60 protein-coding genes and 1 tRNA gene (1 of these 61 cut by a window edge) are annotated in these 54,520 nt (G+C 62.9%); 6 read left to right on the forward strand and 55 right to left on the reverse strand.

Translation table 11 applies throughout. From position 1 onward, the window contains the following. Both FJ419_RS23415 and glnA read left to right on the forward strand, forming a co-directional pair. The coding region (locus FJ419_RS23415) for a P-II family nitrogen regulator (RefSeq protein WP_140698671.1) at positions 1 to 159 on the forward strand (159 nt) is incomplete at its 5' end. A 50-nt stretch (positions 160 to 209) separates the two neighbouring features. Next, a complete protein-coding gene (glnA, locus tag FJ419_RS23420; protein WP_095765489.1) occupies positions 210 to 1,619 on the forward strand; it encodes a type I glutamate--ammonia ligase in 1,410 nt (469 codons plus the stop codon). Positions 1,620 to 1,991: 372 nt separating this feature from the next. On the opposite strand, the gene FJ419_RS23430 is transcribed toward glnA, so the two are convergent. Further along, positions 1,992 to 3,029 carry a glutamine synthetase beta-grasp domain-containing protein gene (locus FJ419_RS23430; protein ID WP_140698674.1) on the reverse strand — a complete coding sequence of 346 codons (1,038 nt, stop codon included), beginning with the start codon at positions 3,027 to 3,029 and terminating at the stop codon, positions 1,992 to 1,994. A gap of 310 nt (positions 3,030 to 3,339) precedes the next feature. On the opposite strand from FJ419_RS23430, the gene FJ419_RS23435 reads away from it, so the two are divergent. Further along, positions 3,340 to 3,534: a DUF2735 domain-containing protein gene (locus tag FJ419_RS23435; RefSeq protein WP_140698677.1), complete on the forward strand. Its 195-nt coding sequence runs from the start codon at positions 3,340 to 3,342 to the stop codon at positions 3,532 to 3,534. A gap of 84 nt (positions 3,535 to 3,618) precedes the next feature. Here the strand turns inward: FJ419_RS23435 and FJ419_RS23440 are convergent, their stop codons facing one another. From FJ419_RS23440 to rpsL, 41 genes are all read right to left on the reverse strand, one after another. Further along, the gene (locus FJ419_RS23440; RefSeq protein WP_140698680.1) at positions 3,619 to 5,508 is read right to left on the reverse strand and encodes an MFS transporter; all 1,890 of its coding nucleotides are present in this window, start codon (positions 5,506 to 5,508) and stop codon (positions 3,619 to 3,621) included. 222 nt (positions 5,509 to 5,730) lie between these two features. Beyond that, a complete protein-coding gene (locus FJ419_RS23445; protein ID WP_140698683.1) occupies positions 5,731 to 6,570 on the reverse strand; it encodes an ATP12 family chaperone protein in 840 nt (279 codons plus the stop codon). Between the two features lie 104 nt (positions 6,571 to 6,674). Then, positions 6,675 to 7,550: a DMT family transporter gene (locus tag FJ419_RS23450; RefSeq protein ID WP_140698918.1), complete on the reverse strand. Its 876-nt coding sequence runs from the start codon at positions 7,548 to 7,550 to the stop codon at positions 6,675 to 6,677. Between the two features lie 43 nt (positions 7,551 to 7,593). Further along, entirely contained in the window at positions 7,594 to 8,574 is a 981-nt protein-coding gene (locus FJ419_RS23455; RefSeq protein WP_140544911.1) for an RluA family pseudouridine synthase, read from the reverse strand. 102 nt (positions 8,575 to 8,676) lie between these two features. Continuing rightward, positions 8,677 to 9,039: a DUF779 domain-containing protein gene (locus tag FJ419_RS23460; protein WP_140698686.1), complete on the reverse strand. Its 363-nt coding sequence runs from the start codon at positions 9,037 to 9,039 to the stop codon at positions 8,677 to 8,679. 63 nt (positions 9,040 to 9,102) lie between these two features. Beyond that, positions 9,103 to 10,620: an aldehyde dehydrogenase gene (gene adh, locus FJ419_RS23465; protein ID WP_140698689.1), complete on the reverse strand. Its 1,518-nt coding sequence runs from the start codon at positions 10,618 to 10,620 to the stop codon at positions 9,103 to 9,105. Between the two features lie 135 nt (positions 10,621 to 10,755). Further along, the gene (locus tag FJ419_RS23470) at positions 10,756 to 11,703 is read right to left on the reverse strand and encodes a helix-turn-helix domain-containing protein (protein WP_246679322.1); all 948 of its coding nucleotides are present in this window, start codon (positions 11,701 to 11,703) and stop codon (positions 10,756 to 10,758) included. Between the two features lie 262 nt (positions 11,704 to 11,965). Then, on the reverse strand, positions 11,966 to 12,793 hold the full coding sequence (locus FJ419_RS23475; protein WP_095765500.1) for an aspartyl/asparaginyl beta-hydroxylase domain-containing protein: 828 nt from the start codon (positions 12,791 to 12,793) through the stop codon (positions 11,966 to 11,968). Positions 12,794 to 12,963: 170 nt separating this feature from the next. After that, entirely contained in the window at positions 12,964 to 14,274 is a 1,311-nt protein-coding gene (locus FJ419_RS23480; RefSeq protein WP_140544887.1) for a replication-associated recombination protein A, read from the reverse strand. Positions 14,275 to 14,398: 124 nt separating this feature from the next. Further along, positions 14,399 to 15,886 carry a DegQ family serine endoprotease gene (locus FJ419_RS23485; protein ID WP_140698695.1) on the reverse strand — a complete coding sequence of 496 codons (1,488 nt, stop codon included), beginning with the start codon at positions 15,884 to 15,886 and terminating at the stop codon, positions 14,399 to 14,401. 191 nt (positions 15,887 to 16,077) lie between these two features. Then, a complete protein-coding gene (gene rplQ / locus FJ419_RS23490; RefSeq protein ID WP_140544883.1) occupies positions 16,078 to 16,509 on the reverse strand; it encodes a 50S ribosomal protein L17 in 432 nt (143 codons plus the stop codon). Positions 16,510 to 16,613: 104 nt separating this feature from the next. Then, positions 16,614 to 17,624, reverse strand: coding sequence for a DNA-directed RNA polymerase subunit alpha (locus FJ419_RS23495; RefSeq protein ID WP_027170350.1), 1,011 nt, complete (start codon positions 17,622 to 17,624; stop codon positions 16,614 to 16,616). Positions 17,625 to 17,722: 98 nt separating this feature from the next. Then, complete coding sequence (gene rpsK / locus FJ419_RS23500) at positions 17,723 to 18,112, reverse strand: 30S ribosomal protein S11 (protein WP_006205444.1); 390 nt, start codon at positions 18,110 to 18,112, stop codon at positions 17,723 to 17,725. A gap of 127 nt (positions 18,113 to 18,239) precedes the next feature. Continuing rightward, the gene (gene rpsM / locus FJ419_RS23505) at positions 18,240 to 18,608 is read right to left on the reverse strand and encodes a 30S ribosomal protein S13 (protein ID WP_027170351.1); all 369 of its coding nucleotides are present in this window, start codon (positions 18,606 to 18,608) and stop codon (positions 18,240 to 18,242) included. A 209-nt stretch (positions 18,609 to 18,817) separates the two neighbouring features. Beyond that, positions 18,818 to 19,408, reverse strand: coding sequence for an adenylate kinase (locus FJ419_RS23510; RefSeq protein WP_140698698.1), 591 nt, complete (start codon positions 19,406 to 19,408; stop codon positions 18,818 to 18,820). After that, positions 19,405 to 20,745, reverse strand: a complete 1,341-nt coding sequence (gene secY, locus FJ419_RS23515; protein WP_140544879.1) for a preprotein translocase subunit SecY — start codon at positions 20,743 to 20,745, stop codon at positions 19,405 to 19,407. Before secY ends, FJ419_RS23510 begins: the two co-directional genes overlap by 4 nt. A gap of 256 nt (positions 20,746 to 21,001) precedes the next feature. Next, positions 21,002 to 21,475, reverse strand: a complete 474-nt coding sequence (rplO, locus tag FJ419_RS23520; protein ID WP_095765506.1) for a 50S ribosomal protein L15 — start codon at positions 21,473 to 21,475, stop codon at positions 21,002 to 21,004. 22 nt (positions 21,476 to 21,497) lie between these two features. Continuing rightward, complete coding sequence (rpmD, locus tag FJ419_RS23525; RefSeq protein WP_027170355.1) at positions 21,498 to 21,695, reverse strand: 50S ribosomal protein L30; 198 nt, start codon at positions 21,693 to 21,695, stop codon at positions 21,498 to 21,500. A 25-nt stretch (positions 21,696 to 21,720) separates the two neighbouring features. Further along, positions 21,721 to 22,284, reverse strand: coding sequence for a 30S ribosomal protein S5 (gene rpsE / locus FJ419_RS23530; RefSeq protein ID WP_036260404.1), 564 nt, complete (start codon positions 22,282 to 22,284; stop codon positions 21,721 to 21,723). 149 nt (positions 22,285 to 22,433) lie between these two features. After that, a complete protein-coding gene (gene rplR / locus FJ419_RS23535) occupies positions 22,434 to 22,796 on the reverse strand; it encodes a 50S ribosomal protein L18 (RefSeq protein WP_140698701.1) in 363 nt (120 codons plus the stop codon). 139 nt (positions 22,797 to 22,935) lie between these two features. Then, positions 22,936 to 23,469 (reverse strand): 50S ribosomal protein L6, encoded by a 534-nt coding sequence (rplF, locus tag FJ419_RS23540; RefSeq protein ID WP_140698704.1) that lies wholly within the window; start codon positions 23,467 to 23,469, stop codon positions 22,936 to 22,938. A 114-nt stretch (positions 23,470 to 23,583) separates the two neighbouring features. Further along, positions 23,584 to 23,982, reverse strand: a complete 399-nt coding sequence (rpsH, locus tag FJ419_RS23545) for a 30S ribosomal protein S8 (protein ID WP_027170358.1) — start codon at positions 23,980 to 23,982, stop codon at positions 23,584 to 23,586. Between the two features lie 12 nt (positions 23,983 to 23,994). Then, complete coding sequence (gene rpsN / locus FJ419_RS23550) at positions 23,995 to 24,300, reverse strand: 30S ribosomal protein S14 (protein WP_140544873.1); 306 nt, start codon at positions 24,298 to 24,300, stop codon at positions 23,995 to 23,997. Positions 24,301 to 24,326: 26 nt separating this feature from the next. Then, the gene (rplE, locus tag FJ419_RS23555; protein ID WP_036260373.1) at positions 24,327 to 24,905 is read right to left on the reverse strand and encodes a 50S ribosomal protein L5; all 579 of its coding nucleotides are present in this window, start codon (positions 24,903 to 24,905) and stop codon (positions 24,327 to 24,329) included. After that, positions 24,898 to 25,212 (reverse strand): 50S ribosomal protein L24, encoded by a 315-nt coding sequence (gene rplX, locus FJ419_RS23560; RefSeq protein WP_140698707.1) that lies wholly within the window; start codon positions 25,210 to 25,212, stop codon positions 24,898 to 24,900. The genes rplE and rplX overlap by 8 nt, the downstream gene beginning before the upstream one ends. Before the next feature lie 12 nt (positions 25,213 to 25,224). Beyond that, positions 25,225 to 25,593, reverse strand: a complete 369-nt coding sequence (gene rplN / locus FJ419_RS23565) for a 50S ribosomal protein L14 (RefSeq protein ID WP_006205457.1) — start codon at positions 25,591 to 25,593, stop codon at positions 25,225 to 25,227. An 82-nt stretch (positions 25,594 to 25,675) separates the two neighbouring features. Further along, a complete protein-coding gene (rpsQ, locus tag FJ419_RS23570) occupies positions 25,676 to 25,915 on the reverse strand; it encodes a 30S ribosomal protein S17 (protein ID WP_023675136.1) in 240 nt (79 codons plus the stop codon). Between the two features lie 4 nt (positions 25,916 to 25,919). Then, positions 25,920 to 26,120, reverse strand: a complete 201-nt coding sequence (gene rpmC, locus FJ419_RS23575) for a 50S ribosomal protein L29 (protein ID WP_042642190.1) — start codon at positions 26,118 to 26,120, stop codon at positions 25,920 to 25,922. 12 nt (positions 26,121 to 26,132) lie between these two features. Then, complete coding sequence (rplP, locus tag FJ419_RS23580) at positions 26,133 to 26,546, reverse strand: 50S ribosomal protein L16 (RefSeq protein ID WP_027170364.1); 414 nt, start codon at positions 26,544 to 26,546, stop codon at positions 26,133 to 26,135. Positions 26,547 to 26,573: 27 nt separating this feature from the next. Next, complete coding sequence (gene rpsC / locus FJ419_RS23585; protein ID WP_095765512.1) at positions 26,574 to 27,308, reverse strand: 30S ribosomal protein S3; 735 nt, start codon at positions 27,306 to 27,308, stop codon at positions 26,574 to 26,576. Continuing rightward, positions 27,308 to 27,697, reverse strand: coding sequence for a 50S ribosomal protein L22 (rplV, locus tag FJ419_RS23590; protein WP_006205462.1), 390 nt, complete (start codon positions 27,695 to 27,697; stop codon positions 27,308 to 27,310). Before rplV ends, rpsC begins: the two co-directional genes overlap by 1 nt. A gap of 2 nt (positions 27,698 to 27,699) precedes the next feature. Continuing rightward, positions 27,700 to 27,978, reverse strand: coding sequence for a 30S ribosomal protein S19 (gene rpsS, locus FJ419_RS23595; RefSeq protein ID WP_006205463.1), 279 nt, complete (start codon positions 27,976 to 27,978; stop codon positions 27,700 to 27,702). 16 nt (positions 27,979 to 27,994) lie between these two features. Then, positions 27,995 to 28,828, reverse strand: coding sequence for a 50S ribosomal protein L2 (gene rplB / locus FJ419_RS23600; protein ID WP_126084116.1), 834 nt, complete (start codon positions 28,826 to 28,828; stop codon positions 27,995 to 27,997). A gap of 22 nt (positions 28,829 to 28,850) precedes the next feature. Continuing rightward, entirely contained in the window at positions 28,851 to 29,144 is a 294-nt protein-coding gene (locus tag FJ419_RS23605; RefSeq protein WP_140698709.1) for a 50S ribosomal protein L23, read from the reverse strand. Next, the gene (rplD, locus tag FJ419_RS23610) at positions 29,141 to 29,761 is read right to left on the reverse strand and encodes a 50S ribosomal protein L4 (RefSeq protein ID WP_095765514.1); all 621 of its coding nucleotides are present in this window, start codon (positions 29,759 to 29,761) and stop codon (positions 29,141 to 29,143) included. The genes FJ419_RS23605 and rplD overlap by 4 nt, the downstream gene beginning before the upstream one ends. Beyond that, positions 29,761 to 30,477 carry a 50S ribosomal protein L3 gene (gene rplC, locus FJ419_RS23615; protein ID WP_095765515.1) on the reverse strand — a complete coding sequence of 239 codons (717 nt, stop codon included), beginning with the start codon at positions 30,475 to 30,477 and terminating at the stop codon, positions 29,761 to 29,763. Before rplC ends, rplD begins: the two co-directional genes overlap by 1 nt. A gap of 61 nt (positions 30,478 to 30,538) precedes the next feature. After that, positions 30,539 to 30,847 (reverse strand): 30S ribosomal protein S10, encoded by a 309-nt coding sequence (gene rpsJ / locus FJ419_RS23620; RefSeq protein ID WP_006205468.1) that lies wholly within the window; start codon positions 30,845 to 30,847, stop codon positions 30,539 to 30,541. A gap of 69 nt (positions 30,848 to 30,916) precedes the next feature. Then, the gene (gene tuf, locus FJ419_RS23625) at positions 30,917 to 32,092 is read right to left on the reverse strand and encodes an elongation factor Tu (protein WP_095765516.1); all 1,176 of its coding nucleotides are present in this window, start codon (positions 32,090 to 32,092) and stop codon (positions 30,917 to 30,919) included. Between the two features lie 65 nt (positions 32,093 to 32,157). Further along, positions 32,158 to 34,248 (reverse strand): elongation factor G, encoded by a 2,091-nt coding sequence (gene fusA, locus FJ419_RS23630; RefSeq protein WP_140698712.1) that lies wholly within the window; start codon positions 34,246 to 34,248, stop codon positions 32,158 to 32,160. Between the two features lie 29 nt (positions 34,249 to 34,277). Continuing rightward, complete coding sequence (gene rpsG / locus FJ419_RS23635; protein WP_027170372.1) at positions 34,278 to 34,748, reverse strand: 30S ribosomal protein S7; 471 nt, start codon at positions 34,746 to 34,748, stop codon at positions 34,278 to 34,280. Positions 34,749 to 34,757: 9 nt separating this feature from the next. Next, entirely contained in the window at positions 34,758 to 35,129 is a 372-nt protein-coding gene (gene rpsL, locus FJ419_RS23640; protein ID WP_006202128.1) for a 30S ribosomal protein S12, read from the reverse strand. Between the two features lie 463 nt (positions 35,130 to 35,592). On the opposite strand from rpsL, the gene FJ419_RS23645 reads away from it, so the two are divergent. Together FJ419_RS23645 and FJ419_RS23650 are read left to right on the forward strand one after the other, a co-directional pair. Next, positions 35,593 to 35,874: a transcriptional regulator gene (locus FJ419_RS23645; RefSeq protein ID WP_095765518.1), complete on the forward strand. Its 282-nt coding sequence runs from the start codon at positions 35,593 to 35,595 to the stop codon at positions 35,872 to 35,874. Between the two features lie 84 nt (positions 35,875 to 35,958). Further along, entirely contained in the window at positions 35,959 to 36,888 is a 930-nt protein-coding gene (locus FJ419_RS23650) for a Gfo/Idh/MocA family oxidoreductase (RefSeq protein WP_140698715.1), read from the forward strand. Between the two features lie 7 nt (positions 36,889 to 36,895). Here FJ419_RS23650 and FJ419_RS23655 read toward each other — a convergent pair whose 3' ends face one another. The 13 genes from FJ419_RS23655 to tuf (FJ419_RS23715) form a co-directional block, all read right to left on the reverse strand. Beyond that, positions 36,896 to 37,561: an O-methyltransferase gene (locus FJ419_RS23655; protein WP_140698718.1), complete on the reverse strand. Its 666-nt coding sequence runs from the start codon at positions 37,559 to 37,561 to the stop codon at positions 36,896 to 36,898. A gap of 80 nt (positions 37,562 to 37,641) precedes the next feature. Beyond that, positions 37,642 to 41,838 carry a DNA-directed RNA polymerase subunit beta' gene (gene rpoC / locus FJ419_RS23660; RefSeq protein ID WP_140545998.1) on the reverse strand — a complete coding sequence of 1,399 codons (4,197 nt, stop codon included), beginning with the start codon at positions 41,836 to 41,838 and terminating at the stop codon, positions 37,642 to 37,644. Positions 41,839 to 42,024: 186 nt separating this feature from the next. Next, positions 42,025 to 46,161 carry a DNA-directed RNA polymerase subunit beta gene (gene rpoB / locus FJ419_RS23665; RefSeq protein ID WP_140545997.1) on the reverse strand — a complete coding sequence of 1,379 codons (4,137 nt, stop codon included), beginning with the start codon at positions 46,159 to 46,161 and terminating at the stop codon, positions 42,025 to 42,027. A gap of 282 nt (positions 46,162 to 46,443) precedes the next feature. Next, positions 46,444 to 46,821: a 50S ribosomal protein L7/L12 gene (rplL, locus tag FJ419_RS23670; RefSeq protein WP_027170378.1), complete on the reverse strand. Its 378-nt coding sequence runs from the start codon at positions 46,819 to 46,821 to the stop codon at positions 46,444 to 46,446. 54 nt (positions 46,822 to 46,875) lie between these two features. Beyond that, positions 46,876 to 47,394 (reverse strand): 50S ribosomal protein L10, encoded by a 519-nt coding sequence (rplJ, locus tag FJ419_RS23675; protein WP_140545996.1) that lies wholly within the window; start codon positions 47,392 to 47,394, stop codon positions 46,876 to 46,878. A 406-nt stretch (positions 47,395 to 47,800) separates the two neighbouring features. Next, a complete protein-coding gene (rplA, locus tag FJ419_RS23680) occupies positions 47,801 to 48,499 on the reverse strand; it encodes a 50S ribosomal protein L1 (protein WP_140698721.1) in 699 nt (232 codons plus the stop codon). A 4-nt stretch (positions 48,500 to 48,503) separates the two neighbouring features. Beyond that, positions 48,504 to 48,932 (reverse strand): 50S ribosomal protein L11, encoded by a 429-nt coding sequence (gene rplK / locus FJ419_RS23685; protein ID WP_095765524.1) that lies wholly within the window; start codon positions 48,930 to 48,932, stop codon positions 48,504 to 48,506. A 176-nt stretch (positions 48,933 to 49,108) separates the two neighbouring features. Then, entirely contained in the window at positions 49,109 to 49,636 is a 528-nt protein-coding gene (nusG, locus tag FJ419_RS23690) for a transcription termination/antitermination protein NusG (protein WP_140545994.1), read from the reverse strand. Between the two features lie 27 nt (positions 49,637 to 49,663). Next, complete coding sequence (gene secE, locus FJ419_RS23695) at positions 49,664 to 49,867, reverse strand: preprotein translocase subunit SecE (RefSeq protein WP_095765634.1); 204 nt, start codon at positions 49,865 to 49,867, stop codon at positions 49,664 to 49,666. 349 nt (positions 49,868 to 50,216) lie between these two features. Next, positions 50,217 to 50,292: transfer RNA gene (locus FJ419_RS23700), tRNA-Trp, on the reverse strand. 144 nt (positions 50,293 to 50,436) lie between these two features. Then, on the reverse strand, positions 50,437 to 50,922 hold the full coding sequence (locus FJ419_RS23705) for a group II truncated hemoglobin (protein ID WP_140698724.1): 486 nt from the start codon (positions 50,920 to 50,922) through the stop codon (positions 50,437 to 50,439). 80 nt (positions 50,923 to 51,002) lie between these two features. After that, positions 51,003 to 52,541: a hypothetical protein gene (locus FJ419_RS23710; RefSeq protein WP_140698921.1), complete on the reverse strand. Its 1,539-nt coding sequence runs from the start codon at positions 52,539 to 52,541 to the stop codon at positions 51,003 to 51,005. 281 nt (positions 52,542 to 52,822) lie between these two features. Beyond that, positions 52,823 to 53,998, reverse strand: coding sequence for an elongation factor Tu (tuf, locus tag FJ419_RS23715; protein WP_095765516.1), 1,176 nt, complete (start codon positions 53,996 to 53,998; stop codon positions 52,823 to 52,825). Positions 53,999 to 54,226: 228 nt separating this feature from the next. Between tuf (FJ419_RS23715) and FJ419_RS23720 the strand changes: the two genes are divergently transcribed. Further along, positions 54,227 to 54,520, forward strand: the 5' end (the start) of a protein-coding gene (locus FJ419_RS23720) for a DMT family transporter (RefSeq protein ID WP_140698727.1). 594 nt of this gene lie beyond the right edge of the window; the window shows 294 of its 888 coding nt (coding positions 1-294); it begins with the start codon at positions 54,227 to 54,229; its stop codon lies off the right edge, out of view.

A 54,520-nucleotide genomic window follows, 5' to 3' on the forward strand; every position in this document is an offset into this window, starting at 1 on the left:
ATCGAGGTGGTGCTTGGCGACGAGGCTGTCGAAGGCGCCATCGAGGCCATCCGCAAGGCGGCGCAGACCGGCCGCATCGGCGATGGAAAAATCTTCGTCTCCAACATAGAGGAAGTCGTGCGCATCCGCACGGGCGAGACCGGCATCGACGCCATCTGACCAAAACCTACAATCCATTTCCGGACGTCATCACACAGGGAAGAAATGACATGACGACAGCCAAAGACATCATGAAGCAGATCAAGGACAACGACGTGAAATTCGTCGACCTGCGCTTCACCGATCCGCGGGGCAAGCTGCAGCATGTGACGATGGATGTCGTCGAGGTGGAGGAAGACATGTTCGCCGACGGCGTCATGTTCGATGGCTCCTCGATCGCCGGCTGGAAGGCGATCAACGAGTCCGACATGGTGCTGATGCCGGACACCGATACCGTCCATATGGATCCGTTCTTCGCCCAGTCGACCATGGTCATCCTGTGCGACATCCTCGATCCGATTTCGGGCGAGGCTTACAACCGCGATCCGCGCGGCACCGCCAAGAAGGCCGAGGCCTACATGAAGGCGGAAGGCATCGGCGACACCATCTATGTCGGTCCCGAGGCCGAATTCTTCGTGTTCGACGACGTCAAGTACAAGGCCGACCCCTACAACACCGGCTTCCGTCTCGACTCGACCGAACTGCCCTCCAACGACGACACCGACTACGAGACCGGCAATCTCGGCCACCGTCCGCGCATCAAGGGCGGCTATTTCCCGGTGCCGCCGATCGATTCCTGCCAGGACATGCGTTCCGAGATGCTGACCGTGCTCGCCGAAATGGGCGTGCGCGTCGAAAAGCACCACCATGAGGTCGCCGCCGCGCAGCACGAGCTCGGCATCAAGTTCGACACGCTGGTACGCAACGCCGACAAGATGCTGATCTACAAGTATGTCGTGCACCAGGTCGCCAACGCCTACGGCAAGACGGCCACCTTCATGCCGAAGCCGGTGTTCGGCGACAATGGCTCGGGCATGCACGTCCACCAGTCGATCTGGAAGGGCGGCAAGCCGACCTTCGCCGGCAACGAATATGCCGGCCTGTCGGAGAGCTGCCTCTATTACATCGGCGGCATCATCAAGCACGCCAAGGCGATCAACGCCTTCACCAACCCGCTGACCAACTCCTACAAGCGTCTGGTGCCGGGCTATGAGGCGCCGGTGCTGCTCGCCTATTCGGCGCGCAACCGCTCGGCTTCCTGCCGCATTCCGTTCGGCAACTCGCCGAAGTCGAAGCGCGTCGAGGTCCGCTTCCCCGATCCGGGCGCGAACCCCTATCTCGGCTTCGCCGCCATGCTGATGGCCGGCCTCGATGGCATCAAGAACAAGATCCACCCTGGACAGCCGATGGACAAGGATCTCTACGACCTGCCGCCGAAGGAGCTGAAGAAGATCCCGACCGTTTGCGGCTCGCTGCGCGAAGCGCTGCAGAACCTCGACAAGGACCGCGGCTTCCTGAAGGCCGGCGGCGTCTTCGACGACGATCAGATCGACAGCTATATCGAGCTCAAGATGGCTGAGGTCATGCGCTTCGAAATGACCCCGCACCCGGTTGAGTACGACATGTATTATTCGGTCTAAGCTTCTGATCGGATAGAAAATTCCGCCCTTGGAAGGCACTCCCTTCCAAGGGCTTTTCATTTCAGAAGACGGATTTTCGCGCTGGCGCGGCGCGTGCCGCTCGGTCTGGCGCGTGCGGGCGCTATCGGCTCGCATTTCTCCGGCAACATCTTTATCGCCTTTGTCAACCGCCACGGGAACCGCACGCCCGCCCTGCCCCACGCCAAGATATGGCGGCAGCGCTCAAATCGCGTGACGTCATTGCCACCTGACGGCGGCAGGCGGACCTGTATTGCCGGCTTATCCCATGCAAAAAGCCCCAGTGGGTTTCCGTGGGGGCTTTCCTAGTGTGCTCATCGTGCCGGGGGCCTGCGCCCCTAGCAAGCGAGGAGATCAGGCGGCAGCCGAAACCGCGGCGGTCGAGACCTGCGAGATCGTCTTCAGCACCTGCGAGGCGATCTGGTAGGGGTCGCCCTGCGAGTTCGGGCGACGGTCTTCCAGGTAGCCCTTGTAGTCGTTCTTGACGAAGGAGTGCGGAACGCGGATCGAAGCGCCGCGGTCGGCGACGCCGTAGGAGAACTTGTTCCACGGCGCGGTTTCGTGCTTGCCGGTCAGGCGCTTGTCGTTGTCTGGGCCGTAGACCGCGATATGATCCATCAGGTTCTTGTCGAATTGCGCCATCAGCGCCTCGAAATAGGCCTTGCCGCCGACTTCACGCATATATTTGGTCGAGAAGTTGCAGTGCATGCCCGAGCCGTTCCAATCGGTGTCGCCGAGCGGCTTGCAGTGGAACTCGATGTCGATGCCGTATTTTTCGGTCAGGCGCAGCAGCAGGTAGCGCGCCATCCAGATCTGGTCGGCGGCCTTCTTGGAGCCCTTGCCGAAAATCTGGAATTCCCACTGGCCCTTGGCCACTTCGGCGTTGATGCCTTCATGATTGATGCCGGCGGCGAGGCAAAGGTCGAGATGCTCCTCGACGATCTGGCGGGCAACGTCGCCGACGTTCTTGTAGCCGACGCCGGTGTAATACGGGCCCTGCGGGGCCGGATAGCCGCTCTCGGGGAAGCCGAGCGGACGGCCGTCCTTGTAGAAGAAATACTCCTGCTCGAAGCCGAACCAGGCATCCTCGTCGTCGAGGATGGTCGCGCGGCTATTGGATTCATGCGGGGTGACGCCATCGGGCATCATGACTTCGCACATGACCAGAATGCCGTTGGTGCGGGCCGGGTCCGGATAAAGCGCGACCGGCTTCAGCACGCAATCGGAGCTGCGGCCCTCGGCCTGGTTCGTGGAGGAACCATCGAAGCCCCATAGCGGCAGCTGCTCGAGCGCCGGGAACTCGGCGAATTCCTTGATCTGGGTCTTGCCGCGCAAATTGGGGACCGGTGTGTAGCCGTCCAGCCAGATATACTCGAGCTTGTATTTGGTCATTCTAGAGCCTCTCGTTGCTTGATCACCGCCAATTGGTGGCGACGCTCGGCCGGCTCGAGCCGGCCTGCCGACGGTCAAAAAGCAATTCATATGCCACTCGGCCTTCGCGGGGTGCGGCAAAATGGTCATGGCAACGCGTTGATTTTGTTGAGCCGTCTCAGCAATGCGACGGGATCGTTCAGGTGCCGATTTTGCTTATAAAATAGGCATTTGCTGATCTTTTTGTAAGCATATTGCCTAAAGGAATCGCAGGGCATATTTTGATGGGAAGGTGAATCGGTACGCTCCTGAAAAGACGAGGAGATCGGCAATGCAAGTCACGCCATCGCAGCCGTCGGCAAAAGTCCTGCTGTTCCCGCTCGCAGCACGCAAGTCTGCCTCAAATTTAGGCGCCAAGGCCAAATTCGCGGCAGAACTTGCAGCGCTTCGCGGCGAGCACGCCGACTTCGACGGCTGGTACCATGAAGCGGCAATCGAGGAAGAGAACCAGCAGCGCAAGAGCTGAGCTGAGCTTTCTGCCAATTCGGCATGAAAAAAGCCCGGCGTGATCGCTCACGCCGGGCTTTCTGTTTGAGCGGGATGACCCGGGTCATTCCTTGGCGTGCAGGTCTGTGCCGAGCGTATCCCTGACGAAGATCATGCCGATGATAAGCGACATTGCCGCGATGATCACCGGATACCAGAGACCGTAGTAGATATCGCCCTTGTAGGCGCTGAGCGCGAACACCGTTGCCGGCAGCAGACCGCCAAACCAGCCATTGCCGATGTGGTAGGGCAGCGACATGCCGGTGTAGCGAATGCGGGTCGGGAACATCTCGACCAGGATGGCCGCGATCGGCCCATAGACCATGGTCACAAACAGCACCAGGATGAACAGGATGCCGATCGTGAGAGGCCAGTTGATGGCTGCCGGATCGGCAGTCATGGCGAACGGACCGCCGCCCGGGATGTTGTAGACGGTGACTTCGGGTGCACCCGCCGCCTCGTCCTTGGTCAGCAGCTTGTCGGCGATCGCCTTGTCGGCCGGAACCGTCGCCTTTTCGCCGCCACGGATAGCCGCGGCATCGAGCTTGAGCTCGGGATTGGCCGCGATGAAGGCGTCGAGCTTCTGATCCGGCACCTTGGCTGCTGCGCGCTTCAGCGGATAGCCGCCGTCCCGCAACGACATGTTCACGGCTTTCTGGAAGGCCGCCTCCTTGGCCTTGGCCTGATCGCCAGCGGCAACGGCGTCATAGGACGCCACCGTCTCATTGCCGATCTTGACCGTGGCCGCCGTGCCGGGCGCCGCCGTCGCAACGACGTCGTAAGGCACCGAGTTCTTGGTCAGGAACGACGTCGCGATATCACAGGATGTCGTGAACTTCGCCGTGCCGACAGGATTGAACTGGAACTTGCAGTCGCCGGGCGCCGCCGTCACCGTCGCGCGGGTGTTCTGCTGCGCGGTGGCCAGAGCCGGATTGGCGGCCCAGGTCAGCGCCTTGAACAACGGGAAGGTGCAGACGATGCCCAATGCAAGCCCGGCCATGATGATGGGCTTGCGGCCGATCTTGTCCGACAGCCAGCCGAACACGACGAAGAAGATCGAGCCGACGGCCAGCGCGATAGCGATCATGACGTTGACCGACCATGCGTCGACCTTCAGCACGTTCTGCAGGAAGAACAGGGCGTAGAACTGCCCGTTGTACCAGATCACAGCCTGGCCGGCGGTAAGGCCGAGCAGCGCCAGAAGGGCGATCTTGGCGTTCTTCCACTGGCCGAAAGCTTCCGTTAACGGCGCCTTCGAACCCTTGCCTTCCTCCTTCATGCGCTGGAAGGTCGGCGACTCCGAAAGCGACAGCCGGATCCAGATCGAAATAGCGAGCAGCAGGAACGAGACGACGAAGGGGATGCGCCAACCCCAACTGGCGTAGGTCTCCTTGCTGAGCGAGCCCTGGACGATCAGGATGACGATCAGCGACAGGAACAGGCCGAGCGTCGCCGTGGTCTGGATCCAGGACGTGTAATAGCCGCGTCGGTCGTCCGGCGCGTGCTCGGCGACATAGGTAGCGGCACCTCCATACTCGCCGCCAAGCGCAAGGCCCTGCAGCATGCGCAGCCCGATCAGGATCACGGGCGCCGCGATGCCCCAGCTGGCATAGCCGGGCAGCAGGCCGACCAGGAAGGTGGACAGGCCCATGATCGTCATGGTGACGAGGAAGGTGTATTTGCGGCCGACGAGATCGCCGATCCGGCCGAACACTAGCGCGCCGAACGGACGGACAAGGAAGCCGGCGGCAAAGGCAAGCAGCGCGAAGATGTTGCGCGTCGCCTCGGGAATCGCCGGGCTGAAGAAGGTCGAGCCGATGAAGGCGGCCAGCGAGCCGTAGAGATAGAAATCGTACCATTCGAAAACGGTGCCGAGCGAGGAGGCGAAGATGACTTTCTTCTCCTCCCGCGTCATGCCGCGGCTGGTTCTGCCGGCGGTTGAGGCCATTGCCATTGATGTATCCTCCCGTGAAATCCCGTCTGTCCTCGATGGCTGCGCGCCACCGTCCGCGCTCCTGCGAACGCAGACTCGAAAACGCAGCCAACGAAGGAAAAAATGACAGAAAGGGCGCGCGAAAGGCACCGCGACAATGGGATTATGACTTTGGTATTAGGTGCAGTGCGAAGGCGTGGAGTGGCTCGGCTCTGGAGATTGCCGACCCACTCCAGGTTTTGTTTACGCAATTCCGGACGGAAAACCGCTACGCACTTTTCCTGGAATTGCTTTGGCCTGTAGTGCCTCGAGCAGGCTGACCGCCGCCATCATGTCGCGCTTGCGCGCCAAGCGGCGCGCCGTGGCCTCCGCATCCTGGCCCCAATGCTCGATCTGCCAGTCCTCGTCGACATGGCCGGCGGCCCACGCTTCCTCGCCGTCGAGTTCGCCGAAATCGACCGCTAAAGCCAGCAGCGCCGAGCCGGTCAGCGCGGTCATGACATGGATGGCGGCCAGCCGCATCGGCTCCGAGCGCTGGCCAAGATGCGCGCCGAGGACCGCGATTGTCTCGCGCGGCTGCTCGACATGGATGACGCCTTCGGCAAGGTTGAAGCGCGCGCCGAGATGGCCGCGCGCCCAGTCCAGCACCGGGTCCCAGTGCTTGTTCTGGCGATCGACCAGGCCTTGCGGGCCGTCGGCGCGGTAGCAAAGAAGATCGGACGAGGCGAAGCGCAGGATATCCTCCAGCACCGCCTGCGGATCGGAGGCGACGCCGTCGATGGCGGTGTTCACCAGCCGCATGACCGGCATCGTCACGGGATCGATGACCTCGCCTTGCGCGCTGAATTCAGCGGCCACGAGTGCTGCAGCCTTTTCGGTCGGCAGCACCATCACAGCCTTGCCCGGCGTACGCACGGGGCGGCCGTCGAGATGAACGGCAAAGCCGTTCTCGACAGGAACCACCGAAACAACCTTGTAGAAACGCTTCGGCAGCGGCGTCTTCATCTGGATCTGGGCGCGGCGCACAGGATCGGGATCCGAAAGCAGCTTACCGGCTTCGAGGTCTTCGAGGATGTCGCGCATGCCGAACTCCTTAAAGCAATTTGAGGAAAAGTGTGAAGCGGTTTTGCGTCCGCAATCGCGTCAACATGGAAGAGATAGGGCAGCTTGCCGTTCAGCGAGCTGATCTATGGTGCGGGCTGTCTGCGCGCCGGGCGATTGACGATGATCAGGCCGGCGGCAATCAGGCCGAGCGCCAGGAAAATCCTGGTCGTCGGCAGCTCGCCCAACAGCACCGCGCCGCACAGGACGCCGAACACCGGCGACAGAAAGGCGAAGCTCGACAAGCCGGCCGCCGGATAGCGCGTGAGCAGCCAGAACCACAACACATAGGTGAAGGCGACGATATAGAAAGACTGGAACAGCAGCGCCAGTGTCGGCAGGACCGCAAGCGCGCGGATGGGCGGGCCGGCGAAAGGCATCACCAGCAGGCCGACGACGGCGGCGCCGGCCAGCTGATAGAGCAGCAGTTTCTCCGCGCGCGTGTCGACCAGCCTCGATCGTTTGATGACGATGCTGGTCGCCGCCCAGAGAACGCCTGAGCCGAGACTGAGCAGATCGCCGGTCAGTGTCGCGCCGCTGCCGGCAGTGATGCCGTCGGAGAAGACCGCCGCCAGGCCGCAGAAGGCGAGAACAAGGCCACCGAGCTTGCGCGCATTGATGCGCTCGCCAAGCAGGAAATGTCCGCCGATCAGCACCCAGAACGGCATGGTGTTGACCAAGAGCGTGTTGCGGGCAACGGTCGTGTATTCGAGGCCGATATAGAGACACAGGAACTCGACGCCGAAGAGCACGCCGACGACGATGCCGGCGGCCAGCGTCCGATCCGCTTCGAAGAGCTTGATGCCGCGCAGCCGGCACCAGGCGAACACGCAAGCTCCCCCGATGAGCGAACGTGCGATCGAGACGAAGACGGGATCATAGCCTGCATAGGAGACTTTGGCGGCGACATAGTTCAGCCCCCAGGAAAAGGTCAGTCCGACCATGATGGCCGCCGCCGTCATATCGACTGCATCGCGTCTGTCCAATGCGGGGGCGACAGCCAAGTCAGTCTTCCGCGCTCTGGTCGTCGAAGCCGATCAGGTTCCAGCTCTGGCGCATATGCGGCGGCATCGGCGCCGTGACGTCGATGACGCCATGGTCGGGATGCGGGATGATGATGCGACGCGCATGCAGGTGCAGGCGGTTTTGAATGCCGCCCGGGAAATCCCAGTTGGTATCGGCCTCGAAATATTTGGGATCGCCGATGATCGGGCAACCTATGTAGGCCGCGTGAACGCGAAGCTGGTGCGTGCGGCCGGTATAGGGCTCCATCTCCAGCCAGGTCATCGTCTGCGCCGCCTGCTCGATGACGCGGTAGTAGGAGACGGCGTGGTCGGCGCCCTTCTCGCCATGCGCGGCCACGCGCACGCGGTCGCCATCCTCCGTCGGCTCCTTGATCAGCCAGGTCGAGATCTTGTCCTCGCGCTTGGGCGGCACGCCCTTGACCAGCGCCCAGTAGGTTTTCTTGGTTTCGCGCGCGCGGAACGCTTCCGAAAGCTTCATCGCGGCAAGACGGGTGCGGGCAACCACCAGCACGCCGGATGTGTCGCGGTCGAGGCGATGGACGAGGCGCGGCTTCTCGCCCTTCTGGTTGCGCCAGGCTTCCAGCATATCATCGACATTGCGGGTGACGCCGGAGCCGCCCTGGACCGCCAGGCCGGCCGGCTTGTTGAAGACGAAGACCTTCGGGTCCTCATGCAGAAGCATCTTGGCGAGCACGTCGGCATCGCCCTGGTTGCGGATCGAGTGGCCGGTGAGCGGCGCATCGCCCTTCTTATCGACGTCGAGCGGCGGAACGCGGACAGACTGGCCGGGCTCCACACGCGTGTCAGCCTTCACCCGGCCGCCATCGACGCGGATTTGCCCCGACCGAAGCAACTTCTGCAGATGGCCGAAGCCGAGGCCCGGATAATGAACCTTGAACCAGCGGTCGAGCCGCATGCCCGCCTCGCCGGCCTCAACCGTGATCTGTTCAACACCCGCCATGGCTTTGCTTTTCCGTTCGAAAGCGGCGCCATAGCACTAAGGCGAACAGGTTGCGAGCCAAAGGCCCAACAAAGCGCGATAATTACCCCAAACGTCGCCTGATCAATTGCCCGAAGGCGTAAGCACCGCGCAGATGGTCGAGCGCGTCAGAAAGCGCTTCTCGCGGCCATTGTCGAGCGAGAACATGCCGCCCCTGCCCTTCACCACGTCGATGATGAGATCGGTGTGCTTCCACGCCTCATATTGCGAGGCGCCGATATAGACCGGCGTATCGCCGATTTCGCCCAATTTCACGTCATTGTCGCCGATCATGAACTCGCCATGCGGGTAGCACATCGGCGACGAGCCGTCGCAGCAGCCGCCGGACTGATGGAACAGAACCGGGCCGTGATCGGCGATGATCTCGGCAAGCAGCGCCTCGGCCTCCGGCGTGGCCGACACCTTGCCCAATGAAGGCTTGTCCATCAAATCCTCCTCGACTGACGGGAGGACGCGGGTGGGCCGCGCCCTCCTCTTCGCCTGGGAGGATCAGAAGAAGCCGAGCTTCTTCGGGCTGTAGCTGACCAGCATGTTCTTGGTCTGCTGATAGTGGTCGAGCATCATCTTGTGCGTCTCGCGGCCGATGCCGGACTGCTTGTAGCCGCCGAAGGCGGCATGCGCCGGATAGGCGTGATAGCAGTTGGTCCAGACACGTCCGGCCTGGATGGCGCGGCCGAAGCGGTAGCAGCGGTTCGCGTCGCGGCTCCAGATGCCGGCGCCGAGGCCGTAGAGGGTGTCGTTGGCGATCGACAGCGCCTCGTCATCGTCCTTGAAGGTCGTCACGGACACGACGGGTCCAAAGATCTCCTCCTGGAAGATGCGCATCTTGTTGTTGCCCTTGAACACGGTCGGCTTGACATAGTAGCCGCCGGCAAGGTCGCCCGGCAGATGGTTCTGCTCGCCGCCGGTCAAGACCTCGGCGCCTTCCTGGCGGCCGATGTCGAAGTAGGACAGGATCTTTTCCAACTGCTCGCTCGAGGCCTGCGCGCCGATCATGGTGGCGGGATCGAGCGGATCGCCCTGGACGATTGCCTCGACACGCTTCAGCGCGCGCTCGATGAACTTGTCGTAGATCTTCTCGTGCACCAGCGCGCGGCTGGGGCACGTGCAGACCTCGCCCTGGTTGAGCGCGAACATGACGAAGCCCTCGATCGCCTTGTCGAAGAAATCGTCGTCTTCGGCCGTCACGTCCTGGAAGAAGATGTTGGGCGACTTGCCGCCAAGCTCGAGCGTGACCGGAATGAGGTTCTGGCTGGCATATTGCGAGATCAGGCGGCCGGTGGTGGTCTCGCCGGTGAAGGCGATCTTGGCGATGCGGTTCGACGAGGCCAGCGGCTTGCCGGCCTCCAGGCCGAAGCCGTTGACGATGTTGAGCACGCCTTCGGGCAAGAGGTCACCGATAAGGTCGGCCCACAGCATGATCGTGGCGGGTGTCTGCTCGGCGGGCTTCAGCACCACGCAATTTCCGGCGGCGAGCGCCGGCGCCAGCTTCCACACCGCCATCAGCAGCGGGAAGTTCCACGGAATGATCTGGCCGACGACACCGAGCGGCTCATGGAAGTGGTAGGCGACGGTGTCGTGGTCAATTTCGGAGATCGAGCCTTCCTGGCTGCGCAGCACGCCGGCGAAATAGCGGAAATGGTCGATGGCCAGAGGCAGGTCGGCGGCGGTCGTCTCGCGGATCGGCTTGCCATTGTCCCAGGTCTCGGCCAGCGCCAGCAGGTCGAGATTGTCTTCCATGCGATCGGCGATGCGGTTGAGGATCAGCGCGCGGGCGGCGGGGCTGGTCTTGCCCCAGGCGTCCTTGGCCTTGTGGGCGGCATCGAGCGCGGCCTCGATGTCATTGGCGTCCGACCGGGCGATCTCGCAGAGCGGCCGGCCGGTGACCGGCGAGATGTTGTCGAAATATCTGCCGGAGAGCGGCGCCGCCCATTTGCCGCCGATGAAGTTGTCATAGCGCTTGGCGAAAGGAACCTTGGCCGTGCGCGAGAATTCCACCTTGTTCATCACTGCCTCCCAATGAGCACGCCGCGGGATGCGGCGCTATGGAGGAAGGGTTGCGGATGGGCTCAGGTTTGTCATCCCGGGGCTGGATGATCGTGGCGCCCGACTGTCGCAGAACTGCGACAGTCGGGTCTGCAATCAATGCGGGCGGCGAATGTCGAAGCGGGCGAGCTTGCGATGCAGGGTGGCGCGGGAGATGCCGAGGTTCTGCGCGGCGGCCGAGACGTTGCCGCCGGCGCGCGCCAGCGCCCGCTGAACCACACCACGCTCGGCATCGTCCAAATCCTCAGCGGTCTTTGCGCAGTCGCCGAGAATATCGGTGGCAAGCAGTCCTCTCGCCAGCGCTTCCCGCGTTATGCCGAGACCAAGACGGGCAGAGCGCGTCGCACCGATCACAAGATCATCCGAATCGACCGCTATCAGAGCACCGGCGCTGCGCTCGGTGACGGGTGCGAGCAAGATGCGGGCATCCGAAAACACCATGCGGAAATTTTCCGCTTCGATCCGGCGCGCGGCGTCGCCGACCGCGACCGCGATGAGCTGCACAAAGCCCTCGGTCAGGTCCGACCGGCAGGACGAGACATCGAGCGCCGCCGCCAGATTGCCCTCATGGTCATAGACCGGAGCCGTGGTGCAGCTCAGCAGCGTGTTGCGGGAGAAGAAATGCTGATCGCGGTGGATGGTCAGAGCGCGCTGGTCGGCGATGCAGGTGCCGATGCCGTTGGTGCCTTCGCTGTCCTCGCTCCAGACGGTGCCGGTCCACAGGCCCCATTCATCGAATGTCTCGTCGTCCGCGACCGCGCCCCGGCGCTCGACCGGGATGCCGTCGCGATCCGCCAGCATGACGCAGCAGCCGACGCCGCCCACGGCGAGATAGAGCCGATTGAGGCTGGGTTCGGCCGCGCGGATCAGCCGCTCCATGCGTTGCCTCGTGAGCCCGAGCTCGCCTTCGGTCAGCCGCCTCGGCGCCGTGCGTGCCGCAGGGTCCAGGCCGTGCAATTGGAGGGACCGCCGCCACGAGGCGACGACCGCCGAATGGGCTGCGTCGCTCTTGGCGACCGAGGCCTGGACCTGGTCCGCGTGCACGGCTGGTTGCCGTCCAATCAACCTAATCCTCCCGGTGAGCGGAACCTCCTGCCGCTCCGTCGTCATGCTCGCTAGACAATTCCGCTGCCAATGGCAATTCAGCTTCGATAGAACGCTGGCCGGCAAGCGGATTTGATCCTGCGCAATTCCGGACGAAAATCGCTATGCATGTCCTGGAATTGTGCCGGAGTCCTAACGGTCGCGGCTCCTCCGCGCCATTGGACGTTGGTTTAAGGCGGATCGATGCGAGGTTCCGCCGTGGTCAGTTGGCGGCCGCCTTCGGCTTGGACGAGCCGATCATCTTCCAGTTCTTGTAGAAGACAGAATTGATGCGCTCCACGCTGACGGAGACGATGGCGAGAAGGCCCGCGATCAGCCGCGGAAACGGAGACGGGCGGATGATGTCGACGAAGACGCAGTAGCGTCGGCCGTCATATTCGTTGACCGAGCGGTGGAACAGCGTGTCGTCGAAGATGAACAGCGGATTGTCGTACCAGTAGTTCTTCTTGCTGCCGCACTGGACGAAGATCTCGGCCTTCACCGGTATCAGATTGTAGAGGATGCGCAGGCTGAGCCGGAGCGGACCGAAGTGCCAGGACGTCGATTCGCGCTTGCTGAAAACGGATACCGCGATCGTCTTGATGTATTTGTAATCCTTGTTGAATTCGGGGACGTTGTCGATCTTGTGCTTGCCGTACCACTGGTAGACATACATGCCGCGGCGGCCGGCGCCGAAATTGGCATCGATATCGGCGATGATCTCGTCCTTGCGCGCCTTGAAGACGCCCAGCACCTCGTTGATTTCGCGCTGATAGTCCTCGGGGAACTGCTCGGGCTTCCAGACGCCGGGGTTGCGGTAGCTGAGAAGGTCGACGATCAGGTTGAACGGCGACAACAGCCAGGTGAACAGGCCATTGCCGAGGAAGTAGCGCTCGAACAGGTTCTGGTTCTTCTGGTCGTTGCGCATGACATCGATCAGGCCGCAGACGACCCAAATGGTGGTCAGGATCGGGATGAAGTAGAAGGCGAGCGCGAGAACTACGACGGCGATGGCGGCCTTGCGGAGCGTCTTGACGGTTTGCTTTGTCATTGTCATTCGCGCGGGAGCGCGATCCTGTTCCATGGGACAACATCACGGCGACCCCCGCCAGCCGTGCGTCTTGATAGGATTTTTTGTTTCCCGGCACAATGCCGCGGCAGGTGTGATCCACCATTGGTGCGGCTTCGCGACGAAGCGTGCCGACCGCCGGGCCGTGCAACTCAGCTGTTCCGTTCGCCGCGCAGCTTCGCCCAGTATTCCAGCCGCTTGCGGATATCGCGCTCGAAACCGCGTTCCGGCGGATCATAGAAAGTGCGCCGGCCCATCTTCTCCGGAAAATAGTCCTGTCCCGAAAACGCCTCCGGCTCATCATGGTCGTAGCGATAGCCGGCGCCGTAATCCTCCTGCTTCATCAGCTTGGTCGGCGCGTTGAGGATGTGCTTGGGCGGCAGCAGCGAGCCGAACTCCTTGGCTGCCGCGGTCGCGGCCTTGAAGGCAGTGTAGACGGCGTTCGATTTCGGCGCTGTGGCGAGATAGACGGCGGCCTGGGCAAAGGCGAGCTCGCCCTCTGGCGAGCCAAGATAGTCATAGGCGTCCTTGGCCGCATTGGCTACGACAAGCGCCTGTGGGTCGGCGAGCCCGATATCCTCCACCGCCATGCGCACGAGGCGGCGGCCGAGATAGAGCGGATCCTCGCCGGCATCGAACATGCGGGCGAGGTAATAAAGCGCGGCATCCGGATCGGAGCCGCGCACCGATTTATGCAGCGCCGAGATCAGATTGTAATGGCCGTCCTGGCCCTTGTCGTAGATCGGCGCACGGCGCTGGATGACGCGCTGCAGGCCTTCCGGCCCGAACACTTCGCCTTTCTTGGCGGCGCGCCAGACTTCCTCGGCCAGCGTCAGCGAGGCGCGGCCGTCGCCATCCGCCATGCGGATCAACATGGCGCGCGCTTCTTCGTCAAGCGGCAGCGCCCTGCCCTCGGTTTCTTCCGCCCGGGCCAGAAGCTTGGCGATGCTGTCCTCACCCAGCGAACGGAACACCAGCACGCGCGCGCGCGACAGAAGCGCGGCATTCAGTTCGAAGGACGGGTTCTCCGTCGTGGCGCCGACCAGCACCACCGTGCCGTCTTCCATCACCGGCAAAAAACCGTCCTGCTGGGCGCGGTTGAAGCGATGGATCTCGTCGACGAAGAGCAGCGTCTGGCGGCCGTTGGAGCGCCTGAGCTTGGCCGCCTCGAACACTTTCTTGAGGTCCGCGACACCGGAAAACACGGCCGAGATCTGCTCGAAGGCAAGGTTGGTCTCGCCGGCGAGCAGCCGCGCCACTGTCGTCTTGCCGGTACCGGGCGGACCCCAAAAGATCATCGAGCCGAGCGAACCCGAATCGATCAACCTGGTCAGCGCGCCGTCAGGTCCGGTCAGATGCTCCTGCCCGACGACCTCGCCGAGGTTCTTGGGGCGCAGCCGATCGGCCAGCGGCCGCCCGGGCGGCGCCTTCTCCGGTTCATCGGAACTGAACAGATCGGCCATGCAAGTCTTTTGGTTGAAACGCGGTTCCGCTCTTTTGAGAGCATGATCTTATCCGAACACCGGTCCCCACTTTTTGCTACGCGGGCCTTCAGTTCGGGATCATGCTCTAAATGGGCAGATCGCCTCAATAACGCAACACCTGGCGCAGTATCTGCCCGCCGCGCTCAACGGTAAAGCGCCACCAGCGCGTGTCCTGCTGGGCAACCTGCGCCAGTGTCGCCGCGGTCTCGATGGTGGTGCCGTTCACCTCGCGCACGATATCGCCCGGCTGGAAACCGAAATCGGCGGCCGGCGAATCGTGGCTGATATCGATGACGGTGACGCCCTTGAGGTCGGTGCGAAGGCCAAGCCGCTGGGCAAGCCGGGGCGACAGTTCCGCCACCTTGGCGCCGGAAAAGGGGCTGCGGCCACGCAAGGTGACCTCGCTGGGCTTGGCGCCTTCCGGCGGGCGCTCGAGCGCGATTTCCAGCGTCGCCTGCTGCCCCTTGCTCAGCACGGCGAAGGTCGCCTTGGTGCCGATCGACAGCGTCGCCATGCGATAGTCGAGCGCCTCAATGCTTTCGACCGGCGTGTTGTTGAGCGACAGGATGACGTCGCCGGCCTTGAGCCCCGCCTTGCCCGCCGGCCCGGCCGCGTCCACGGACGACACCAATGCGCCGGTGGGTTTCTCCATGCCGAGCGACTCTGCGATCTGCGGCGTCACCAGTTCGAATTCCGCACCGATATAGGGACGCTCGAAGAAGTCGAGCCCGGCCTTGGCGGCGTCGGCGAAGGCGCGAACCATGTTCGAAGGAATGGCGAAGCCGATGCCGATCGAACCGCCGCTGCGGCTGTAGATGGCCGTGTTGATGCCGACCAGCTGACCGCCCATGTTGATCAGAGCGCCGCCGGAGTTGCCAGGATTGATGGCGGCATCGGTCTGGATGAAATAGCCCGAATCCGAAACGCCGATATGGCTGCGGGCGAGTGCCGAGACAATGCCGCTGGTGGTGGTCTGGCCGACACCGAACGGATTGCCGATGGCGAGCACAAGGTCGCCGACCTCAAGCGCGTCGGAATCGCCGATGGCAATCACCGGAAACGGCTTGTCGGCCGAGATCTTGAGCACGGCGAGATCGAGCGTCTCGTCCTTGAGCATGACCTTTGAGGTGAACTCGCGCCCGTCGGCGGTCGCGACCTTCACCTCGTCGGCATCTTTGATGACGTGGAAGTTGGTGACGATCACGCCACTCGGATCGACCAGCACGCCGGAGCCCAGCGAGGATTGCGCGCGCGGCTGGGCACGGCCGAAGAACTCCTCGAAGAAGGGATCGCCTTCGAAGGGTGACGTCACCTTTGCGGTCTGCGAGGCATAGACATTGACGACGGCCGGCGCCGTCTGCTTGACCAGCGGCGCGAAGGAGAGCTGCACCTCCTCGCGGCCGAACGGCACGCGCTTGTCGGGGCCGGACGTGCCGTTCTCGCCTTCGACGCCATGCAAGAGATCGGTCAGCACGTCGGAGAGGCCCGGATCGGCCGGCTTGGCGGCGTCCTCGGCAAAAGCCTGTCTTGCGGCCGGTGCCGCGGCGAAGACCGCCAGCGCGGCAACAAGAAACAGTCGTTTGATGTGCATTCTCGAATCCCTCCAGATAGGGCGCCATTGTCTCGATGAATGTGCAGAATGAAAGGCTAATGCACACAAATGCGACACTTGTCGCGCAAAAGCTTGAGCCTGGGCGTGAAATTCGCTCACCCCGCTCAAACCTGCTCCAAATGCAAAAAGGGGCCCGTAGGCCCCTCGAAGTCATTGGCGAAACAGCGACCTCAGGCAGCCGCGGCTTCCTCGTTGGCGCCCTCAGCCTCTATGCGGGCGCGGTCGGCGGCGCCCTTGGCCGAGGTATCGCGATCGACGAATTCGATCACCGCCATCGCGGCGTTGTCGCCCTTGCGGAAGCCCGCCTTCATGATGCGCAGATAGCCGCCATTGCGGGTGGCGTAGCGCGGGGCGATGGTCTCGAACAGGCGCTTGACGACGCCTTCATTGCCGATCTGCGCGATCACCTGGCGGCGGGCGTGCAGGTCGCCGCGCTTGCCGAGCGTCACCAGCTTCTCGACGATCGGACGCAGGTCCTTCGCCTTCGGCAAGGTGGTGACGATCTGCTCGTGCTCGATCAGCGACACGGCGAGATTGGCGAACATCGACTTGCGGTGGCTGATGCTGCGGGCGAAACGACGGCCTTTGAAACCGTGGCGCATGGCTCTTTTCCTTCTTCAGTTGTTCAAGAGGCCACGGCCTCTGATGGTTTTCCGCATGACCGTCGGATCGAGCGGCCCTCGCCGCCGATCCTTGGAATTCATGCTCAATATTGGTCTTCGTAACGCTTGGCGAGGTCTTCGATGTTTTCCGGCGGCCAGTCCGGCACTTCCATGCCGAGATGGAGGCCCATGGCCGCCAGCACTTCCTTGATCTCGTTCAGCGACTTGCGGCCGAAGTTCGGGGTGCGCAGCATCTCGGCTTCGGTCTTCTGGATCAGGTCGCCGATATAGACGATGTTGTCGTTCTTCAGGCAGTTGGCCGAACGCACCGAAAGCTCGAGCTCGTCGACCTTCTTGAGCAGCGCCGGGTTGAAGGCGAGCTCGGTGACGGCTTCGGTGGCGACTTCCTTCTGCGGCTCGTCGAAGTTGACGAACAGGCCAAGCTGGTCCTGCAGGATGCGGGCGGCGAACGCGACCGCGTCCTCGCCCGAAATCGAGCCGTTGGTCTCGATCGTCATGGTCAGCTTGTCATAGTCGAGAACCTGGCCTTCGCGGGTGTTCTCGACCTTGTAGGAGACCTTCTTGACCGGCGAATAGAGGCTGTCGACCGGGATCAGCCCGATCGGCGCGTCCTCGGCGCGGTTGCGCTCGGCCGGCACATAGCCCTTGCCGGTGTCGACGGTGAACTCCATGCGGATCTCGGCGCCCTCGTCCAGCGTGCAGATCACGTGGTCGGGGTTGAGGATCTCGACGTCGCCGACCGTCTGGATGTCGCCGGCGAGCACGGCGCCCGGGCCCTGCTTGCGCACGACCATGCGCTTGGGGCCATCGCCTTCCATGCGGATGGCGATTTCCTTGATGTTGAGCACGATGTCGGTCACGTCCTCGCGCACGCCCGCGATGGACGAGAATTCATGCAGCACGCCGTCGATCTGCACGGCGGTGACAGCCGCGCCGCGCAACGAAGACAGAAGCACGCGCCGCAGCGCGTTGCCCAGCGTCAGGCCAAAGCCGCGTTCGAGCGGCTCGGCCACCAGCGTGGTCAGCGTCTTCTTCTTCGACGAGAACTCGATCTTGTTCGGCTTGATCAGTTCCTGCCAGTTTTTCTGGATCATAAAAGTCTTCCTTCCTTTGCCCCGCCACCATCCAATCGTGGCGGGCGACACGGAAAACCGCGGAGGAACGCCTTGGCGTTCGCGCGGCGTTTAAAAAATCAGACGCGGCGCTTCTTGCGCGGACGGCAGCCATTGTGCGGGATCGGCGTCACGTCACGGATCGAGGTGATGGTGAAGCCCGCCGCCTGCAGCGCGCGGAGCGCCGATTCACGACCGGAGCCGGGTCCGCAGACCTCGACCTCGAGCATGCGCATGCCGTGTTCCTGCGCCTTCTTGGCGACGTCCTCGGCAGCCATCTGGGCTGCGAACGGGGTCGACTTGCGCGAACCCTTGAAACCCTGGGCACCGGCCGACGACCAGGCGATCGAATTGCCCTGCGCGTCGGTGATGGTGATCATGGTGTTGTTGAAGGTCGAATTGACGTGGGCAACGCCCGACGAAATGTTCTTGCGTTCGCGACGGCGAACACGAGCGGCTTCCTTGGCCATGGTATTCCTTTCAGTTGATCTCTACACCGCCGTAATGCCAGCGGCTCCACCTTGGAAAAGCGAGTAGTGAGTAGGGAATAGCGAATAGGGTCCCCTACTCGCTAACCGCTACTCGCTATTCGCTCAATTACTTCTTCTTGCCGGCGATCGCCTTGGCCGGGCCCTTGCGGGTGCGGGCGTTGGTATGCGTGCGCTGGCCGCGGACCGGCAGCGAGCGGCGGTGACGCAGGCCGCGGTAGCAGCCGAGGTCCATGAGCCGCTTGATGTTCATCGAGACTTCGCGGCGCAGGTCGCCTTCGACCTGGTAGTCGCGGTCGATCGTCTCGCGGATCTGCAGCACTTCCGCGTCGGTCAGCTGGTTGACGCGGCGGTCCGCCGGGATGCCGACCTTGTCGACGATCTCCTGGGCAAACTTCTTGCCAATGCCGTGAATGTACTGAAGCGCGATGACGACGCGCTTGTTGGTCGGAATGTTGACGCCGGCTATACGAGCCATTTTCTTCTCTTTCTCCATTTGGGCCGGACAAGCCGGCGCTGTCGAAGTTGCCCCGCGTCCGGTGGAGGCCGGCCCTTGCGGGAGTTTCCTGGTTCAAAGCGGATGCCTTGCCCGCAAGGGCAAGCAAAGTCCATGCCTGATAGGAAGACGGGCCGCCATACCCCAACGGCCCATCCTAGTCAAGCGCAATCTTTAATTGTCGGCCCGGTCTACTTCACCGCAGCCGCGAGGGCCTTGCCGATCTCTGCGGTCACCGCATCGATACTGGCCATGCCGTCGACGGTCTTGAGCCTACCTTTGGCGTAGTAGTAGCCGATCAGCGGCGCCGTCTTCTTGTAGTATTCGCGCAGGCGTTCTTCGAACACCGCCGGGTTGTCGTCCTTGCGCACCGGCTGGCCGGCGGCCTTGGCGTCCTCGGCGCGTTTGACGATTCGGCCAACCAACGCCTTGTCGTCGACGACGAGCTCGATGACGCTGTCGAGCGCTATGCCGCGCTCGGCAAGCATGGCTTCGACCGCGTCGGCCTGGACCAGCGTGCGCGGATAGCCGTCGAGGATGAACCCCTTGGCGCAATCCGGCTGATCGATGCGCTCGGCGACGATGGCGTTGACGATCGCATCCGAGACCAGCTCACCGGCATCCATCACCGCCTTGGCACGCTTGCCGACCTCGGTTCCGGCCTGGACGGCGGCACGCAGCATGTCACCCGTCGAGAGCTGGGGGATGCCGTGTTTTTCAACCAGTCTTTGTGCTTGTGTCCCCTTGCCCGCTCCTGGCGGCCCAAGCAAAATCAGCCTCATCTGCTCCTCTTCCCCCCGCGCAACTTCGACTTCTTGATCAGGCCCTCATACTGGTGCGCGATCAGGTGACCCTGAATCTGCGCCACCGTATCGAGCGTGACACTGACCACGATCAGAAGCGATGTGCCACCGAGGTAGAAAGGTACGCCAGTCGCCGAAATCAGGAACTCCGGCAGCAGACAGACCAGCACCAGGTAAATGGCGCCGATGACGGTTACGCGCGTCAGAACATAGTCGATATAGTCGGCGGTACGCTCGCCCGGACGATAGCCCGGGATGAAGCCGGAGTGCTTCTTGAGCTGGTCGGCCGTGTCCTTCGGGTTGAAGACGATCGCCGTGTAGAAGAAGGCGAAGAAGACGATCATGCCCGCATAGAAGATCATGTAAAGCGGCTGCCCGTGGCCGAGCGAAGCGAGGATCGTGCTTGCCCAGGCCGGCAGGTTGGTCGCCTGCGAGAAGCCCGCCACGGTGGCCGGCAGAAGCAGCAGCGAGGACGCGAAGATCGGCGGGATGACGCCGGAGGTGTTGAGCTTCAGCGGCAAATGCGAGGTATCGCCCTGGAACATGCGATTGCCGACCTGGCGCTTCGGATACTGGATGAGCAGGCGGCGCTGCGCGCGTTCGAAGAAGACGATGAGCGCAATGACGATGATGGCCAGCACGATGATCGCGAGGATGAGGCCCGTCGATAGCGCGCCGGTACGGCCGAGTTCCAGCGTGCCGGAGATCGCACGCGGCAGGCCCGCGACGATGCCGGAGAAGATGATCAGCGAAATGCCGTTGCCGATGCCGCGCGCGGTGATCTGCTCGCCGAGCCACATCAGGAACATGGTGCCGCCGACGAGCGTGACGACTGTCGAGATGCGGAAGAACATGCCGGGATCGTTGACGATGCCGTTGCCGCCCTCGAGGCCGATCGAAATACCGTAAGCCTGGATCAGCGCCAGGAGCACGGTCCCGTAACGCGTGTACTGGTTGATGATCTTGCGGCCCTGCTCGCCTTCCTTCTTCAGCGTTTCCAGCGACGGGATGACCGAGGTCATCAGCTGCATGATGATGGAGGCGGAGATGTAGGGCATGATGCCCAGCGCGAAGATCGCCATGCGTTGCACGGCGCCGCCGGCGAACATGTTGAACATGCCGAGCACGCCCTTGCTCTGCGAGGAGAAGGCCTGGGCAAAAGCATCGGGGTTGATGCCGGGAAGCGGGATATAGGTACCGAGGCGGTAGACGAGCAGCGCGCCGATGGTAAACCAGATGCGCTTCTTGAGATCCTCGGCCTTGGCGAAGGCCGCGAAATTCAGATTGGAGGCTAGTTGTTCAGCAGCCGAGGCCATGCCTGATTCTCCGCTAGAGCACGATGCCGAAAAATGTGGAGCGGTTTTCGGACGACATCATGCTCTACTTCTTTGATTTCTACGTCGCGCTCGATGCCGCAGCTCAGGCGGCGCGTGTCACCGAAGCTCACGAGATAAGCTCGGGACCGTAAACATGCAAGCGGCCGCGTTGACGCGGCCGCCCAATTCATCCGGTCAAAGCGCGGTTCGACGGAATATGCGAAATCATCCCGGTCGGCCGCGCTTCAAATCGCCGTTACTCGGCGGCGGCCGCTTCCGGCAGCTTCACCGAACCGCCGGCCTTCTCGATCTTCTCGATCGCGGCCTTGGAGGCGCCGGCAACGTCGAAGGACAGCTTGGCTTTGAGTTCGCCGTCGGAGAGCACGCGCACGCCGTCCTTGGCGCGGCGGATGACGCCGGCGGCAACCAGGGCCTCGGCCGTCACGGTCGCCTTGGCGTCGAGCTTCTTGGCGTCGACGGCAGCCTGGATGCGGGCCAGCGACACGACCGTGAAGCTCTTGGCGAAGATGTTGTTGAAGCCACGCTTCGGCAGGCGCCGGTAGAGCGGCATCTGACCACCCTCGAAGCCGTTGATGGCAACGCCCGAGCGGGCCTTCTGGCCCTTGACGCCGCGACCGGCGGTCTTGCCCGAGCCGGAACCGATGCCGCGGCCAAGACGCTTCTTGGAGTGCGTCGCGCCGTCCTTGTCACGCAGATCGTTGAGTTTCATGTTTCTTCTCCTGCCCTTCCGTTCAGGCCTCGTCCACGACGCGGACGAGGTGCTGGACGGCGGCGATCATGCCGCGCACCGAAGGGGTATCTTCCAGCGTGCGCCGCTTGTGCATCTTGTTCAGGCCGAGGCCGACCAGCGTCGCGCGCTGCTCCTTCGGCCGGCGGATCGGGGAGCCGATCTGCTCGACGGTGATGGTCTTGGTAGCTTTCTTGGCCATGGTCGAAATCCCTGGTCAGCGTCGACTATTCTTCAGCCGCAACGGCGGTGCCGCGGCGGGCCTGAAGGGTCGAGTACTTGATGCCGCGCGCGGCAGCCACATCCTTCGGATGCATCTGGCTCTTCAGCGCGTCGAAGGTGGCGCGAACCATGTTGTAGGGGTTCGACGAACCCATCGACTTGGCGACCACGTCATGCATGCCGAGCGTCTCGAAGACGGCGCGCATCGGACCGCCGGCGATGATGCCGGTACCCTGCTTGGCGGCGCGCAGCAGAACGCGTCCGGCGCCCCAGCGACCCTCGACGTCGTGATGCAGCGTGCGGCCCGAACGCAGCGGCACGAAGATCATGTCGCGCTTGGCCGACTCGGTCGCCTTGCGGATCGCTTCCGGCACTTCGCGCGCCTTGCCGTGGCCGAAGCCGACGCGGCCCTTCTGGTCGCCGACGACGACGAGAGCGGCAAAGCCGAAACGACGGCCGCCCTTCACCACCTTGGCGACGCGGTTGATGTGGACGAGCTTGTCCACCATGCCGTCGTCGCGCTCTTCGCGCTCGCGGCCGCGGCCGCCATCTCTACGTTCCTGTGCCATATCCTGTTCCTTGTTCTTTTCCGGAAGCACGGGTTGCTGTTTGCCGACGCCTCATTCGGGTCGTCAGCGGCGAACTTTTCCTTTGCATGATCTTATCCGAAAAGTCTGCAACTTTTCGCTGCGCGGACCTCTCGGTTCGGGATCAAGCATCAGAAGCTGAGACCGCCTTCGCGGGCAGCCTCGGCCAGCGCCTTGACGCGGCCGTGATAGATATACGGGCCGCGGTCGAAGACGACTTCCTTGACGCCGGCCTTGGTGGCACGCTCGGCGATCAGCTTGCCGACCGCGGCCGCGGCTGCGGCGTCGGCGCCGGTCTTGAGCGAACCCTTGAGGTCCTTCTCCAGCGTCGAGGCGGCGGCCAGCGTGTGGCCGTTGGCGTCGTCGATCACCTGCACGTAGATGTTCTTCGAGGTGCGGTGCACCGAAAGCCTCGGACGCTCGCCGGCGACCTTTTTCAGCTGGCGGCGCACGCGCTGCGCGCGGCGCTGGATGGTTTCTTTGGGGCTTGCCATAATGTCAGTTCCTTGCCTTCAGAAAACGGGGGCAACCCTGTGCGGTAGGCCAAGCCTCCCGCGGCCGCTCCCCGCGGCGTTACACATCTGCGGCTTGGCCCTTTTTCGAAAAGTCTGCAACTTCCCGGGGCCAGGCCTATTACTTCTTCTTGCCTTCCTTGCGCACAATGCGCTCGTTGGCATAGCGCACGCCCTTGCCCTTGTAAGGCTCGGGACCGCGATATTCGCGGATCTCGGCGGCGACCTGGCCGACCTGCTGCTTGTCGATGCCCGACACCGTGATCTCGGTCGGCTTCGGCACGGCAATGGTGATGCCCTGCGGCGTCTGATAGACCACGTCGTGGCTGAAGCCGAGCGCCAGCTGCAGGTTCTTGCCCTGCAACGCCGCGCGATAGCCGACGCCGGTGATCTCGAGCTTCTTTTCGAAGCCGTCCTTCACGCCCTGCAGGATGTTGACGATCTGCGTGCGCGACATGCCCCACTTGGAGCGGGCGGTCTTGGTCTGGTCGCGCGGCTCGACGGAGATCTCGTTGTTCTCCATCTTCACCAGCACTTCGTCGTTCACCACGAACTTCAGCTCGCCCTTGGGGCCCTTCGCCGTCACGGTCTGGCCGTTGACGGACGCGGTCACGCCTTGCGGCAGCGAAACGGGTTTCTTTCCGATACGAGACATTGTTGTCTCCTTCTTTCCTTAACTGCTGTGAATGGCGAATGGCAAAATGGTGAATAGCGCGGATGACGTTCCAGCCAGTTTCACCATTCACTATTCACCATTGACCATTCGCCCCTAGAATATCTGGCAGAGGATTTCGCCGCCGACATTCTGCTCGCGCGCTTCATGGTCGGCCATGACGCCCTTCGGCGTCGAAAGGATGGCGATGCCGAGGCCGTTGGCGACGTGCGGGATCGACTTGGCCGAGACATAGACGCGACGGCCAGGCTTCGAGACACGCGCAATCTCGCGCACAACCGGGGCACCATCGAAATATTTCAGCTCAATCTCGATTTCCGACTTGCCGTTTTCGAAGTCGGTCTGGCTGTAGTCGCGGATATAGCCTTCCGACTTCAGCACTTCGAGGACGCGGGCGCGCAGACGCGAGGCCGGCGTCGAAACGCTCGACTTCTTGCGGCCATAGGCGTTGCGGATGCGGGTCAGCATATCGCCGAGAGGATCGCTCAATGACATCTCAGTGTCTCCTTACCAGCTCGACTTGACCAGGCCCGGGATCTGGCCGGTATTGCCAAGATCGCGAAGCGCGATACGCGAAAGCTTCAGCTTGCGATAGTAGGCGCGCGGACGGCCCGTCACCTCGCAGCGGTTACGGATGCGGATCTTGGCCGAGTTGCGCGGCAGCGCCGAAAGCTTCAACTGGGCGCGAAAACGCTCTTCCATCGGCTGGGACTGATCCATGATGATGGCCTTGAGCGCCGCGCGCCTGGCGGCATACTGGTCGGCGAGCTTGCGGCGCCGGTTGTTCTTCTCGACTGAGCTGGTCTTTGCCATTTCAGATGTTTCCTTTTTCGCTGCCGTTACTGGCGGAAGGGGAAGTTGAAGGCCTTGAGCAGCGCTCTTGCCTCGTCGTCCGTCTTCGCCGTCGTACAAACGATGACGTCCATGCCCCAGACCTGATCAACCTTGTCGTAGTTGATCTCCGGGAACACGATGTGTTCCTTGATACCCATGGCGTAGTTGCCACGGCCGTCAAAGCTCTTCGGGTTCAGCCCGCGGAAGTCGCGAACGCGCGGCAGCGCGATGTTCACGAGGCGGTCGAGGAACTCGTACATGCGTTCCTTGCGCAGCGTGACCTTGGCGCCGATCGGCATGTTCTCGCGCACCTTGAAGCCGGCAATCGAGTTGCGGGCGCGGGTGACGACGGCCTTCTGGCCGGCGATCATCGCGAGATCCTCGGCCGCGACCGAGGGCTTCTTGGAGTCCGCGGTTGCTTCGCCGACCCCCATGTTCAGCACGATCTTGTCGATGCGCGGAACCTGCATGTCGTTGTCGTAGCCGAACTGCTCCTGCATCGCCTTGCGGATGGTCTCGTTGTAGACCTTCTTGAGGCGCGGCTCGTTCTTGGCAGTTGCCTGCTTGGTTTCAGCCTTAGCCATTGATGACTTCTCCCGAACGCTTGGCGACGCGCACCTTCTTGCCATCCTTCTGGATGGTGAAGCCGACGCGGGTCGGCTTGCCGTCCTTGGGGTCGGCCAGCGCGATATTCGACAGGTGGATCGGCGCTTCCTTGGTGATGATCCCAGCCTCTTGCGACTGGGTCTGCTTCTGGTGACGGCGAATGAAGTTCACGCCGCGGACGATCGCGGTGTCTTCCTTCGGCTGCACCGACAGGACTTCGCCCGAACGGCCCTTGTCCTTGCCGGCAAGCACGACGACCTTGTCGCCTTTTTTGATCTTTTGCATTGGTCCGGCTCCTTACAGCACTTCAGGCGCGAGCGAGATGATCTTCATGTGGTTCTTGGCGCGCAATTCGCGCGGAACCGGTCCGAAGATACGGGTGCCGATCGGCTCTTTCTTATTGTCGACGAGAACGGCCGCGTTCTTGTCGAAACGGATCACGCTGCCGTCCGGGCGGCGGATGTCCTTGGCCGTGCGAACCACGACCGCCTTCATCACATCGCCCTTCTTAACGCGGCCGCGCGGAATGGCCTCCTTGATCGACACCACGATGATGTCGCCGACGGAGGCGTATTTCCGCTTCGAGCCGCCCAGCACCTTGATGCACATGACACGACGGGCGCCGGAATTATCCGCGACGTCGAGGTTTGTTTGCATCTGAATCATGACTGGCCGCCTTCTTCTTTTCTAACGGGACGGGTTCTTCACCCCTCCCCGGTCTGTCCAAAATTCGGTTCGTTCGCCCGGATCAAGCCTGATCCGAAGAGACGACAACCCAGCGCTTGTCCTTGGAAATCGGCTTCGATTCCTGGATGAATACCTGGTCGCCGACCTTGTGGGCGTTGTTCTCGTCGTGCGCCTTGTACTTCTTGGTCATGCGCACGGTCTTCTTCATCACGGGATGCGTGAAGCGACGCTCGACCTTGACCACGACCGTCTTCTCGTTCTTGTCGCTGACGACGGTGCCCTGCAGGATGCGCTTTGGCATGGTCTTAACCCTTCTTGGCCGCGGCTTTTTCCGCGGCGATGGTCTTGATGCGCGCGATGTCCTTGCGGACCTGCTTCACGCGCGCGGTCTTTTCGAGCTGGCCGGTGGCCTTCTGGAAGCGCAGGTTGAACTGCTCCTTCTTGAGAGCTGCCAGGTCGTCGGTCAGCTGATCCTGGGTCTTGGTCCGGATGTCTTCGGCTTTCATGATCGCCTGTCCTTATTCTGCGATGCGCTGCACGAAGCGCGTCTTGACCGAGAGCTTGGCGGCGCCGAGACGCAGCGCTTCACGAGCGGTCTCCTCGCTGACGCCGTCGATCTCGAACATGATACGGCCGGGCTTCACGCGCGCCGCCCAGTAGTCGACGGCGCCCTTGCCCTTACCCATGCGGACTTCGGTCGGCTTCGAGGTGACCGGCAGGTCCGGGAACACCCGGATCCAGACGCGGCCGGCGCGCTTCATCTCGCGGGTGATCGCGCGGCGGGCCGCCTCGATCTCGCGCGCGGTGACGCGGTTCGGCTCAAGCGCCTTCAGCCCGAAACCGCCGAAATCCAGATTGGTGCCGCCCTTGGCGGTACCGTGGATACGGCCCTTGAACTGCTTGCGGAACTTTGTGCGCTTTGGCTGCAGCATCGTTCTAACTCCAAATTCTCAAATGTCTCAGGCGTTCTCGCGACGGCGGCCGCGTTCGCGCTCACCGCCAGCACCGCCGCCGCCATGCGCGGCATCGCCTTCGGTCGCACGGCGCTCGGAAGCCATCGGGTCATGCTCGAGGATCTCGCCCTTGAACACCCACACCTTGACGCCGCAGATGCCGTAGGCCGTGTTCGCCTCGGCCGTGCCGTAGTCGACGTCGGCACGCAGCGTATGCAGCGGCACGCGGCCTTCGCGGTACCACTCCATGCGCGCGATCTCGGCGCCGCCGAGACGGCCGGAGCAGTTGATGCGGATGCCTTCGGCGCCGAGACGCATGGCCGACTGAACGGCACGCTTCATGGCGCGGCGGAACGCGATGCGGCGCTCGAGCTGCTGGGCGATCGACTGGGCGACCAGCGTGGCGTCGATTTCCGGCTTGCGCACTTCAACGATGTTGAGGTGCGTTTCGGACTTCGTCATCTCGGTCAGCTTCTTGCGAAGCTTCTCGATGTCGGCGCCCTTCTTGCCGATGATGAGGCCCGGACGCGCGGCGTGGATGGTGACGCGGCACTTCTTGTGCGGACGCTCGATCACGACCTTCGAGATCGCGGCCTGCTTGAGTTCCTTCTCGAGATACTTGCGGATCTTGAGGTCCTCATGCAGCAGTTGGCCGTATTCGCCGGTGTTCGCGAACCAGCGCGAATCCCAGGTACGGTTGATGCCGAGACGCAGCCCGATCGGATTGACTTTCTGGCCCATTATGCGGCCTCCCCTTTTTCCTCGACTTCACGAACGACGATCGTGAGGTGCGAGAACGGCTTTTCGATACGGCTGGCGCGGCCGCGGCCACGAGCGTGGAAACGCTTCATGACGATCGACTTGCCGACATAGGCTTCCGCCACGATCAGAGCGTCGACGTCGAGGTCGTGATTGTTTTCCGCATTGGCGATCGCCGATTCCAACGTCTTCTTGACCGTGCCGGAAATCCGCTTGGCCGAGAATTCGAGGTCGGAAAGCGCTGTCGCGACCTTCTTGCCGCGGATCAGCGCGGCAACCAGGTTGAGCTTCTGCGGGCTGATGCGGATCGTGCGCAGAACGGCACGCGCCTCGTTATCAGCAAGCCTGCGCGGAGCTTTGGCCTTGCCCATGATTATTTCCTCTTCGCCTTCTTATCCGCGCCGTGACCGTAATAGGTCCGGGTCGGAGCGAATTCACCGAACTTGTGGCCGACCATGTCCTCATTCACCGAGACGGGAACGTGCTTCTGGCCGTTGTAGACACCGAAGGTGAAGCCGACGAACTGCGGCAGGATGGTGGAGCGACGGCTCCACATCTTGATCACCTCATTGCGACCACCTTCACGAACCTTGTCCACCTTCTTGAGAAGGTAGCCGTCGATAAAGGGGCCTTTCCAAATCGAACGAGTCACTTGGCGTTACCTCTTCTTAGCTCTTGCGCTGATGACGCGAGCGCAGGATGAACTTGTCGGTCGCCTTGTTGGACCGCGTCTTCTTGCCCTTGGTCGGCTTGCCCCAAGGCGAAACCGGATGACGGCCACCCGAGGTGCGGCCTTCGCCGCCGCCATGCGGATGGTCGACCGGGTTCATGGCCACGCCGCGATTGTGCGGACGCTTGCCGCGCCACACGGTGCGACCGGCCTTGCCGTCGTTGATGTTGCCGTGGTCGGGGTTCGACACGGCGCCGACGGTGGCCATGCAGGAACCGTGCACGACACGCTGCTCGCCCGAGTTGAGGCGCAGGATTGCCATGCCCTGGTCGCGGCCGACGAGCTGGGCGTAACCGCCAGCCGAACGGGCGACCTGGCCGCCCTTGCCCGGCTTCAGCTCGATGTTATGGACGATCGTGCCGACCGGCATCGAGGCCAGCGGCATCGCGTTGCCCGGCTTCACGTCGACCGCTTCGCCGGCCACGATCTTGTCGCCGGCAGCAAGACGCTGCGGGGCCAGGATGTAGGACAGCTCGCCGTCGTCGTACTTGATCAGCGCGATGAAGGCGGTGCGGTTCGGATCGTATTCGATACGCTCGACCGTGCCGACGACGTCGTACTTCTTACGCTTGAAGTCGATGATGCGGTACGAACGCTTGTGACCGCCGCCGATGAAACGGGCCGTGATGCGGCCGTAGTTGTTGCGGCCGCCCGACTTGGTCAGGCCTTCGGTCAGGCCCTTGACGGGCTTGCCCTTGTAGAGGCCCGAGCGGTCGACGATGACCAGCTGGCGGGTGCTCGGCGTTACCGGGTTGAATTTCTTAAGTGCCATTGTCCTGTCCTCGCGGCCTTGCTCAGAGACCCGTCGCGACGTCGATCGACTGGCCCTCGGCCAGCGTCACAACCGCCTTCTTGACGTCGCCCTGGCGGCCAACGGTGCCGCGGAAGCGCTTGATCTTGCCCTTGCGGACGAGTGTGTTCACAGCCGTCACCTTGACGCCGAAGAGAGCCTCCACGGCAGCCTTGATTTCCGGCTTCGACGCCTTCCTGGCGACGTTGAAGACGACCTGGTTCTGCTCGGAAGCCATGGTCGACTTTTCGGTGATCGCCGGCGAGACGATCACGTCGTAGTGACGGAGGTCGGTCATTTAAAGCGCTCCTCGAGAGCCTCGACGGCGGCCTTCGAAAGGACCAGCGTGCCGCGGCGCAGAATGTCGTAGACGTTGATGCCCTGGATGGGCAGCACGTCAATGTTCGGAATGTTGGTCGCCGCCAGCTTGAAGTTCTGGTCAAGCTCGGCGCCGCCGATCACGAGGGCGTTGGTCAGCCCCAGCGTCTCGAAATTCGCCACCAGCGCCTTGGTCTTGGCTTCGGTGAGCTTCAGCTCGTCGACGATGATCAGCGAAGCGCTCTTGGCCTTGGCCGAGAGAGCGTGCTTGAGGCCAAGCGCACGGACCTTCTTCGGCAGCTCGTGCTCATGGCTGCGAACGACCGGGCCGTGTGCCTTGCCGCCGCCGCGGAACTGCGGAGCGCGAGCCGAGTGGTGACGGGCGCGGCCCGTACCCTTCTGCTTATACATCTTGGCGCCGGTGCGCGCGATTTCGGCGCGGCCCTTGGCCTTGTGCGTGCCCTGCTGCTTCTTGGCGAGCTGCCAGCGCACGACGCGCTGCAGGATGTCTTCGCGCGGGTCAAGGCCGAAAATCTCCTCGGAGAGTTCCACCTTGCCGGCGTCCTTGCCGCCCAGCGTTGTGATCTTGAGATCCATTATTCGGCTCCCTCAGTGGCCGGGGCTTCGTTCTTGGCGGCAGCGGCGCGGATCGCGGCCGGCTTCGGCGCATTGGCCGGCAGCGCAACCTTGGCGGCGTCGCGAACCAGGATCCATGCGCCCTTGACGCCGGGAACCGCGCCGCGGATCAGGATCAGGCCGCGATCGGCATCGGTCGAGACGACCTCGACGTTCTGCGTGGTGACGCGGGTATCGCCCATGTGGCCGGCCATCTTCTTGCCCTTGAACACCTTGCCGGGGTCCTGGCGCTGGCCGGTCGAGCCGTGCGTGCGGTGCGAGACCGAGTTACCGTGCGTGGCGCGGCCACCGCCCATGTGGTGCCGCTTGATCACGCCCTGGAAACCCTTGCCGGTCGAGGTGCCGGTGACGTCCACCTTCTGGCCGGCGACGAAATGCTCGACGGTCAGCTCGGCGCCGACGTCGATCATGTTGTCGGCGGAGACGCGGAACTCGGCGACCTTGGCCTTCGGCTCGACGGAAGCGGCGGCGAAATGGCCGCGCATCGCCTTCGACGTGTTCTTCACCTTGGCAAGTCCAACGCCGAGCTGGACGGCGGTGTAGCCGTTCTTCTCCTGCGTGCGCTGGGCCACGACCTGGCAGTTCTCCATCTGGAGAACGGTGACGGGAACGTGTTCGCCGGCATCATTATAGATGCGGGTCATTCCCACCTTCTTTGCAATCACACCTGAACGCATCGGTTCAATTCCTTTAGAGTTCCGGGCCAGGGGCACCGCCCCTTACCGCTCTCTTATTCCCTTAGAGCTTGATCTCGACGTCGACACCGGCGGCCAGATCGAGCTTCATCAAAGCATCGACCGTCTGCGGGGTCGGATCGACGATGTCGAGCAGCCGCTTGTGCGTGCGCATCTCGAACTGTTCGCGGCTCTTCTTGTCGACGTGGGGCGACCGGTTGACCGTGAATTTTTCGATCCGCGTCGGCAGCGGGATGGGGCCGCGGACGTTGGCGCCGGTGCGCTTGGCGGTCGACACGATTTCGCGCGTCGAGGCGTCGAGCACCCGGTGGTCAAACGCCTTAAGGCGGATGCGGATATTCTGTCCGTTCATGCGTCAATTCCTTGTTCTGGCGCGGCGCGGGCAGCTCCCGCGCCCGCGACAGATCGGTTTCAGTCCAAATTACTCTTTGATGGTGACGACGATGCCGGCACCGACGGTGCGGCCGCCTTCACGGATGGCGAAGCGCAGCTTCTCTTCCATCGCGATCGGCACGATCAGCTCGACGTCGACGGTGATGTTGTCGCCGGGCATCACCATCTCGGTGCCGGCCGGCAGCGTCACGATGCCCGTCACGTCCGTCGTGCGGAAGTAGAACTGCGGACGGTAGTTGGTGAAGAACGGCGTGTGACGACCGCCCTCGTCCTTGGTCAAGATGTAGGCTTCGGCCACGAACTTCTTGTGCGGCTTGACCGTGCCCGGCTTGGCCAGAACCTGGCCGCGCTCGACACCTTCACGGTCGACGCCGCGCAGCAGCGCGCCGATGTTGTCGCCGGCCTGGCCCTGGTCGAGCAGCTTGCGGAACATCTCAACGCCCGTGCAGGTCGTCTTGGTGGTCGGACGGATGCCGACGATCTCCAGCTCCTCGCCGACCTTGACCACGCCGCGCTCGACGCGGCCGGTCACAACCGTGCCGCGGCCCGAGATCGAGAACACGTCCTCGATCGGCATCAGGAACGGCTTGTCCAGCGGACGAACCGGCGTCGGGATATAGGCGTCGACCTGCGCCATCAGCTCGCGGATGGCGTCCTCGCCGATGGTCTTGTTGGAATCTTCCAACGCAGCCAGCGCCGAACCCTTGACGATCGGAATGTCGTCGCCGGGGAACTCGTTCTTCGACAGAAGCTCGCGAACCTCGAGCTCGACCAGCTCCAGCAGCTCAGCGTCGTCGACCTGGTCGACCTTGTTCAGGAACACCACGATCGAGGGAACGCCGACCTGGCGGGCAAGCAGGATGTGCTCGCGGGTCTGCGGCATCGGGCCGTCGGCAGCCGAAACCACCAGGATCGCGCCGTCCATCTGCGCCGCACCCGTGATCATGTTCTTCACATAGTCGGCGTGGCCGGGGCAGTCGACATGGGCATAGTGACGGTTGGCCGTCTCATACTCGACATGCGCCGTCGAGATCGTGATGCCGCGCGCCTTCTCTTCAGGTGCCGCGTCAATCTGGTCATAGCGCTTGTATTCGCCAAAATACTTCGTGATCGCCGCCGTCAGCGACGTCTTGCCATGATCAACGTGACCGATCGTGCCAATGTTCACATGCGGCTTGGTGCGCTCGAATTTACCTTTTGCCATGTGATCTCTCCAATCCTGCTTGCCCGTGCGGGCCTTGAATTAAGGTCTCGTGCAACCCGCTCGAGTTACGCGTATTTCTTCTGAACTTCCTGGGCGACCGCGGTCGGAACCGGCTCGTAATGGTCGAACTGCATCGTGTACTGGGCGCGACCCTGCGACATCGAACGCAGATTGTCGACGTATTTGAACATGTTGGCCAAAGGCACCATCGCATTGATGACGACGGCGACGCCGCGCGCTTCCTGACCCTGGATCTGGCCACGACGGCCGTTGAGGTCGCCGATGACGCCGCCGACATAATCCTCCGGCGTCACGACCTCGACCTTCATGATCGGCTCCAGAAGCTGCACGCCGAGACGCGGAGCGGCTTCCTTGAAGCAGGCGCGAGAGGCGATTTCGAACGCCAGCACCGAGGAGTCGACGTCGTGGAAGGCGCCGTCGATGAGAGTCGCCTTGACACCGATCATCGGGAAGCCGGCGAACGGGCCGGAACCCATGACGCTGTTGATGCCCTTCTCGACGCCCGGAATGTATTCCTTCGGAACCGCACCGCCGACGATCTTGGACTCGAACACGAACTCTTCGCTCTCGGTGTTCGGCTCGAAGATGATCTTGACGCGGGCGAACTGGCCGGTACCGCCGGTCTGCTTCTTGTGCGTGTAGTCCTGCTCGTGCGTGCGGGTGATCGTCTCGCGATAGGCCACCTGCGGGGCGCCGACATTGGCTTCGACCTTGAACTCGCGGCGCATGCGATCGACGATGATGTCGAGATGCAGCTCGCCCATGCCGGCGATGATGGTCTGGCCGCTTTCCTCGTCGGTCTTGACGCGGAAGGACGGATCCTCAGCCGCCAGGCGATGCAGCGCGAGGCCCATCTTTTCCTGGTCGTTCTTGGTCTTCGGCTCGATGGCGATCTGGATGACCGGATCGGGGAATTCCATGCGCTCCAGGATGACCGGGTGCAGCGGATCGCAGAGCGTGTCGCCGGTGGTCGTGTCCTTGAGGCCAGCCAGGGCGACGATGTCGCCGGCATAGGCTTCCTCGATGTCGGCGCGCGAGTTCGCATGCATCTGCAGCATGCGGCCGATGCGCTCCTTCTTGCCCTTCACGGTGTTGTCGAGCGAGGTGCCCTTGGTGAGCTTGCCCGAATAGATGCGGGCAAAGGTCAGCGAGCCAACGAACGGATCGTTCATGATCTTGAACGCCAGCATCGACAGCGGCTCGTTGTCGTCGGCATGACGCTCGATCTCGGCGTCGGTCTTGGCGTCGACACCCTTGATGGCCGGCACGTCGATCGGCGACGGCAGGTATTCGACCACGGCGTCGAGCAGCGGCTGCACGCCCTTGTTCTTGAAGGCCGAGCCACAGAACATCGGGTAGAACTTGACCGCGATGGTGCCCTTGCGGATCAGCGCGCGGATCTCGTCGTTCGACGGCATCTTGCCTTCGAGGTAATTCTCGAGCGCGGTCTCATCCATCTCGACGGCGGCTTCGATCATCTTCTCGCGGTACTGCTCGGCCTTTTCCTTCAGGTCGGCCGGGATCTCGACAACGTCCCAGGCAGCGCCCAGGGTCTCGTCGCGCCAGACGAGCGCGTTCATCTCGACGAGGTCGACGACGCCCTTGAACTCGGTCTCGGCGCCGATCGGCAGCTGCATGACGACGGCCTGCGCGCCGAGGCGCGAACCGATCATTTCCTCGGAGCGGTAGAAGTCGGCGCCGATCTTGTCCATCTTGTTGCAGAAGATCATGCGCGGCACGTGGTACTTGTCGGCCTGGCGCCACACGGTCTCGGTCTGCGGCTCCACGCCGGCGTTGGCGTCGAGCAGCGCGATGGCGCCGTCGAGCACGCGCAGCGAACGCTCGACTTCGATGGTGAAGTCGACGTGTCCGGGGGTGTCGATGATGTTGAAGCGGCGCATCTTGCCGTCGCGACCCTTCCAGAAGGTCGTGGTCGCGGCCGAGGTGATGGTGATGCCGCGTTCCTGCTCCTGCTCCATCCAATCCATGGTGGCAGCGCCGTCATGGACTTCGCCGATCTTGTGCGACTTGCCCGTATAATACAGGACGCGCTCGGTCGTCGTCGTCTTGCCGGCGTCGATATGCGCCATGATACCGAAATTGCGGTAGTCTTCGATCTTGTATTCGCGGGCCATGGGAGGTGCCTCTCAGTCTCGTTCGCGCTTTACCAGCGGTAGTGCGCGAAAGCGCGGTTGGCTTCTGCCATCTTGTGGGTGTCTTCACGCTTCTTGACGGCCGTGCCGCGGTTGTTGGCCGCGTCCATCAGCTCGCCCGAGAGGCGGTCGACCATGGTGGTCTCGTTGCGGTTGCGCGCGGCGGCGATCAGCCAGCGGATGGCCAGCGCCTGACGACGCTCGGGGCGCACATCGACCGGAACCTGATAGGTGGCGCCGCCGACACGACGCGAACGCACTTCCACATGCGGGGCGACATTGTCGAGCGCCTGATGGAAGACGGTGACCGGCTCCTGCTTGGTCTTGGCCTGGACCTGGTCCAGCGCGCCGTAGACGATGGTCTCGGCAACCGACTTCTTGCCGTCATACATGACGGCGTTCATGAACTTGGTGACGATCAGATCGCCGAACTTGGGGTCCGGATTGATCTCACGCTTTTCTGCACTGTGACGACGGGACATGGGAAACCCTTACTTCGGACGCTTGGCGCCGTATTTCGAACGACGCTGCTTGCGGTTCTTCACACCCTGCGTGTCGAGCACGCCGCGGATGATGTGGTAGCGGACGCCCGGCAGATCCTTGACGCGGCCGCCGCGGATCATGACCACCGAGTGTTCCTGCAGGTTGTGACCTTCGCCGGGGATGTAGCCGATCACTTCAAAACCGTTGGTCAGGCGAATCTTGGCCACCTTGCGCAGCGCCGAGTTCGGCTTCTTCGGCGTCGTGGTGTAGACGCGCGTGCAGACGCCCCGCTTCTGCGGGTTCTGCTGCATGGCCGGGACCTTGTTGCGCTTCACCGGCGCCAGGCGCGGCTTGCGGATCAGCTGGTTGACGGTAGGCATTAAACCCTCTTGTCTCTCAATTCCGTGTCTGCCCTGTCAGGGGGCCGCTCAAAGCGTCATTTCCATACGCAAATTCGGGCAACACACCGCGTCTCGCGGTCCTGCCCGAACAAATTGCAGAGGAAGCGGAAGCCGCTTCATGCGCGCCGGAAATGTCTTTTCGCTCGTAAAACGAACCCTGTTTGAGGCAAACTCCAAAGCGTGTCGCTTCGGACAGGAGAGCCTCACATCGGTTCTGACGTCGCGGCTTCTACTCGCAACCCCAGGGTCCGTCAACCCCGGCGCCGCAAATATTGCGCCCAACCCGAGGCTGGGCAGCCATGCGGAAAACGCATGTAATTTTCTTGCGTCTTTTTTCAAGAGCGAGGAAGAAAGTGACCGGCTTTGCGCTGTCCTGTGGCCCGGCTTCGTGCCAAAAGGCGGCTTGCATCGCACAATCTCGGGGAAAACGAGGAATCAGCCCGTGAACGACAATGAAGAACGGCCGGTCACGATCATCACCGGACGGGTCTGGAAGAAGAAGGGCGGCAAGCCGGAAGGCGTTCATGTGATGCTTGTGGCGCCCGACGATGATTCTGCCGTGCGCCGCGCGCTCGAATCGCTTGCCGCCGAAGGTTACGCCGAGGCCGAGCTCGACCAGATCGGCGACATGGAGGGCGAGCCCGACGACGAGCCGCATCTGTCGGCCTATCAAGGCGCATTGGAGGGCGAGGTTTCGATCGTCACCTTTGAAGAGCCGATCTGAAAAGCGCGGCCAGCGTCATATCTGCCGGACTCGCCGGACAAACCTGCCCTGCCAAGACACACCCTTTCATTCCTTGGAGTTCCCATGACCAGCAGTCCCATCAAGCTCGGCATCGTCGGCGTGGGAAAGATCGTCCGCGACCAGCACCTGCCGGCGGTCGCCAAGGACGGCAACTATCAACTGACAGCCGCAGCCAGCCGCCACGGCAAGGTGGACGGTATTGCGAATTATCCCGACATCGAAGCGATGCTGGCGGCCGAACCCGGCCTCGAGGCGGTCTCGCTCTGCATGCCGCCTCAGTTCCGTTACGACGCCGCGCGCACGGCTCTGGAAGCGAGAAAGCACGTGTTCCTCGAAAAGCCGCCGGGCGCCACGGTCAGCGAGGTCGAGCACCTCAAGACGCTTGCCGAAAAGAACGGCGTCTCGCTCTTTGCCAGTTGGCATTCGCGCTATGCGCCGGCGGTGGAGGCCGCGCGCGCATTCCTCGCCTCGGCCAGACTAACTTCGGCCGCCATCAACTGGAAGGAAGATGTGCGCCGCTGGCATCCGAACCAGGAATGGATCTGGGAGCCGGGCGGCTTCGGCGTGTTCGATCCCGGCATCAACGCGCTGTCGATCGCCACACACATCTTGCCTGCGATGTTCATCACCTCGGCCGTGCTCGATTTCCCCGAGAATCGCGCAGCACCGGTCGCGGCGCATGTCGCCTTCCGCACGTCGACCGGCTTGCCGGTGACGATGGAGCTCGATTGGCTGCAAACCGGCCCGCAAAGCTGGGACATCGTCGCCGAGACCGACAAGGGCAGAATGGTGCTGTCCGGCGGCGGCGCCAAGCTCGCCGTCGACGGGCGCATGATCCATGACGAGCCGGAGGCCGAATATCCGATGCTCTACAAACGCTTCGCCGAGATTGTTCGCGCAGGAACGTCCGATGTCGACCTCGCGCCGCTGCAGCACGTCGCCGATGCGTTCATGCTGGGCAAGCGCAACGTGGTCGAGGCGTTCTTCGATTAGGGCATCCTCATTCTACGATCGCGATGGTAAATCCGTCATAGCCCTTGGCGCCGACGGTTTGGATGGCGGTGCCGTCCAGCCGCTTCTCGCCGCCGATGAACGAAAAAGCGGCGCGTGCGCCCTCGACATTGGCGTCACGGCCATCCTCATCCAGCACCGCGCCGTCGCGGATGACGTTGTCGCAGACGATGACCGTGCCTGAGCGCGAGAGTTTCATCGCCCAGTCGAGGTAATTCGGGTTGTTCGGCTTGTCGGCGTCGATGAAGATCAGGTCGAACGGACCGGCATTTTCGCCTGCCAGCGCGGCAAGCGACTGCAGCGCCGGACCGATGCGCAGGTCGATCTTGTCGGAAACCCCTGCCCGCTCGAAGTTCGAACGCGCGACCTTGGCGTGGTGCGGATCGAGCTCCAGCGTCACGACCTTGCCGTCCGCGGGCAATCCCCTTGCCATCCAGATGGTCGAATAGCCGCCGAGCGTGCCGACCTCCAGCACCTTCTTCGCGCCGCGGATGCGCACCAGCAGCGACAGCAATTTGCCCTGCGCCGCTGAGACGTCGATCGCCGGCAGGCCGTGGTCGCGGTTGGCCGCCAGCGTGGCATCCAGCACGGGATCCGCTTCGAATAGAGAGGAAACGATGTAGTCGTCGACAGCCGTCCAGGTCTTGCTGCTCATAGCTCTTCCTCGTTGCTTCAAGCCAAAATGCGAAAAGGGGCCGCGCGGGCCCCTTTTCTTGTTTTCTCATTTCATCGCGCTTACTGCGCGGCGTTGACCATGTCGGTCAGCATCGGCTCGGCGACCTCGACACCGGAGGCCTTGCGGCGCTCGTCGATGATGAGCTCGTCGCGCGAGGTGGCGATGCGCCTTATCTGGCTCATCGTGCCGCCCGTGCCGGCCGGGATCAGACGGCCGACGATGACATTTTCCTTCAGGCCCTGCAGCATGTCGGTCTTGCCGGCAACCGCAGCCTCGGTGAGCACCCTGGTCGTCTCCTGGAAGGAGGCGGCCGAGATGAAGGACGGCGTCTGCAGCGAGGCCTTGGTGATGCCAAGCAGCACCGGCTGACCTTCGGCCGGCTTCTTGCCGTCCTCGATCAGGCGTTCGTTGACCTCTTCCAGCTCGATCACATCGACGTGGTCGCCCGGGATGTAGGTCGAGTCGCCCTGCGTGGTGATCTCGACCTTCTGCAGCATCTGGCGAACGATCACCTCGATGTGCTTGTCGTTGATCGACACGCCCTGCAGACGATAGACCTCCTGGATCTCGTTGACGAGGTAGGAGGCAAGCGCCTCCACGCCCTTGATCGCCAGGATGTCGTGCGGCGCCGGATTGCCGTCGAGGATGTAGTCGCCCTTCTCGATGACGTCGCCGTCCTGGAGATGGAACGGCTTGCCCTTCGGGATCAGGTACTCCACCGGCTCGAGCGTCGAGTCATGCGGCTCGATGATGATGCGGCGCTTGTTCTTGTAGTCGCGGCCGAAGCGGATCGTGCCATCGATCTCGGCGATGATGGCGTGATCCTTCGGACGGCGAGCCTCGAACAGTTCCGCAACACGCGGCAGACCGCCGGTGATGTCCTTGGTCTTGGCGCTTTCCATCGGGATACGCGCAAGCACGTCGCCCGGACGGACATGCGCGCCCGGCTCGACCGAGAGGATGGCCTCGACCGAGAGCAGGAAGCGTGCATCGCCGCCCTTCGACAGCTTGCCGACCTTGCCCTTGGCGTCCTGGATGGCGATCGCGGGCTTCAGGTCGTTGCCGCGCGGCGTCGAACGCCAGTCGATGACCTCGCGCTTGGTGATGCCGGTCGACTCGTCGGCCGTTTCCTGCACGGAGATGCCGTCGACCAGATCCTCGAACGCCACCCTGCCCTCGATTTCGGTGAGGACCGGGCGGGTATAGGGATCCCACTCGGCGATACGCTGGCCGCGCTTCACCTTGTCGCCATCGTCCACGAAAATACGCGAACCATAAGCGACGCGGTGCGTGGCGCGCTCCTTGCCGGTCTCATCGAGGATGAGCACCGCCATGTTGCGGCCCATGACCATCTGCTGGCCTTCCGAGTTGCGGACCACGTTGCGGTTGCGGATCTGCACCTTGCCCTCATAGGAGGCTTCAAGGAACGAGGAATCCACCACCTGCGCCGTGCCGCCCATGTGGAAGGTACGCATGGTGAGCTGGGTGCCCGGCTCGCCGATCGACTGCGCCGCGATGACGCCGACGGCCTCGCCCTGGTTGACGGGGGTACCGCGGGCCAGGTCGCGACCATAGCAGACCGCGCACACACCGGTCCTGACCTCGCAGGTCAGCGCCGAACGGATGCGGACCGACTGCACGCCGGCCTTCTCGATCTGCTCCACATCGCGCTCGTCCATCAACGTTCCGGCCTTGACCAGCAGGTCGCCGGTGACCGGATGATTGATGTCATCGAGCGAAGTGCGGCCCAGCACGCGCTGGCCGACCGAGGCAACGATCTGACCGGCATCGACGATCGGCTGCATGGTGAGGCCCTTGTCGGTGCCGCAATCCACGGAGTTGACGATGCAGTCCTGCGCCACGTCGACGAGGCGGCGGGTGAGGTAACCCGAGTTCGCCGTCTTCAAGGCAGTGTCGGCCAGACCCTTGCGGGCGCCGTGGGTCGAGTTGAAATACTCGAGCACGGTGAGGCCTTCCTTGAAGTTCGAGATGATCGGCGTCTCGATGATTTCACCCGAGGGCTTGGCCATCAGGCCGCGCATGCCGGCGAGCTGACGCATCTGGGTGGGCGAACCGCGCGCACCCGAATGCGACATCATGTAGATCGAGTTCATCGGCTTCTGACGGCCGTTGTCCTCGAACTCCACCGCCTTGATGCGCGCCATCATCTCGTCGGCGACCTTTTCCGAGCACTTGGCCCAGGCGTCGACGACCTTGTTGTACTTCTCGCCCTGCGTGATCAGGCCGTCATTGTACTGCTGCTCGTATTCCTTGGCCAAAGCCTCGGTGTCGGAAACGAGCTTCAGCTTGGTGTCCGGGATCAGCATGTCGTCCTTGCCGAACGAAATGCCGGCACGGCAGGCGTGCGCAAAGCCGAGCGCCATGATGCGGTCGCAGAAGATGACCGTCTCCTTCTGACCGCAGTGGCGGTAGACGGTGTCGATCATCTTGGAGATGTTCTTCTTGGTCATCTCCTGGTTGGCGGTCTCATACGGCACGTTGACGTTCTTCGGCAGAAGCTCGCCGATGATCATGCGGCCAGGCGTGGTGTCGTAGATCTTCGACACGACGTTGCCTTCCGCGTCGACGCTGCGGAAGCGGCCCTTGATCTTGGCGTGCAGCGTCACGGCCTTGGTCTCCAGCGCATGCTGGAGCTCGCCCATGTCGGCAAACATCATGCCTTCGCCCGGCTCGTTCTGGTTGACGATCGAGAGATAGTAGAGACCGAGAACCATGTCCTGCGACGGCACGATGATCGGCGCGCCGGAGGCCGGGTGCAGGATGTTGTTGGTCGACATCATCAGCACGCGGGCTTCAAGCTGCGCTTCCAGGGACAGCGGCACGTGGACCGCCATCTGGTCGCCGTCGAAGTCGGCGTTGAAGGCGGTGCAGACCAGCGGGTGCAGCTGGATCGCCTTGCCTTCGATCAAGATCGGCTCGAACGCCTGGATGCCGAGGCGGTGCAGCGTCGGCGCGCGGTTCAAGAGCACCGGATGCTCGCGGATGACCTCGTCGAGGATGTCCCAAACCTCCGGACGCTCCTTCTCGACCAGCTTCTTCGCCTGCTTGACGGTCGAGGAGAAACCCTTGGCGTCGAGGCGGGCGTAGATGAAGGGCTTGAAGAGCTCGAGCGCCATCTTCTTCGGCAGGCCGCACTGATGCAGCTTGAGCTCGGGACCGGTCACGATGACCGAGCGGCCGGAATAGTCGACGCGCTTGCCGAGCAGGTTCTGGCGGAACCGGCCCTGCTTGCCCTTCAGCATGTCGGACAGCGACTTCAGCGGACGCTTGTTGGCGCCGGTGATGACGCGGCCGCGACGGCCGTTGTCGAACAGCGCATCGACGGCTTCCTGCAGCATGCGCTTTTCGTTGCGCACAATGATGCCGGGCGCGCGCAGCTCGATCAGCCGCTTCAGGCGGTTGTTGCGGTTGATGACGCGGCGGTAGAGGTCGTTGAGGTCAGACGTGGCGAAGCGGCCGCCGTCCAGCGGGACAAGCGGGCGCAGGTCCGGCGGGATCACCGGAACCACCTTCATGATCATCCATTCCGGACGATTGCCGGATTCCATGAAGTTCTCGACGACCTTGAGCCGCTTCAGGTATTTTTTCTGCTTGAGCTCGGACGTGGTCGAGGCCAGCTCCGAACGCAGGTCGCCGGCGATCTTCTCCAGGTCCATGCCGGCCAGGAGGTCATGAATGGCCTCGGCGCCGATCATGGCGGTGAACGAGTCCTCGCCGTACTCGTCGACGGCAATCATGTACTCTTCCTCGCTGAGGAGCTGGTTCTCCTTCAGCGCGGTGAGGCCCGGCTCGGTGACGATGTAGTTCTCGAAGTAGAGCACGCGCTCGATATCCTTGAGCGTCATGTCGAGCAGCGTGCCGATGCGCGAAGGCAGCGACTTCAGGAACCAGATATGGGCGACGGGCGCGGCGAGCTCGATATGGCCCATGCGCTCGCGGCGAACGCGCGACAGCGTGACTTCGACGCCGCACTTTTCGCAGATGACGCCCTTGTACTTCATGCGCTTGTACTTGCCGCACAGGCACTCATAGTCCTTGATCGGACCAAAAATGCGCGCGCAGAACAGGCCGTCACGCTCCGGCTTGAAGGTGCGGTAGTTGATGGTCTCCGGCTTCTTGATCTCGCCGAACGACCAGGACAGAATCTTCTCTGGGCTGGCAAGCGAGATCCGGATGGAATCGAACACCTGCGCAGGCGCCTGCGGGTTGAAGAGATTCATGACCTCTTGGTTCATGCCGTTCTCCTTTTCGGGGTCCTCGATAACCCCTTGCATCGATCGCGGACGAAATGTCCGCAGACTGGCCGGTCGAACCGGCCGAAGACTTCTTGGTTGAGCATGGTCTCGGCCGAAAACCGGTGACCGCTTCTCGGGATCATGCTCAGGGCGCGCCGCGCTTGGAACGCGGCGCGCGCCAGTGCCTTACTCGGCCGCGTCGGGCAGACGCGTCGGGGTCTCTTCGACCTGGGTGTTCTCCAGCTCCACATTGAGGCCGAGCGAGCGCATTTCCTTGACGAGAACGTTGAAGCTCTCGGGGATACCCGCCTCGAACGTGTCGTCGCCGCGCACGATCGCCTCGTAGACCTTGGTGCGGCCGGCGACGTCGTCCGACTTCACCGTCAGCATTTCCTGCAGCGTGTAGGCCGCGCCGTAGGCTTCGAGCGCCCAGACCTCCATCTCGCCGAAGCGCTGGCCGCCGAACTGCGCCTTGCCGCCCAGCGGCTGCTGGGTGACGAGCGAGTACGGACCGATCGAACGCGCGTGGATCTTGTCGTCCACCAGGTGATGCAGCTTGAGCATATAGATATAGCCCATCGTCACCTTGCGATCGAACGGCTCGCCGGTGCGGCCGTCATAGAGCTGCGACTGACCGCTGGTGTGCAGGCCAGCCTGCTCCAGCATGGTGTTGATGTCGGCCTCATGCGCACCGTCGAACACCGGTGTCGCGATCGAAACGCCGCGGCGCATCTGCTCGCTCAGGCGAACGATGCTCTCGTCGTCATACTCGCGGATCGGCTCGTTGCGGTCATTGGCCGGCATGAAGCTTTCCAGCGTCTTGCGCAGCGGCTTGATGTCGCCGCCACCCTTGTACGCGTCGATCAGCTCGCCGATCTTCCTGCCCATGCCGGCGCAGGCCCAGCCCAGATGCGTTTCCAGGATCTGGCCGACATTCATGCGGCTCGGCACACCCAGCGGGTTGAGCACGATATCGGCATGCGTGCCGTCCTCGAGGAAAGGCATGTCCTCGACCGGAACGATGCGCGACACGACACCCTTGTTGCCGTGACGGCCGGCCATCTTGTCGCCCGGCTGCATCTTGCGCTTCACGGCCACGAAGACCTTGACCATCTTCATGACGCCCGGAGGCATTTCGTCGCCGCGCTGCACCTTCTCGACCTTGTCCATGAAGCGCTGCTCGAGCGCCTTCTTGGACTCGTCGTACTGGCCGCGCAGAGCCTCGAGCTCGCCCTGGAGCTTCTCGTTCTCCACGGCGAACTGCCACCACTGCGAACGCGGATACTCGTCGAGCGTGTCCTTCGACAGCTTCGAGCCCTTCTTGAAGCCCTTCGGTCCGGCGATCGCCTCCTTGCCGACCAGCACGTCGGAAAGACGCGCATAGACGTTGCGATCCAGGATCGCCTGTTCGTCGTCGCGGTCCTTGGCCAGACGCTCGATCTCCTCGCGCTCGATCGCCATCGCGCGCTCGTCCTTCTCCACGCCGTGGCGGTTGAAGACGCGCACTTCGACGACCGTGCCGAAGGTGCCCGGAGGCATGCGCATGGAGGTGTCGCGAACGTCCGAGGCCTTTTCGCCGAAGATGGCGCGCAGGAGCTTTTCTTCCGGCGTCATCGGGCTCTCGCCCTTCGGCGTGATCTTGCCGACCAGGATGTCGCCCGGCTGCACTTCAGCACCGATATAGACGATGCCGGCCTCGTCGAGGTTCTTCAGCGCCTCTTCCGAAACGTTCGGAATGTCACGCGTGATTTCCTCCGGCCCGAGCTTGGTGTCGCGCGCCATGACCTCGAACTCCTCGATGTGGATCGAGGTGAAGACGTCGTCAGCCACGATGCGCTCGGAGAGCAGGATCGAGTCCTCGTAGTTGTAGCCGTTCCACGGCATGAACGCGACCAGCACGTTGCGGCCGAGCGCCAGATCGCCGAGCTCGGTCGACGGACCGTCGGCAATGATGTCGCCCTTGTTGACGCGGTCGCCCATGCGCACCAGCGGACGCTGGTTGATGCAGGTGTTCTGGTTCGAACGCTGGAACTTCATCAGCCGGTAGATATCGACGCCGGACTTGCCGGGATCGAGATCTTCCGTGGCGCGGATGACGATACGGGTGGCGTCCACCTGGTCGACCACGCCGCCGCGGCGGGCGCCGATGGCAGCGCCCGAGTCGCGGGCGACGACCGGCTCCATGCCGGTGCCGACGAACGGCGCTTCGGCGCGCACCAACGGCACGGCCTGACGCTGCATGTTCGAGCCCATCAGCGCGCGGTTGGCGTCGTCGTTCTCGAGGAACGGGATGAGCGCCGCCGCGACGGACACCATCTGCTTCGGCGAGACGTCCATCAGGTCGACGTTCTCGCGCGGCGCCATCATCACTTCGCCGGCATTACGGCAAATGACGAACTCGTCGACGAAGCTGCCGTTCTTGTCGAGCTCGGCGTTGGCCTGCGCGACATGGTGCTTGGCCTCTTCCATCGCCGACAGATAAACGACGTCATTGGTCAGCTTGCCATTGACGATCTTGCGGTACGGGCTCTCGATGAAGCCGTATTTGTTGACGCGCGCGAAAGTGGCCAAAGAGTTGATCAGACCGATATTCGGGCCTTCCGGCGTCTCGATCGGACAGATGCGGCCGTAATGCGTCGGATGCACGTCGCGCACCTCGAAGCCGGCGCGCTCGCGGGTCAGACCGCCCGGTCCAAGCGCCGACAGGCGACGCTTGTGGGTGATCTCCGACAGCGGGTTGGTCTGGTCCATGAACTGCGACAGCTGCGAGGAACCGAAGAACTCGCGCACGGCGGCGGCCGCCGGCTTGGCGTTGATCAGGTCCTGCGGCATGACCGTGTCGATCTCGATCGAGGACATGCGTTCCTTGATCGCGCGCTCCATGCGCAGCAGGCCGACGCGGTACTGGTTCTCCATCAACTCGCCGACCGAACGCACGCGGCGGTTGCCGAGATTGTCGATGTCGTCGATCTCGCCCTTGCCGTCACGCAGCTCGACCAGCGTCTTGACCACGGCCAGGATATCGTCCTTGCGCAGCACGCGCACGGTGTCCTCGGCCTTGAGCTCGAGGCGCATGTTCATCTTGACGCGGCCGACGGCCGACAGGTCGTAGCGCTCGCTGTCGAAGAACAGCGAGTTGAACATGGCTTCGGCGGTCTCGAGCGTCGGCGGCTCGCCCGGGCGCATGACACGGTAGATGTCGAACAGCGCGTCCTGGCGGCTCTCGTTCTTGTCGACGTTGAGCGTGTTGCGGATGTAGGCGCCGACATTGACGTGGTCGATGTCCAGGATCTGGATCTCGTCATCGCCGGTGCCGAGCAGCACTTTCAGCGTCTTGTCGTCGATCTCGTCGCCGGCTTCGAGGAAGATCTCGCCGGTGCCGTAGTTGACGATGTCCTCGGCAAGGTAGTTGCCGAGCAGATCCTCGTCAGTCGCCTTGATGGCCTTAAGACCCTTCTCGCCGAGCTGGCGAGCCTGGCGGGCGGTGATCTTCTTGCCTTGCTCGACCACGATCTCGCCGGTGTCGGCGTCGACCAGGTCGCCGACAGCCTTGAGGCCGCGGAAACGCTCGACGTTGAACGGAATGCGCCAGTGGTCGCCGGCGCGCTTATAGGTGATCTTGTTGTAGAAGGTCGACAGGATCTCCTCGCCGTCCATGCCGAGCGCCATCAGCAGCGACGTCACCGGAATCTTGCGGCGGCGGTCGATGCGGGCGTGCACGACGTCCTTGGAGTCGAACTCGATGTCGAGCCACGAACCGCGATAGGGAATGACGCGCGCGGCAAACAGAAGCTTGCCCGACGAGTGCGACTTGCCCTTGTCATGGTCGAAGAAGACGCCCGGCGAACGGTGCATCTGCGAGACGATGACGCGCTCGGTGCCGTTGACGATGAAGGTGCCGTTCGACGTCATGAGCGGCATGTCGCCCATGTAGACGTCCTGCTCCTTGATGTCCTTGATCGACTTGGCGCCGGTATCCTCGTCGATATCGAACACGATGAGGCGCAGCGTCACCTTCAGCGGCGCCGCATAGGTCAGGTCGCGCTGACGGCACTCGTCAACGTCGAATTTCGGTGCCTCGAACTCGTATTTCACGAACTCCAGCATCGAGGAGCCGGAAAAGTCGGAGATCGGGAAGACCGACTTGAAAACGGCCTGCAGTCCTTCGTCCGGACGGCCGCCCTTGGGCTCGTCCACCATCAGGAACTGGTCATAGGATGCCTTCTGGACCTCGATGAGGTTCGGCATCTCCGCAACTTCCGGGATCTTTCCGAAGAACTTGCGTACGCGTCTGCGGCCATTGAAAGTCTGGGTCTGGGCCATCGTCGCTCCTTAGCTATAAACTCGGGACGAACCTCGCCGCGGCTCGCCTTGCACCAACGGGCTGCCTCGGCGGCTGCCCCTATCTGTTTTTCCGGCCGCCCCTGCCAATTTCTTGGGCCAATCGCTTGGCGGCTTCCGGCTAAAACGGGAGAAAACCCGTTTCCGGAAAGCCGCTTTTCGGCCCTCAGGAAAGAGGTTTTCAAACGCCTCGCGTGACAGAACCCTCCCTTCGTCAAGGGAGGGGGCGGACGGCGCGAGACCGTCCGCCCTCGCCTAACAGGCTTACTTCAGCTCGACCTTGGCGCCAGCTGCTTCCAGCTGAGCCTTGAACTTGTCGGCGTCGGCCTTGGAAACGGCTTCCTTGACCGGCTTCGGAGCCGCTTCGACCAGGTCCTTGGCTTCCTTGAGGCCAAGGCCGGTGATGGCGCGGACTTCCTTGATGACGTTGATCTTCTGGGCGCCGGCATCGGCGAGAACGACGTCGAATTCCGTCTTCTCTTCAACCGGAGCAGCGGCAGCGGCAGCGCCGCCGGCAGCGGCAACCGCTACCGGAGCGGCGGCCGAAACGCCCCACTTCTCTTCCAGGAGCTTCGACAGCTCGGCCGCCTCGAGGACGGTCAGCTTCGAAAGGTCGTCTACGATCTTTGCGAGATCAGCCATTTTTGTATTCCTTCACTAGGTTCGAACGTGTGTTGTTGACAGCGAGGAACGGCCTCATGCCGCCTCGTCCTTCCGGGCGTAAGCGCCGATGACACGCGCGACCGAAGCCGCGGGCGCATTGACGATCTGGGCGATCCGGGTAGCCGGCGTGGCGATCATGCCAACCAGCCTGGCGCGCAGCTCGTCGAGCGACGGTAGCGTGGCGAGTGCCTTCACACCGTCGGCGTCGAGCGAGGTCGTGCCCATCGCGCCACCGAGAATGATCAACTTGTCATTCCCCTTGGCGAAATCGGACGCGACCTTCGGCGCCGCAATCGGATCCTCCGAATAAGCGACCAGCGTCTGTCCCTTGAACAGATCGATGATCGATGCGGAGTCCGTGCCCTGAAGAGCGATCTTGGCGAGACGGTTCTTCGCGACTTTGACGGTGCCACCGGCGGCGCGCATCTTCGACCGAAGGTCGTTCATTTGCGCGACGGTGATACCGGCGTAGTGGGCCACGACGACTGAACCAGCGCTTGAAAACGCATCATTCAGGCCCGTGACGAGTTCGCGTTTTTCCGCTCTGTCCACTGCCTATCTCCAGTTGACCCCTGCCCCATTGACGAGGTCAGGCGTCGGTTGCCTTTTGCCGGCCGGGCCATCCAGTAACGGATCTCCCGAACGACGCTCGAGGATCCTGCCCCCTTTCGCCACACCAGCCGGCACGCCGGATAGTGCGCAGACAAAAGGCAAACACGGTTCGAACCTTTCATTGGAGCTTGGCTCCTTTGTCGGGTCTTCACCCGTCTCATGCAGGCCCAGTTGAATTAAGGCTTTTGGGCCGCCTGCAATCTCGGACAGGATATCCGGAAACCTTTCGGCTTCCGGGGTACCGGGCCGCCGACGGATCGGCGGTCCGGAATTCTTTCTTGCTGGAGCATGCTCCCGCTTTTCGGGATCATGCCCTAGCGATCGGCCTTACCCGATCGGCCGACACTTACGACGCGGCGAGCGTCGCGATGTCGAGCTTGAGGCCGGGGCCCATCGTCGAGGTGACCGACACCTTCTTGACGTAGTTGCCCTTGGCGCCCGCGGGCTTGGCCTTGGTCACCGCGTCGGCGAAGGCGCGGACATTTTCTTCCAGCGCCTTGACGTCGAACGAGACCTTGCCGACGCCGGCCTGGACGATGCCGGCCTTCTCGACGCGAAACTCGACGGCGCCGCCCTTCGAAGCCTTGACGGCCGCGGCCACATCGGTGGTCACAGTGCCGACCTTCGGGTTCGGCATCATGCCGCGCGGACCGAGAACCTTACCCAGGCGACCGACCAGCGGCATCATGTCCGGCGTGGCGATGCAGCGATCGAAATCGATCGTGCCCTTCTGGACGATGTCGACAAGGTCCTCGGCGCCGACGATATCGGCGCCGGCGGCCTTGGCTTCCTCGGCCTTGTCGCCACGGGCAAACACCGCGACGCGCACCGAGCGGCCGGTGCCGTTCGGCAAGTTGACCACGCCGCGGACCATCTGGTCGGCATGGCGCGGATCGACGCCGAGGTTCATCGAGATCTCGACGGTCTCGTCGAACTTCACCTTGGACCGGTCCTTGAGCATCTGCAGCGCCTCGGACAGGGCATAAGCCTTGTTCGGATCGATGCCTTCACGGCTCTTGGCAACACGCTTTGCAATCTTTGCCATGATCTTAGCCCACCACTTCCAGGCCCATCGAGCGGGCGGAACCCTCGACCATGCGCATGGCCGCCTCGACGTCGTTTGCGTTCAGGTCCTTCATCTTCTGCTCGGCGATCGCGCGCACCTTGTCGCGGCTGATCGTGCCGGCCTTGACCTTGCCCGGCTCCTTGGAGCCCGACTTCAGGTTGGCGGCCTTCTTCAGGAAGTAGCTCACCGGCGGCGTCTTCATGACGAAGGTGAACGACTTGTCCTGGTAGTAGGTGATGACGACCGGGATCGGCGATCCCTTCTCGAGCTCCTGGGTCTGCGCGTTGAACGCCTTGCAGAATTCCATGATGTTGATGCCGCGCTGACCAAGCGCCGGGCCGATCGGGGGCGACGGCGTAGCCGAGCCCGCGGCAACCTGGAGCTTGAGCTGGCCTGCAACTTTCTTAGCCATCTCTATTCCTGCCTTTTCTCATGCCGGGGAAACGCCGGCGGTTGCAGTCTGGTGGTGCGGTTCCGACGGCCGGCTATGCCGCCTTCGCCTCCCACCCGTTCATGCGGCGTCTGTTCACGCCGCCTCCCGACGCCTTTCGGCGCGGATCCCCGCGCCTTGCGGCGCAGCTTTACGGATCAGCCCTTTTCGACCTGCCCGAACTCCAGATCGACGGGCACGGCGCGCCCGAAGATCGAAACTTCCACCTTGAGGCGGGCCCGCTCCTCGTCCACTTCCTGGACGACGCCGTTGAACGACGCGAAAGGACCATCCGAAACGCGGATCGCCTCGCCGATCTCGAAGGTGACCGAGGGCTTCGGCCGCTCGACGCCTTCCTGGACCTGGTTCAGGATGCGCTGCGCCTCCGTCTCGGTGATCGGCACGGGCTTGGAGTCGCCCAGAAAGCCGGTGACCTTCGGCGTGTTCTTGACCAGCGAGAACACGGCGTCGGTCAGATTGGCCTTCAAAAGCACATAGCCCGGGAAGAACTTGCGCTCGGCATCGACCTTGCGGCCGCGACGGATCTCGACGACCTTTTCGGTCGGGACCACGATCTGCTCAATGTCCCCGGACAAGCCCTTCTGCTTGGCCTTGTTCTCGATGTCCTCGGCGACCTTCTTCTCGAAGTTCGAATAGGCGTGGACGATATACCACCGCGCAGTCATTTCACGACCTCTCCGTAATCCGCCGAATTAATGCCCGAGACCCAGGATCCACTCGATCGCATAGCCCATCAGAATATCGGCAGCGAAGAAGAACAGCATCGCGATCACCGCGAATATCAGGACCATCACGGTCGAGATCATGGTTTCGCGCCGCGAAGGCCATGTCACCTTGGCCGTCTCCGCGCGAACCTGCTGGAGAAAGGTGAAGGGATTAGTGGTTTTCGAAGCCATGCGCCGCCTGTTTTCGAGACCCGTTGGCCGGGCCTCCTGGATGATCCCGCTGACCGGGACGTGCCGCCTGGGCTTCATGCGGCGCGAATCAGCGCCGCTATTTCACCCACGCAAATCAGACGCGTAAAGCCGGCTTCCCAGCTCCACGCGTCGCGTGTCTGTCTTGTCTACATAAAACCGATTCTTAATCCACGCAAGTGGCAAGGGTCCGCTTTATGTCCTAACGCCGCCTCGGAACCATCCAGTCGTCCCGTCCCGGCTATACGGGGCTTATGCCCCAATTCTCGCTATATGGCAAGCCACCCGCCGATTTTCAACGCCGGAGCTTCGATCGGCCACTTTGGGAAAATGGCACGGGCAGCAGGGCTCGAACCTACGACCTGCGGTTTTGGAGACCGCCGCTCTACCAACTGAGCTATGCCCGTGCATGCGCTTGTTCGGCGCAGGCGCTTCCTAAAAGCTTCCGTGCGCTCTGTAAAGAGCACTCAGCAGTGGTTTTAAAACCTTTGCCGGAAATCTGGATTCCATACCGCCGGCGACCGATCGCGCTCGCCAGACAACGCCCGCGCCTACGACTTCCCGGCCGGCGGCTTGTAAGGCCCGCCCGGCACGCCCCAGCCCCAGGCGGGCATCGGCTCGGTCTCGGGATCGCAGGTCTCGCCAAGATTCGAGTTCATCTTCGCCAGCCGCGATCCCCATTCGACATAGCCCATGAAGGCCGAGCGGAACTCGGGGTCGTCGGGCAGGCCGACCTCATCCGCCGCGTCGGCAAGGAGATTGATCCAGCGGCGGCGCTGCTCCTCGGTCAGATGCTTGCCGAGATGATGCATCACCATCTCGCGATGGCCGCCATGCTTCTCGCTGTAGGTCTTCGGGCCGCCGAAAACCTCGCCGATGAAGGCGGCGACATGCGCCGGGTGATCCGGCGACATCATCCTGAACACCGGTCCGACGACCGGATCCGCCGCCACCTTGTCGTAAAAGGTCCGGGTCAGCCGGTTCAGCGCCTCGCTGCCGCCGGCCCATTCGTACAAAGTCGGGATGTCCTCGCCCATCGCCGCTCCTCCCTGTGCATACAACAAGATAGCGGCAGCGCCCTGCCCCGCTCAACCTGCCTCGATGGCCAGGGCGCGAGCTAGAGCTTCGCCGGCGCCTTCGCCTCGGCATCGGCGGACGGAAGAACCCGGCAATTGTCCGGCCTGGATGGGGATCTGCAAATGGTGGCGCCCGTCAGCGCGTCTACCGATTGCGGCCCGGTCGTCAGCCCGAATGTCTTCAGTTCGTCCCTGCTGAGTTCCCTGTGCTTCGCATATTCGGCCGACTGCATGGCGGCGAAAAAGCCCGAGCCGACCGCCATCTCGTCGAGATAGGCCCTGACCTTGTCTTCCATGCCCATGGAATGCACGAGGAAGTGGGCACCGGCGCCAACCAGGCGCCGGACGCCGCCGGCGACCATCACCGCGCAGGCGGCGTCGCATTCGGCGCCGACATCGATGGTGAGCCCGGCATGGAGATCGTCGGCCGCGACGCACGCCGCCGTGCCCGGATCGCAGTCGAGAAAATCCGTTCGGGCCACCGCAACATCCAAGCCGCGCTCGCGGATCAGCCTGCCCGCGGCAAGCGCAGCCTGCACATCTCCACCCGGCGAGTTGATTACGACCGGCAACCGGCGCTCACGGATCGTATCGAGCAGTTGGCGCAGCTTGGCGGCCGTATCTGCGGCGATCGTGCCTTCCGCCGAAATCCATTCCGGACAATCGGGATTGCAGAGCGGGTTGCTGCCGCGAACAAGAACGAAACGCATCTGCAGTTCGTGGGCTTGCGGCGCCGGCGCGGGAACCGGCGCTGTATAAGAAGGTCCGGTCCCTACTGCCGCGACCGCGACGGGCGCGCCGTTCGCGGGAATCTCGCGACAATTCGCCGGCGCGGGATGGCGCTGGCAAATGGTTCTCTCGGTCAGCAGGTCGAGCGAATCGAGGCTGGTCACGAGCTTCATCTCCAGCATGTCATCGGGCTCGATCTGCCTGATGTCGCTGGCAGGTGTGGCCTTCATCACGCCCAGCACATCCTGCTCGACACCCATCTCCTTCAAATAGGCCGACAGCCGCTTCTCGATCGCCTTGCTCATCTCGTAGGTCTTGTAGCTGCCGGCGTTCTTGCGGCTGACGATCCTGGTGCCGATGATCTTCTTCTTGCCGTTCACGACCCGATAGGTGGTGCGGTAGAGCAGTTTTTCGCGCCGGTAGGTGGTGGTGATCTGATGGACGCCGAGATAGGCCCATTCGCCGACTACGCGGTGGATGCCGCCGGCAAACATCAGCGGACAGGCCGAATTGCACATCGCGCCGCTGTCATAAGCGACGCCGGGATAGGGCCGGCCCGTGCCGTCATTGTCCCGGCAATTTTTCGTCCCCGGCGAGCAACCGGAGAATTCCGTTATGCCGACCGCGATATCGAGCTTGTTCTTACGAACCATGCGGCCAAGCTGAAGCGCGGCATCGACGTTGCCGCCGGGAGAATTGACGATGATCGGCAGCGGCCTTCCGCCGAGAGTCTTCAGCAGGCGTTTCAGCAGCAGCGGCGTGCCTGCGTCGATCGTTCCTTCGGCCGAAATCCATTCCGGGCAGTTCGGCTCGCAGCCCGGCGCGCTGCTGCGCACCACGACGAAGCGCATCGTCGGACCGTAGTCCGGCGGCTCTTCCTTTGCGGCGGCGCCGAAGGCGGCCAGCCCCAAGACGGCGGCCAATCCCAGCCGAAGCAGCCCGCGGCGACACCGCATGGTCTTTGAACGGAATGTGGCAACCACGTCTGGCAAGCCCCTCGGTGCAACCCATACTAGTTGCGGCGCCGGTGGTTGCAACAGAATTGAAAAGAGCTTGGCAGCACAGCTTTCCAGACGAAAAGGGCGGCCCGAAGACCGCCCTTTCCTTGTCGAACCGGCAAAAGCCGGATCGATTACTCTTTGATGGTGACGACGATGCCGGCACCGACGGTGCGGCCGCCTTCACGGATGGCGAAGCGCAGCTTCTCTTCCATCGCGATCGGCACGATCAGCTCGACGTCGACGGTGATGTTGTCGCCGGGCATCACCATCTCGGTGCCGGCCGGCAGCGTCACGATGCCCGTCACGTCCGTCGTGCGGAAGTAGAACTGCGGACGATAGTTGGTGAAGAACGGCGTGTGACGGCCGCCCTCGTCCTTGGTCAGGATGTAGGCTTCGGCGACGAACTTCTTGTGCGGCTTGACCGTGCCGGGCTTGGCCAGAACCTGGCCGCGCTCCACACCTTCACGGTCGACGCCGCGCAGCAGCGCGCCGATGTTGTCGCCGGCCTGGCCCTGGTCGAGCAGCTTGCGGAACATCTCAACGCCCGTGCAGGTCGTCTTGGTGGTCGGACGGATGCCGACGATCTCCAGCTCCTCGCCGACCTTGACCACGCCGCGCTCGACGCGGCCGGTCACAACCGTGCCGCGGCCGGAGATCGAGAACACGTCCTCGATCGGCATCAGGAACGGCTTGTCCAGCGGACGAACCGGCGTCGGGATATAGGCGTCGACCTGCGCCATCAGCTCGCGGATGGCGTCCTCGCCGATGGTCTTGTTGGAATCTTCCAACGCAGCCAGCGCCGAACCCTTGACGATCGGAATGTCGTCGCCGGGGAACTCGTTCTTCGACAGAAGCTCGCGAACCTCGAGCTCGACCAGCTCCAGCAGCTCGGCGTCGTCGACCTGGTCGACCTTGTTCAGGAACACCACGATCGAGGGAACGCCGACCTGGCGGGCAAGCAGGATGTGCTCGCGGGTCTGCGGCATCGGGCCGTCGGCAGCCGAAACCACCAGGATCGCGCCGTCCATCTGCGCCGCACCCGTGATCATGTTCTTCACATAGTCGGCGTGGCCGGGGCAGTCGACATGGGCATAGTGACGGTTGGCCGTCTCATACTCGACATGCGCCGTCGAGATCGTGATGCCGCGCGCCTTCTCTTCGGGTGCCGCGTCAATCTGGTCATAGCGCTTGTATTCGCCAAAATACTTCGTGATCGCCGCCGTCAGCGACGTCTTGCCATGATCGACGTGACCGATCGTGCCAATGTTCACATGCGGCTTGGTGCGCTCGAATTTACCTTTTGCCATAGTCTCTTTCCTTGGACGGCCTTGACCTTCAGTTCAGTCGAATGCGGGGCGATTAGCGACAACGGCTTTAAAACACAAGTACCTTGTGGCTGAGCGGATTCTTGCTCGACCCGAACCAATGGTCGATTTCGGTGGGATATGGCGCGGATATAGGGCTGCAGCGTGTAAAATCAAAGGCTCCGGGCTGGCCCATTGTCGCCGCGACGCCGCTCTGATCTTGTTCGCCGGATGCAGTTCATTCCATCCAATATCCGCGGCCCGCTGTTCATGATCGTCTCGACGGGGTCCTACCTCGTCAACGACACGATGATGAAGCTCGCCACCGTCGGATTGCCGCCTTATGAAGTTCTCCTGTTGCGGGGTGCTGCCGCCACGCTGTGGGGCGTGCCGCTGCTTCTGATGCTGGGTTATGCCAGGCAGATCCCGCTGCTCTTCGAGCGCAAGGTGCTGCGCCGCAACCTGTTCGAGCTGCTGGCGATCCTGTGTTACGTCGTGGCTTTAGCCAACATGCAGATCGCGGAT

The sequence above is a fragment of the Mesorhizobium sp. B2-6-2 genome, assembly GCF_006440615.1.
In the GTDB taxonomy this organism is placed as follows: domain Bacteria; phylum Pseudomonadota; class Alphaproteobacteria; order Rhizobiales; family Rhizobiaceae; genus Mesorhizobium.

Bases quoted from the DNA above. Each gene is read 5' to 3' on its own strand.
- glnA (WP_095765489.1), top strand. From the start codon at position 210: ATGACGACAGCCAAAGACATCATGAAGCAGATCAAGGACAACGACGTG.
- FJ419_RS23430 (WP_140698674.1), bottom strand. From the start codon at position 3,029: ATGACCAAATACAAGCTCGAGTATATCTGGCTGGACGGCTACACACCG.
- FJ419_RS23435 (WP_140698677.1), top strand. From the start codon at position 3,340: ATGCAAGTCACGCCATCGCAGCCGTCGGCAAAAGTCCTGCTGTTCCCG.
- FJ419_RS23440 (WP_140698680.1), bottom strand. From the start codon at position 5,508: ATGGCAATGGCCTCAACCGCCGGCAGAACCAGCCGCGGCATGACGCGG.
- FJ419_RS23445 (WP_140698683.1), bottom strand. From the start codon at position 6,570: ATGCGCGACATCCTCGAAGACCTCGAAGCCGGTAAGCTGCTTTCGGAT.
- FJ419_RS23450 (WP_140698918.1), bottom strand. From the start codon at position 7,550: ATGACGGCGGCGGCCATCATGGTCGGACTGACCTTTTCCTGGGGGCTG.
- FJ419_RS23455 (WP_140544911.1), bottom strand. From the start codon at position 8,574: ATGGCGGGTGTTGAACAGATCACGGTTGAGGCCGGCGAGGCGGGCATG.
- FJ419_RS23460 (WP_140698686.1), bottom strand. From the start codon at position 9,039: ATGGACAAGCCTTCATTGGGCAAGGTGTCGGCCACGCCGGAGGCCGAG.
- adh (WP_140698689.1), bottom strand. From the start codon at position 10,620: ATGAACAAGGTGGAATTCTCGCGCACGGCCAAGGTTCCTTTCGCCAAG.
- FJ419_RS23475 (WP_095765500.1), bottom strand. From the start codon at position 12,793: ATGACAAAGCAAACCGTCAAGACGCTCCGCAAGGCCGCCATCGCCGTC.
- FJ419_RS23480 (WP_140544887.1), bottom strand. From the start codon at position 14,274: ATGGCCGATCTGTTCAGTTCCGATGAACCGGAGAAGGCGCCGCCCGGG.
- FJ419_RS23485 (WP_140698695.1), bottom strand. From the start codon at position 15,886: ATGCACATCAAACGACTGTTTCTTGTTGCCGCGCTGGCGGTCTTCGCC.
- rplQ (WP_140544883.1), bottom strand. From the start codon at position 16,509: ATGCGCCACGGTTTCAAAGGCCGTCGTTTCGCCCGCAGCATCAGCCAC.
- FJ419_RS23495 (WP_027170350.1), bottom strand. From the start codon at position 17,624: ATGATCCAGAAAAACTGGCAGGAACTGATCAAGCCGAACAAGATCGAG.
- rpsK (WP_006205444.1), bottom strand. From the start codon at position 18,112: ATGGCCAAGGAAGCCGCTCGTGTTCGCCGTCGCGAACGCAAGAACATT.
- rpsM (WP_027170351.1), bottom strand. From the start codon at position 18,608: ATGGCTCGTATAGCCGGCGTCAACATTCCGACCAACAAGCGCGTCGTC.
- FJ419_RS23510 (WP_140698698.1), bottom strand. From the start codon at position 19,408: ATGAGGCTGATTTTGCTTGGGCCGCCAGGAGCGGGCAAGGGGACACAA.
- secY (WP_140544879.1), bottom strand. From the start codon at position 20,745: ATGGCCTCGGCTGCTGAACAACTAGCCTCCAATCTGAATTTCGCGGCC.
- rplO (WP_095765506.1), bottom strand. From the start codon at position 21,475: ATGAAACTCAACGATCTGCGTGACAAGGACGGCGCGACGCACTCCAAG.
- rpmD (WP_027170355.1), bottom strand. From the start codon at position 21,695: ATGGCCAAGAAAGCTACCAAGACCATCACCGTCGAGCAGATCGGCTCC.
- rpsE (WP_036260404.1), bottom strand. From the start codon at position 22,284: ATGGCACAGGAACGTAGAGATGGCGGCCGCGGCCGCGAGCGCGAAGAG.
- rplR (WP_140698701.1), bottom strand. From the start codon at position 22,796: ATGGCAAGCCCCAAAGAAACCATCCAGCGCCGCGCGCAGCGCGTGCGC.
- rplF (WP_140698704.1), bottom strand. From the start codon at position 23,469: ATGTCTCGTATCGGAAAGAAACCCGTTTCGCTGCCGCAAGGCGTGACC.
- rpsH (WP_027170358.1), bottom strand. From the start codon at position 23,982: ATGTCATTGAGCGATCCTCTCGGCGATATGCTGACCCGCATCCGCAAC.
- rpsN (WP_140544873.1), bottom strand. From the start codon at position 24,300: ATGGCAAAGACCAGCTCAGTCGAGAAGAACAACCGGCGCCGCAAGCTC.
- rplE (WP_036260373.1), bottom strand. From the start codon at position 24,905: ATGGCTAAGGCTGAAACCAAGCAGGCAACTGCCAAGAACGAGCCGCGC.
- rplX (WP_140698707.1), bottom strand. From the start codon at position 25,212: ATGCAAAAGATCAAAAAAGGCGACAAGGTCGTCGTGCTTGCCGGCAAG.
- rplN (WP_006205457.1), bottom strand. From the start codon at position 25,593: ATGATTCAGATGCAAACAAACCTCGACGTCGCGGATAATTCCGGCGCC.
- rpsQ (WP_023675136.1), bottom strand. From the start codon at position 25,915: ATGCCAAAGCGCATCCTGCAGGGCACCGTCGTCAGCGACAAGAACGAG.
- rpmC (WP_042642190.1), bottom strand. From the start codon at position 26,120: ATGAAAGCCGAAGACATCCGGACCAAGACCCAGGATCAGCTGACCGAC.
- rplP (WP_027170364.1), bottom strand. From the start codon at position 26,546: ATGCTGCAGCCAAAGCGCACAAAGTTCCGCAAGCAGTTCAAGGGCCGT.
- rpsC (WP_095765512.1), bottom strand. From the start codon at position 27,308: ATGGGCCAGAAAGTCAATCCGATCGGGCTGCGTCTCGGCATCAACCGT.
- rplV (WP_006205462.1), bottom strand. From the start codon at position 27,697: ATGGGCAAGGCCAAAGCTCCGCGCAGGCTTGCTGATAACGAGGCGCGT.
- rplB (WP_126084116.1), bottom strand. From the start codon at position 28,828: ATGGCACTTAAGAAATTCAACCCGGTAACGCCGAGCACCCGCCAGCTG.
- FJ419_RS23605 (WP_140698709.1), bottom strand. From the start codon at position 29,144: ATGACCGACCTCCGTCACTACGACGTGATCGTCTCGCCGGCGATCACC.
- rplD (WP_095765514.1), bottom strand. From the start codon at position 29,761: ATGGATCTCAAGATCACAACGCTGGGCGGCAAGGACGCCGGCAAGGTG.
- rplC (WP_095765515.1), bottom strand. From the start codon at position 30,477: ATGCGTTCAGGTGTGATTGCAAAGAAGGTGGGAATGACCCGCATCTAT.
- rpsJ (WP_006205468.1), bottom strand. From the start codon at position 30,847: ATGAACGGACAGAATATCCGCATCCGCCTTAAGGCGTTTGACCACCGG.
- tuf (WP_095765516.1), bottom strand. From the start codon at position 32,092: ATGGCAAAAGGTAAATTCGAGCGCACCAAGCCGCATGTGAACATTGGC.
- fusA (WP_140698712.1), bottom strand. From the start codon at position 34,248: ATGGCCCGCGAATACAAGATCGAAGACTACCGCAATTTCGGTATCATG.
- rpsG (WP_027170372.1), bottom strand. From the start codon at position 34,748: ATGTCCCGTCGTCACAGTGCAGAAAAGCGTGAGATCAATCCGGACCCC.
- rpsL (WP_006202128.1), bottom strand. From the start codon at position 35,129: ATGCCTACCGTCAACCAGCTGATCCGCAAGCCGCGCCTGGCGCCGGTG.
- FJ419_RS23650 (WP_140698715.1), top strand. From the start codon at position 35,959: ATGACCAGCAGTCCCATCAAGCTCGGCATCGTCGGCGTGGGAAAGATC.
- FJ419_RS23655 (WP_140698718.1), bottom strand. From the start codon at position 37,561: ATGAGCAGCAAGACCTGGACGGCTGTCGACGACTACATCGTTTCCTCT.
- rpoC (WP_140545998.1), bottom strand. From the start codon at position 41,838: ATGAACCAAGAGGTCATGAATCTCTTCAACCCGCAGGCGCCTGCGCAG.
- rpoB (WP_140545997.1), bottom strand. From the start codon at position 46,161: ATGGCCCAGACCCAGACTTTCAATGGCCGCAGACGCGTACGCAAGTTC.
- rplL (WP_027170378.1), bottom strand. From the start codon at position 46,821: ATGGCTGATCTCGCAAAGATCGTAGACGACCTTTCGAAGCTGACCGTC.
- rplA (WP_140698721.1), bottom strand. From the start codon at position 48,499: ATGGCAAAGATTGCAAAGCGTGTTGCCAAGAGCCGTGAAGGCATCGAT.
- rplK (WP_095765524.1), bottom strand. From the start codon at position 48,932: ATGGCTAAGAAAGTTGCAGGCCAGCTCAAGCTCCAGGTTGCCGCGGGC.
- nusG (WP_140545994.1), bottom strand. From the start codon at position 49,636: ATGACTGCGCGGTGGTATATCGTCCACGCCTATTCGAACTTCGAGAAG.
- secE (WP_095765634.1), bottom strand. From the start codon at position 49,867: ATGGCTTCGAAAACCACTAATCCCTTCACCTTTCTCCAGCAGGTTCGC.
- FJ419_RS23705 (WP_140698724.1), bottom strand. From the start codon at position 50,922: ATGGGCGAGGACATCCCGACTTTGTACGAATGGGCCGGCGGCAGCGAG.
- FJ419_RS23710 (WP_140698921.1), bottom strand. From the start codon at position 52,541: ATGCGCTTCGTCGTGGTGCGCAGCAGCGCGCCGGGCTGCGAGCCGAAC.
- tuf (WP_095765516.1), bottom strand. From the start codon at position 53,998: ATGGCAAAAGGTAAATTCGAGCGCACCAAGCCGCATGTGAACATTGGC.